The sequence below is a fragment of the Rhodospirillales bacterium genome (assembly GCA_016872535.1).
In the GTDB taxonomy this organism is placed as follows: domain Bacteria; phylum Pseudomonadota; class Alphaproteobacteria; order Rhodospirillales; family 2-12-FULL-67-15; genus 2-12-FULL-67-15.
Window position 1 is genome coordinate 1 of record VGZQ01000020.1, and the last position, 42,551, is coordinate 42,551.

The following is a 42,551-nucleotide window of genomic DNA, read 5'->3' on the forward strand; positions in this document are numbered from 1 at the left end:
ACTGGTCGCGCTCGCGCGGCAAGCTCTGGCGCAAGGGCGAAAGCAGCGGCCAGGAGCAGAAACTGATCGAGATGCGCGTCGATTGCGACGGCGATACGCTTCTGCTTTTGGTCGATCAGACCGGCGTCGCTTGCCACACCGGCCGGCGCAACTGCTTTTTCACCGCCATCCGCGGGGGCAAGCCGGTGGAGATCGCCAAGCCTTTGGTCGATCCGAAATCGCTTTACAAGGATTGAACGGGATCACGCCACCGCGCGCGCAGTGGCGGCGAGCGACGCCAGATATTGCTGGCGGCGGCGCATCAGGGCGTCGAGGGCGTCGAACGCGCGATCGTCGAGTTCGATAAATTGCGCGGCGAGCATCTCTTCGTTTCGCCGCAGGGCGCGGGCGCGAATGCCGACGGGCATGAGCGGGCCGCAAACGGGGCCGGCCGCGACGATCGGGAAATCCTCGCCCGCCCGCAGCGCGCCACCATAGGTTTCGAGTTGCAGCCCGCCGAGGCTCCAGTCGACGGCGACATATTCTCGTTTTTCGATCCGAACACGCAGTTCCGGCACCAGCAGGCGCTGCGTGCGTCGCCGCGCCACCGAGGAGGTGTCCGTCCGGGATGCCGCGTCCGGAGCCGCGATCCGGTCCGTTTCCGCCCCGCCGCGGTCGATGATTCCCGAAGTCATTCTGACTTGTCTTGGCCTATGCCGTTTCGCGGCTTTCTGTACATCCTTCGCCCTAAGATTTGGTTAGCGCCGATCTGGTTGTAAGGGTTGTTAGGCTCCCGCTAACCATTGTGGTAGGATATTCGCCAAGTCGATTCGATTACGCCCCCTTGGGAGTTTTCATGGCAGATAATCCAACGAACACGTTAGGCGGCCCGGGCCAGTCCGCTGTTTTCGAGGTGCGGGTGGAGGTGTCCGCGGTTCTCGGCACCGCAATGATGCCGATATCGCAGATCCTGAAACTCGGCCGCGGCGCGGTGGTCGAATTGAACCGCAAGGTGGGCGAGCCGATCGAACTGCGGGCCAACGAGGCGCTCGTCGGTTACGGCGAAATCGTCGTCGTCGACGACAAGCTCGGCGTGACCATGACCGAGGTCATCCGCAAGACCTGACCACTCCCCTTTGCGCGCGTCTTATCCGATCCGCGGCGGCATGACGCCCCAGGCGAGACCTGGTTCGCTTGTGACCTCGGTTAATTCCGCGCGGCGGAGAATATCCGCCACCGCCGTGTGCGATTGCCGGATTTCATAGCGCGGGCTATACCAATCGAACGTATCCAGGAGTGTCCAGGTGAACTGCTGGCGAATGCTCAGGTCGCGGTTGTGGGACGCGCAGATCGGCAACATGATATTCACGAAACGAACGAAGCGGATATGACTGAGCACCCAACTCAAGGGAAAAAACGTCACGGTCAAAGCCCACACGAGGCGATGAAGCGCCGTCAGGCTCAGCTTAGGTGTAAATCGGCGCAGCAGGTATTTGACGGGCTGGAACCGGGTTCGCCAGTCGATTTCGTAAAAATTATACGCCAGACGACCTCCGGCCTTGAGATAACGCGGCAACAGGGACATGGTTGCAGCCGGGTCGGGCGTATGCTGGATCACACCGAAGCAATAGATGGCGTCGAAGGTTTCGGACCAAAACGGTAACCGCAAAAGCGAGGCCTGCGCGAAATAAACCGACGCGGGTACGTTGTCCCGCGCCGCGTCCACCGCGCCGCTGATGTCGACGGCGACGACGCGCGCCCCTAAAGCGGCGGCAACAGCGGCAAAACGACCCGCGCCGCATCCCGCGTCGAGCACGAGCTTTCCCTTGAACCAGGTTTCGGGCAAGCGCGTGTCGGCGAGGAAGCGACGCTCGGACAGCCGGTGACCCGCCAGATGATCGATCTGCACCCGGCCCCAACGGGTCCATTCGTAGGCGAAGTTGTCGCAGTAGTTCTCGGCGTCGGCGACAAACCGCGGTATGCCGCGAACGATTGGAAAAATCCGACGGCATTCGGGACACGACAACCGGCCGGCGATGATGTCGGTGCCTGCCTCCTCGTCGACGGTCAAGTCCAGCGACGGGCGATTCGCGCAATCGGGACAGGCGAGAATATCGACGAAAGCGCGTTCCATGGAATAACGGTCTATCCGGAGCGGAGTCCGGCGGAAACCATAGCCATGGGGCGGTCGAAATGCCAACGCCAATAATCGAATTGTCCGCTCGCGATCAATCGGCTCAAATAGCCGCGCCGATCGGATAGTGTTGAAATCCGTATCGTTTCACTCAAGGCGCCGCATGGTTCAACGCGAATCGACGTCGGCCGAAGACTCTTCCATAGACGGGCGCGATTTGCTGTCCGGCGGGATCTTTCTTACCGCCGGCGCGATTGTTCAGGCCGTGGTCGGGTTGGGCGCACAATTGATCCTGATGCGGCTTCTGCTGCCCGACGAGTTCGGCGAATTCGCGATCGTTCTCGCCGGCGCCAGCCTGGCCCAGGTGTTCTTGTCCCTGCGGCTCGGTGTTCTGATCGTTCGCGCCACCGACGCGGAATTGACCGCCGCCCGGCGGGAGCGTTACCGCGCCGCGTTGGTCTGGGAAACCGCCGCCGCCGCCGCCGTAACGGCGATCTGGCTGGCGGCGTCCGGGCTGCTGACGATTTACGCGGCGGTCTTGGTGACGGCGCTCACCGTCGGCCAATGGACCAACCAAGCCGTCGCGTTTTACGAACGCTCGCTGGCTTATGGCCCGATTGCGGCCGTCGAGTCCGGAAGCCAAGTCGTCGGCCACATCTGCGCCGTGATATTGGTTTTATCCGGTGCCGGGGCGGCATCGCTTTATCTGCGCGAAGCTGTCGCCGCGCTCGTTCGAATGGCGGCTTACGCGCGGATCGGCGCGCTCGAACGGCCTCGCATCCGACTGCCACGTTGGGACGAATTGCGCACCCTTGTGGCCGAGGCCCGTGCGTTGTGGATCGACGGCGTGATGGAAGGCGGATTCGCGCGGATCATCGTTTTGGCGGCGGCGAGCCTCGGCGGCACGCGGGGTGCCGGAATTTTCAGCCAGAGCTTGCGCCTCGCCGTCGTTCCGCATCAATTCGTATCGCCGGTCGTGTTTCGGATGTCGGCCAACGTGTTCAGCCGGATCGGCGACGACGCGCGGCGCCGAACGTTGCTGATCCGCCTGACGCTGGCGACTTTGGCCGCGCTCGCTCTCGTCGCCGGATCGGCGATCGCCTTTGCCGATCCGCTCGTGCCGTTGGTGCTCGGCGAGCATTGGCGGCCCGCGGCCCGAACCATCGCGGCCATGGCCGGCGTGATCGTATTCATGTCCGGCTTCGATCTGCTGCGCGCCTATTGCTTCTCGCAACGGCGCATGAGGGTCCTTTTCGCCGGGCGCGTCGTTCAATACGCGATCTTCCTTGCCGGCGGCATAGCCGCCGTCGGCGCGGACGACCCGATCGCGTTGTTGGCGGCCGGTTTGTCGCTGGCGTACGCCGGTTCCTTCGCGACTCTCGCGGGCGGTTTGGCTTTCATACGTCCGACCAACATCCCGCGCGGGGCAGGCGAATAAGTTTATCTTCCGGGACGAGAACCGCGGTCGCGATTTCGCCTTCCGCGTAGCGAAAAGGTTCCAGGCGGTATCTTTCCGCGCCGGACAGGCGAAAAATCTGCCAACCTTCGCCCAAGGATTCCGTCAACGCGATCGACGGCGATAGTTTCCCGACCCGCTCCGTGAGGGTGGCCGGCGATACTTCGACTACCACGACCGGGCGAAAGCTTGCCAAGCTCGCGCGCATGCCCGCGAGTGCCTTCAGCTCGTATCCTTCCGTGTCGATTTTCACGAGGTCGACCCGCTCCACGACGTCGGCAAAAACCTCGTCCCCGCGGCGAACGGGCAAGGTTTCGCCGGGCCGGTTGGCGTTGACGTTCGGAACGAAACCCCCGGTTCCCCGGTTGGCCGTGATCGGCACGTGAAAGGTCAGCTGAGCGTTCGCATCGCCCAGTCCGTAGGGATGAAGCACAACATTGTCCAAGGCGTTAATCTCGACGTTGCGACGCAAGGCCGAAAAAGCCGTCGGCCACGGCTCGAACGCGTGCAAGCGCGAAACCCGACGCGCCAAGCCGAGGGTGTGCGTTCCCACGTTCGCGCCGACGTCGACGAATACAGCACCGGAGCCGGCGACCGTCGCCACGTCGCGCAGAAAGGCAAGCACGCCCGGTTCGTAAACTCCATAGAAGTACACCATCCAGTCGATATAACCGGACAAGTCGCCTTGATAGCGCAGACTGGCGTAATCGCACTCGAACGGCACCGACGGCATCCGGTCCGGGTCGGCAAACAGCCGTAGCAACCGGTCGCGCACGCCGAACGGGATCCATCGCTGGCGGCTCCATTGCCGCAAGACGCCGATCAAGGTCGGCGGCGGCACGGAACGTTCGGATGCCGCGGTCATGATTTCCGGGCCAGACATTCGCGAAGGATTCCGATCGCCCGGCGGCCATAGTCGTCCCAGTTAAACCCGGCGGCGACCCGCGTCGCGGCGGCGGCGCCGAGCGCGCGGCGCAAATCGGGATCGCCCGCGAGCCGGCAAAGGGCGGCGCCGAGGGCCGACGAATCCCCCGGCGGGACGATCAGCAATTCGCGGCCGTCGCCGCCCGCGTCCGGACCGCCGGTGGCACGGGAAGCGATCACCGGCAGGCCCGAGGCCATCGCCTGCAATATGACCATGCCGAACCCTTCCTCGATCGAGGGCAGACAGAAAATGTCCGCTTCGCGATAGGCTTTCGCCAACACCTCGCGCGACAACACGCCCCGCACCACAACTCGTTCATGAGGCAGCCGCGCCAACACGTCCCGGAACCCGGGCGCCATGGGACCGACCAGATGCAGTGTCCAATCGGACGGCAGGCGGGCAAACGCCTCTAACAGCCACGGCACCCCCTTGCGGACGCCGACCTCGCCCACGAACAACACGCGCTTCTCCCGACGTGTGGCGGAAGGCGGCGCGGGATGGAAGCGCACCAGGTCGACCCCGTAAGGATTGACTGCGATCCGCTCGGCCCCGAAGCCGCGCGCGAGAAAGCTTTCCCGCGCGAACGTGCTGCCAGTCACAATCAGGTCGGCCGCGTCATATTCCACCAGCTCGCGCTCCACCAGGCGAGCGTCAGTTTCCGGCCACGGCAACCCCCAGCGCGCAAACCCACCGCGCAGAATTTCGCTTTGCTGGACGATGTGGGTTGAGCCGCGTTCGAGTACCACGGTCATGCCTCGGCGCTTAGCTTCGCCGATCGCTTCGACGCTAGCGCTGCTCCAAGTGACCAGAGCATCCGCGTCGGGCAAGCGACGGGCGGAAAAACGCCCGAAGGCGCGGGCAATCATGAAATCCGGGGAAGATCCGATTCCCGTCCAGGCATGTGCACGGCGCAGGGCCTCCAACCAGGGCGCGGCGACGACCGGCGTTCCGGGCAGAAGAAAGCGCCGCGCGATAAACGCGGGGTATGTGGTCGCCAATTGGACGAGAAAGCCCGCGCGTTGCAGGCACCCCGCCAGCTCGAAGGCGTGGAACCGGCCGTGGGTGGCGACGGCGATTTTCATGCCCTTCCCTTCAGCACGTCGAGCAGGCGTCGCGACTGAGCCGACCATGTGTACGAAGCAAGCCGCGCGCGGTCGATGGCCGGAGGCGCGGCCGCGATTTCCCGATCGAGACCGGCGGCAAGCTCGTCCGCCCCGTCGCATGAAATCAATCGCCCGCCCAAACTTTGGGCGATCGAGTGCGATTCGGCGCTTTCACCCGGCAGGCAGAAAACCGGACGGTCCATGGCCAGCAGTTCGATCAACTTGTGTTGATAAAGGGCGTTCGGGTTGCGCACGTAAAGAATCACGGCCGAGCCGGCGGCCAACACGCGCAAGTTGTCCAGACTGACGAAGCCTGGAGCCTTCAGCCGCACGCGATCGGCGAATCGCCGCGCGGCGGCGAGAAAGCGCTCGCTCTCGCCGCCCGCGTAAACGATTTCCTCGCCGCCCCGGCACCAGCGCTCGATCCCGTCCATCAAGGTCGCCAGATGCCGTTGGTCGTAAAGAGCGCCGACGATCAGCAAACGGCGCGCTTGTATCGGCGCCAGGGGTGGAACAGGCAAAAACGATTCGTCGATACCCGAATAGACAACCGTCGGCACGTGGGCGAACCAACGCCTGGCGTCGTCGGCGTGTCCCGCCGACAGCGCCGTTGCACCGGCGCAATCGGCAAAGCGCGCGGCCAAGATTTTGCGGAACAGGACCGGAATAAACACCGACCAGGGGTCCTTGACGTCCATGATCCAAGGGCAACCGGCCAAACGAGCAATGCCCTGGCCGATGGCCCAGACATCGGTGTTGCCGAACGACGCCCATACCGCGTCGGGACGGAACGCGCGCGCCAGGACCTCCCAATACGGTCGGCTGGCATCGCGCCAATCGGTGAACAATCCGCCGCGCGTCAGATATTCGGCGGCGATCAGTAATTTGCGTAATGGCGCGACGAGGCGGCCCTCGCGCGCGGCGGCGATCAGCCGACCGGTGGCGGGGGCACATGCGAGCCGAAAGGGTGCGCGCCAATCGTGACGGTCGAGGGCTGCCGGCAACGTCGTCGGCGTTGTGTTCGACGGCTGACCCGGCAAAGTTTCGGTCAGGAGCACGACCTGATGGCCCGCCCCGGCGCACGCTTTGGCGAATTCGCGCTGACGCGTCGCGCACACGTGCGGCGTGTCGGGATGACAATGGTTGACGAATACCAGCTTCATAGGATCGGCGCGAATTTGGCCTGCGCCGCGGCCGGGCGCACGAAGTGCGCAAGCCACGCCTCGGTCGCCAGCAGTTTCCATAACGCCGACGCAAGACTGCTTTCTCCCGCTTCGAAACGCCGCACGGCTTTCCGCCACCAATCCGGTTCCCAGAAAGACGAATGCGCGAAGGACGGATCGTTGATCGCGCCCTTGACCGACTTCAGCAGCCCGCGGCCGAGCCACACGTCCTGGGGCGGAACGAATCCCTGCTTGCGCCAGCGCGCGCGGATCGGTTCGGGCAAGATTCCGTTCATGGCCGCGCGCAGGATCCGTTTCGTTTGTGCGTCGCCCATGAGGGCCTCGGCGGGCAGGCCTTGAACGAACTCAAACAATCGGTGATCGGTGAACGGCAGGCGCACCTCGACCGAGTGAGCCATGGAATTGCGATCGCCGTAGCGAAGCAAGGTGCCCAAAAATCCATCGAGGGAGTCGCGCCGCAACGCCGCGTGCAAGTTTCGGGGCCGTTCGCGGCGCTCCGGCGGCACAAGTTCCGGTTTCAGGCCGAAAGCAACGTCGGTACCACGCCCGGTCAATGCCGCCAGCCCGCGACGGATCGGCGCCGGCAGGCGGAGATGCCACGCCTCCACTTGATCGAGCGCGCCCGGATAGCGCGCGCGAATGGCCGCTTCGTCGGCGCGCCCGGCGTCGGCGAGATAAGCCGCGAAATACTGTTCGTAGCCGCCGAGAATCTCGTCGGCCCCCTGCCCGTCCAGCAAGACCTTGACGCCCTCCTCGCATGCCCGTCGAAAAACGCAGTATTGCGCGTACTGGCTCGCGGAATCGACCGGCAGTTCGTTGGCCCAGGCAAAGCGGCCCATTTCGACGACCAGTTCCGCCGGATCGGGATGCGCGTCATGGCCGAGCGGACGGACCGCGTCGGTAAGAATTTTCATGTAAGCGCCTTCGTCGGCGTCGGTGCCGGGAAAGCGTCCCGAAAAAGTGTGGTAGTGCGCTGCGTCACCCAAATGTTTCCGCACCAGGCAGGCGATCGACCCGGAATCGAGACCGCCCGACAGGCACGATCCCACCGTCACGTCGCTGCGCAGCCGGAGCGTGACGCTGTCGTCGAGCAGCTCGCGGAAGCGATCGGCGGCGGCGGCGAAATCGAGTCCGGCGGCGGTGGGATCAGGCTTTCCGTGCCAATAGCGCTCGATGCGAGGATCGAGAGTGGCGGACAAAGTCATCCAATGGGCCGGCGGCAACTGGGCGATGGCGGGGAACACGGTTTCCTGCCCGCGATCCAAGCCGTCGGCGGGCGAACACAGGAACCGCGCCACCCGTTCCGGCGCGATGTCCGTAGAAATGCCATCCAGCGCGAACAACGCCTTGTATTCCGACGCGAAGGCGAAAAAACCGTTCCCCAAAGCGTATAGAAACGGCTTTTCGCCAAAACGATCACGGGCGCAAAATAGGATCCGGCGTTCGCCGTCCCATAGCGCGAGGGCGAACATACCGTTGAATCGGGCGACGCATTCCGTTCCCCAGGCTTGCCACGCGGCCAGAATCACTTCCACGTCGCCCTGGGTAGCGAAGCGTGCGCCCAGCCCTTCCAACTCGGCGCGCAGTTCCCGGTAGTTGTAGATTTCGCCGTTGTAGGTGAGCGCGAGCTCGCCCGCGCGCGCGATCATCGGCTGGGCGTTGGCGGCGGAAGTGTCGATGATGGCGAGACGCCGGTGCCCGAACGCGACCCGGCCGTCGGCGCTCGCCCAGGTATTCGATCCGTCCGGCCCGCGATGGGCCATCAACGCGATCATCCGTTCCACGGCCGCCCGGTTGGCCGGTCCCCGGGCCGAGACGATTCCGGCTATCCCGCACACGTTCCCAGCATCCCCAATTCGTTCGACATGGCCGACGCCGGTCCGCGGCGCGGGAAAAACGGTGGCGACCCCGGCAGGATTCGAACCTGCGACCCCCAGCTTAGAAGGCTGGTGCTCTATCCAACTGAGCTACGGGGTCGTGCGTCGGCGAGCAAGCGCGCGACCGCCTGTCGAGATCGCATCATCTGACGCGATTGAACGCGAAATTGTCCGCATAACTGCGCGGACGGACAATCCGCTCGTGGGGCTCGTACACCTGATAGGCGAGCCCGTGGCGCTTGGCGAAATCGACGGCTTCCTTGCTGGTGGCGAAGCGGAGGCGCACCTGGGATTCCATGTCGCCCGATCCGGTCCATCCCATCAGCGGATCGACGATCTTGGCCGCACCCGGCTCGAACTCCAAAATCCATTTCCGGGTGTTGGCGCGGCCCGATTGCATGGCCGTCTTGGTTGGGCGGTAGATGCGCGCAACTGTCATGGTGCTGCTCGTGATGGTCCCTCGCTCGAACTGGTCGGGGAGGCGGGATTCGAACCCACGACCCCCAGCGCCCAAGGCTGGTGCGCTACCAGGCTGCGCCACTCCCCGCGCCCGCGAAGGTAAGGCCTTGGTCCGCGCGGCGCAAGAAGGCGGGAGGGTTAACGGGTTCAGCGCCGCGAACCCGGTCCATCGACGAGCGGGTGGACGACCCGGTCGCCCGGACGGATGCCGAGACGCGCGGAGGTGCCGCCCAGGACTTCGAGCACCGCGATCGCCGGCCCGGCCGAAGGAATCGCATCGAGGCTCTTGGGGCGGGTCCGCTCGGCGATGTTGAGTACCCGGCCGCCCGAACCGATGAAGATCATGTCGAGCGGGATTAACGTATTCAGCATCCACATGGAGATGGGGCCCGGGCGCTCGTACACGAACAGCATGCCCGCGTCCTCGGCCAGGAACGGCCGGTGCTGCAGGCCGCGCTCGCGTTGCGGTTCGTCGAGGGCAAGCTCAACGCGGAACCGGTGTTCGCCGCGCGCGGTGACGACGGTCAATTCGGAACGCTCAAAGCGGATTTCGGCGGCCAACGCGTCCGGCGAAAACGCCATCAACGGCACCGTCGCCAACACGAGCGCCGCGATGAGATGGACCAGCTTATTCGGCGGCGGGCGCAAGCGTTACCGATCCGAAGTCTTGGGCGCCGGCCGGGCCGTGGGATTCCACGCCTTGACCGCGACGGTACGTCCAGATTGGGTGCGCATCACCTTCGGCTTCACCACCTGGTCGAGCGCCGGCGCCTCCGCGCCGCGGGCGAACGAGAGCCGCATCGCTTCGAACGTGATTTCGGCCCGGCGCCCTTGCTTGAAGGCACGCTGATAGGCGACCGTATCCTTGGCCATCCGGGTCAACCGGTCCGCGCTGTAATGGCCGAACCGGCGCCAGAGTGCATCGAGAAAGGTTTCAACCTCGAACGGCAGGAACAGTTCGACATCGAGTTTCGGCCGGCCCCGGGAAAACGCGACGTAAACGTTCGGTTCAATCGGCCCGCGCTCGTCGGCGACGAACACCGCCGGCATCAGCTTGCGCCCCTCGAAGGCGACACCGTAATAGGCCTGGGACAGGAACAGCAGCCGCTGCAGCTTTTGCGGCTGCATGCGTTCGGCCGTGCGTTCGGCCATGTCCATGAACCAGAAAGCGATATCGAAGGCGGAATCAACTTCGGTGGTCATGCGCGATCCCGGCGGCCGACGCGCTTCCTTGGGTTCGCACGCGGCCCTGCTGACAACTTCCTAGCAAATACCGGGGCGGGGAGAAAAGGTGCCTATTGGCCGACACGCCGCGCGTCGGTCGCACGTCCAATCCCTTAGGCGACGAGGTCGATCGCGCGGCCGAGGGTTGTTTCGGCGGCCCGCAGCACCTGGGCGTTGGCCTTGTAGGCGATCTCGATCTCGATCAGCTTGACGAATTCGCGGGCGAGTTCCGTATCCCCACCCTCGCCGTCGCCGAAGGCCTGGCCGTCCGGTTCCCGCCGACGGGCGGATACCCCGGCCCCCTCTTCGCCCGCCTGGATCGAAACGGTCAAAACCTCGACCGGCTTAAATCCTTCGCTGTTGAGATTGGCGACGTTGTGCGCGATTTCGGCCGCGCGCGCCGATTGCGCAAAAAGGCCGGAAACGGCGGTCGACAGGACGTTCTGGATAGCCATGGGCGCCTCAAGATCAGCTTACCCGCCCGCGGCCGGCCCGCGTGTGACGGACATCACAGCCCGAAAAAGGCCGGAAATCCGGGTTTAAAGCCGGAAGGACACGGCGCCGCCGATCAGGACCGTTTCGCCGTGGATGATCTTGGCGTTGGCTTCGTAGGTCGCAATGGCGCGGGAAATCACGTCCTGAAAGCGCTTGGCGGAACCCCGAACCGAGTCGCTCGCGCCTTCGACGCCGGCCGCCATGTTTTCGAGAATGCGCGCGAAGGTTTCGCTCGGCGTCTGGATCAGCGACCAGCTTTGCGGGAACGAGCGCTGCTCGCGGCGCGGATCGTAGGCGAACCCGTAATTGTGCCTCGGCTGTTCGTAAGAAAACTCCGCGCCGTTGAGCATGACGCCCGTACCGGCCGCGGCGGGCTCTACGTACGGATTGTATTCGGCGGCGCTGGCCGCGGGCGGAACGTAACGCGACGGCGCGAGCTGCCCGGTATTGGCGATGACCGGAATTTTGGGTGGTTGCGCCATTTGCGTTCAGATCGATCCTTGAAACTCGCGCCCAAACACAATCGCCCTTCCCCGACGGCGGGGAAGGGGAAATATTTGATTTCATTGGAATTTTATTATCAATTCAGAGTGAGTCAACAGGTCCTTAACCAACAATTTGCCTAACGATTCCAAGCGGCTACAAGACGAAAAATTCGCACGAAGAGTTCCCGGGTGCGGGACTCGACGGCCAACGGCGGCGAATCGGAAACCCGGTTACGGTTTCAGGTGCCTGCCGATGAACGCCACCACGGCAGGCCCAATGCCATGCTCGAACAAATCGTTATGGTCGGCCTTGGCGACCCAGAGCGCTTCTTTCGGCTCGCGCGCGGCGGCGAAAATTTCCCGGCCCATGCGGATGGGGACCACGCCGTCGCGCTCCCCGTGCACCACCAACAACGGCGCGCCGATGTTCGCGATCTTGTCGATCGAGGCATAGCGGTCCTTCACCAGCCAATAGGCGGGCAAATAGGGATAATGATGCTGCGCCGCCGCGGCCATCGAACTGAACGGAGCTTCGAGCACCACCGCGCCGACCGGATTTCCGCCGCGTGCCGCTTCGAAAGCCAGTTGCGTCGCTACTCCGGAGCCCAGCGATTCGCCGTACAAAACAATCCGCCCGTTCGCGATCCCTTGGGCGGCGAGAAACGCGAGCGCGGCGCGTCCGTCGGCGTAGAGGCCCGCCTCGTTCGGTCGGCCGGGATTGCCGCCGAAGCCGCGATAGCCGACCAGGACGAGGCCGAACCCGGCGTCGAGAATTCCGCGCGCCTTGAAGCCGCGATGGCCGATGTGACCGGCGTTTCCGTGAAAAAAGACGATCGTCGGTTGACCGGCGGATGCCGGAGCGTGCCAACTGGTCAACGTCAATCCGTCGGCGGTCGCCAGGCGGACGGGACGCATTTCCGGCACGCCGCTTTCGGCGGGCACCGGTACGTCGGACCAGGGATAGTACATCATGGCGCGCTGAATGAGATACAACACGCCGACCAGGACGCCGTAAAAAACAACGGCGCCGAGGACGAATTTCGCGATGTCCAAGCGAATAAGCGTTACCCGAATGCCGCCGCGAGCGGAATCCACTGGCCGTCGGGCGCCCGACACGCGGTGCCCGAGCCGGTGGCCACGTCCATTTCGAAATTGACCGCCGAACGATAATCGCGGCAGAGCTGGTTTTCCTCGCCGCGATGGAACGAACGAACCGGGCGGATGGTGCCGCTCAGCCCGGTTTCCGGGTTGCTCCAATAACGGATTTCACCGTCGTTGGATGTATCAAGCGATTCCGCCAGGGTTTGGCTATACATGGCGCGATCGGAGGGCGCGAAGCGGCGCGCGATCATGTACCCGGCGGCACCGCCGAGAAGCGCTCCGCTGGCCGTGAAAAAAACCTGACCCAAGCCGCCGCCGATTTGATGACCGACGTATCCGCCGAGGGCGCCGCCCAAGGTCGCCCCGGTGACGTCGGCGGCGTTGAAATGTTGCTGGCCGCATCCGCTCGCCGCCAAGGCGGCGAGGACGACGGCGGTACATCCGAACATTCGACAATTCTTTGTCATGACCTGTGTTCTCCTCTTTCTGGGACGCACGAAAACGACATTATCGGGATTGTTGCCGCGATTCGCGCCGTTGAGCGGCCAACGCTTCGCGAACTTGGTCGTTATTGAGCCGTTCGACCTGGCCGCCGGCGGCGCTGCAACGATAGCGCTGATTGGGATCGATCGTCGTCGGGCAGCACAGGTAAGAGGCGGCGACCGGTGTCGCCATCGGACATACGGTAATTTCCTGTCCGATCAGTTGCGGCGATTTTCCGAATTTGGCGCACTCCTCCTCCGCCAGGCGCAAAACCGCGTCGGCGCTGGTGGCGGGGCCGTGATAGCAAACCTGCACGATGCCCGGCACGGGCGCGGGCTTGCCGATGTTGCGCCGGTCGAATTCGGCCGGCTTGTAGACGAAGGGCTCCGGCCGCGCGCACGCGGACGCCAGCGCGACGACGGCGATGGCCAGCCACGCGCGCGTCGCCCACAGCCCAGCTCGATGACCGCGCCTGCCCAGGATACGCATGCGAAAATCTTACACCGGCCCGGAACGGGCGAACAATCGACCCCGGAAGCGCGCGATTCCAGAGGCTTCGGGGAACCGCCTCCCGTTAACCATCATTCGAACCGCGCGTGTTGCCGCCCGCCGCGAAGGCAACGAAAAGATCGCAAATTTCCCGAACGGCCCCCTCGCCCCCGTGCCGGCGCGTGACGTGATGCGCCGCCCGACGCGCTTCGGGCGCGGCGGCGGGTACCGTGAGCGCGAGCCCGACCGCACGCAACAGCGGAACGTCGTTGAGGTCGTCGCCCATGTGGGCGACATCGCCGAGGGACAGGCCGAGCTTGCGGCAGAGATTCCCGACCTCGGCGCGCTTGTCCGTCACCCCGGTCAGCACGTGGCGCACACCCAGCGTCCGCGCACGATGCTGGATGGAGCGGGTCGTGCCCGCCGAAACGAAGGCCACCTCGATCCCGCACGCGAGAACCCGCTTGATTCCGACTCCGTCGTGGACGTTGAACTTCCGCAGGACATTGCCGTCGTCGCCGTAGTAAAGACCGCCATCGGTCAAGACCCCGTCCACGTCCAACGACAGCAAGCGGATTCTTTTCAGGCGTCGCGCGAGCACGGTGGGCGCCAAGATTTGCCCCGTTTGTCGTTTTGACCGTGCGCGCGCCATTCGTCCTCTCCCGACCAGGCCGTTTCCGAAGCGGACATTTGTAATCCTGGCGTCACGGTCGGACAACCGTGATCCGGCCAATCCGGGCTTTCTATAGTTTCGTGTCATGCGCTAGATTGCCGCGCGCGACCCATCGACACACGAAAGGAAATCCCCATGTCTTCCCAACTGGCTCCGGGCACCGTCCACTCGCGTCGCCTGACCGTCGGCCGCGACCGAACCATCGGTTTCATGGGCGAGGAGATGCGGGTCTACGCCACGCCCTCCATGGTCAATGACGTGGAATACACGTGCCGGGATTTTCTGGTGCAACATCTCGCCGATGGGCAGGATTCCGTGGGCGCGCGGGTGGAAATCGACCACCTCGCGCCGACGCTGCTCGGCATGTGGGCCGATATCCGAATCGAGATCGCCGCGGTCGAGAAGCGGCGGGTGACGTTCGCGTTCGAGGTCCGCGACGCGATCGAGGTGGTCGGGCGCGGGTCCCATACCCGATTCATCGTCGACAAGCCGAAAACCGCCGAACGGCTGGCCGCCAAGAAAGCCCAGGCCGCCGCCGTTGCCGGGGCTTTCCCCGGTTGAGGCGCCGGGTGTAGGGTTCGCGGATGCGCCGTATCCACGATATGGGCGGACTGCCGGCGGGACCGATCGATTCCGCCGGGCATGATTACGCGCCTTGGGAAAAGCGGGTTGACGCGATCATGCGCCTGCTCACCCGCTCCGATCGGCAAACGATGACGGTGGATGAACTGCGCCGGGGCATCGAGGACCTGGGGCCCGGAGCCTACGACCGGCTTAACTATTATCAGCGCTGGATCGCCTCCATCGCCAACATTTTGATCGAACGCGGCGTAATCGGCGTCGACGAATTGGGCCGGCGCATGGCCGATGTGGAGGCTCGCTGGCGCGCCGACGGGCGCACGCGGCGGGATATCGAGCCATGACCGATCGTCTGCAACCCGGAACCGCGGTCAGGGTCCGTGCCGCTTTTCCGCCGGGCCACCTGCGCACGCCCTTTTTCCTGCGCGGCAAGAACGGCCGGATCGAATCGCTCGCCGGCGATTTTCCCAACCCCGAGGAACTCGCCTATGGCCGCCCCGGCCTGCCGCGACGGGCGCTCTATCGCGTCGTCTTTCGCCAGTCCGACCTGTGGCCCGGTTACCCGGGCAAGACCGCCGATACCCTCGTCGCCGATATTTTCGAGCACTGGCTGGACCCGGTTCCATGAGTCATACACACGACGACATCGAGGACTCCGGCTACGACGACTATCAATTGATGGCCGAGGCGATTGGCGAGATCCTGATCGACAAGGGCCTGTTCAGCGCCACCGAGCTCCGTCGCACCGTCGAAACGATCGATGCGATCACGCCCGCGCTTGGTGCGCGGGTGGTGGCGCGGGCTTGGATCGACGCCGGGTTCCGCGAGCGGATGCTGGCCGACGTCAACGCCGCCGCCCGGGAACTCGGCATCGACGCGGGGCCGATCCCGATTCGCGCCTTGGCCAATACCCCCGGTGTCCACAACATGATCGTGTGCACGCTCTGCTCCTGTTACCCGCGCCTGCTGATTGGTTTGCCGCCCGATTGGTACAAATCGCGCGCCTATCGCAGCCGCGTGGTCGCCGATCCCCGCGCCGTGCTCGCGGAATTCGGCACCGTCCTGCCCGACGACGTCGCCATCCGCGTCCACGACAGCACCGCCGATCTCCGTTACCTGGTGCTGCCGATGCGGCCGCCGCGCACTGACGGCATGGACGAGGCGGCGCTCGCGACCCTCGTCACCCGCGACAGTATGGTCGGCGTCGCCGTCATCGACCGCTGACGGCCCGTTCAGTAATGCTGGGTCTGCCGCTGCTCGGGAACGATGGTGCCGTTTTCCGCATTGATGATCACGGTGTAAACCTGAAAGGCGCCGTTGTCGTTGCCGCCCGCGTTCATCACCGTCACCGCGAAGGCGGCGAGATCGCCGTACTTGCGCGGCTCGATCTTGATCACCTTGCCGCCCGAAGCCTGTTCGACCTGACGGCGAACCTCGTTGGCGGACATGGCGGCCTCGGCCTCAACCCCCGCCAACCCGATCGTGGCGGCGAGGATCGCAGCCATGCCTTGCCTCGTTGTGCGCATCGTTCGTCTCCTTCCCTGCGGGCTGTGCCGGATATTACACCGAAAACCACGGTATCGGCGCGACGCCGAACATAAGTCTGTGGCCATAAAGAAATCCGATGTAGATCGCGAGCGCGAGGCCGAGGCGTCCCCAGCCGATCTCCGCGAGGCTGAACCGCGCCCGGCCCGAAACGATCGCCGCGAACGGCACCAACGAAGTCCGCGCCGCGAACGTTTCCCAGGCCGATCCGAGAGCAGCCTTCTTGCGGGCCTCGATGTGCGCCATGCCGGCCAACGCCAGTACGATCATGGCCGTGAACACGATCATGCCGCGCGCGTCGCCGCTGGCGAGCAGATGCGCGATTCCCCACAACACGATCCCCCACATCATGGGATGACGGGTGACGGCGAGGATGCCGCCGGGCGGAGCGGCGATCGAGCGTTCCTGGCCGACGGCGGTAGGATTGGGCCCGGTCAGGCCGGCAACGATGAAAACGAACGCGACCAGTATGATTGCCGCCGCAAGCAACCGCAGTCCCATGGGCGGAACCCAAAGGTCGACACGCTCCGCGGCGGCGAACGCGGCAATCATCCAGCCGAACAAGACCAGCGAAACCACCGAATAGAGGCCGAGAAACGGCTTTTCGCCAAGCCGCGCGATCAGGGGCGCGCGCAACGGCGCGGCCGATAGGACTACATGGCTGGCAACGAAGGCCGCCGCGGCCACGGCTAGCCAACCCAGGGTCCCTGTCATCATTTCCCTCCCGAAATTACCGTCGGGATTATACCCTTCTCCTCGCCATGGACGCATCCCCCAACCCGAACGGCAATCCCTTCCCCCTCGACGGCGAGGGTATTTGGTGCGAGGTGCTGCGCCCGCCCGGTGCATTACCACCCCGCCCCGCCCTGTTCCTCGACCGTGACGGCGTGGTGGTGGAGGAAGTGAATTACCTGTCGAAGCCCGAGGATGTCCGGCTGGTTCCGGGCGCGGCGGCAATCGTGGCCGCCGTGAACCGGCGCGATATACCCGTCGTGCTGATCACCAACCAATCGGGTATCGGGCGAGGGCTTTACGGTTGGGACGCCTTCGCCGCCGTGCAGCGAACGATCCTCGATCTTCTCACCCGCGCTGGGGCGCGCGTGGACGCGGTGTACGCCTGCCCGCACTATCCCGATCACCCGGCGCGCAAGCCGAACCCCGGCATGTTGCTGCGCGCCGAAAAGGCCCTGCGGCTCGACATGCGCGCGTCGTGGGCGGTTGGCGACCGCGCCAGCGACTTGGAAGCGGCGCAGCGCGCCGGTTTGGCGGGTGGCGTCCACGTGCTCAGCGGCCACGGCGCGGACCCTGGCGAGCGGACGGCGGCGCTAGCGCTGGCCGCCCCCGGCTTCAAGGTCGCGACCGCCCCCTCGGTCGCCGAGGCGGCGATGTCGATTCCTCTGCTCGCGGGCTGAACCTCAACACGCGAAGGTGGCGGTGACGGTGAGCGTTGTCGCAGGAATCGGTACGTAAGCCGAAATCAAGGTCGTGAAATTGTAGGTCCCGACAACCGTAATGGTGGTGCCGCATGGGGTGACGGTGAAATCGAGATTGGCGTTGCTCGAATCCATCCCGAGCATTTGCGAGCGGGCGTAGGTTTCGATGGTGGCGGCGGTCTGGCTCGCCGATCGAACGGCGCCGTAGCGGGCGGCCTGCTCGGCCGCGAATTCGAGCGTGTTGCGGATCCAGATCATCCGTCCGAACTCGATAATGCCGAATATGACCGCGATATAGACCGGCAGCAGCAGCGCGAATTCGACCGCGACCGAACCGGATACATCGCGTGTCCATCGCGGAAGAGAATTCCGAAGTTTATTCATTTGACCCATAGCGTAGCGTTGCCGGTCAGGGTCATGGCGAGATCAAGGTTAAACCCGCCTGGAAGGTTGGTTAAGTCATAGAGTGGCGTGTAGGGCCGGCTCATGGTGACGGTGGCGATATAGCGCTTGCTGCCGGTGGCGCAGGTTCCCGAGGCACAGTCAACGGTCGAGCCGTCCGAACATTCGCAGGTGATAGTCGCGGTCGAGGTGACGGTACCGCCGATACCGCTGTTGGTAATAGCGAGGTCTGCTGCCGTCTCCATGGTCGTTTGCGCCGCCGCGATTTGCGCCGATGTATTCATGCTCGCGGAAAACGCAGCCTCTACGCCCGTGCGGGCCGCGCTTTTCAGAACGGAGCGGTAATGGACGATCTTACCCAACTCGGTGAGCCCAAGGATCATCAGCAGCAGGATCGGCGCGATCAAGGCGAATTCGACCGCCGCCGCGCCGGAGTCGTTCTTGAGCGATTTTTGGGTGGGTTCGCGCACGCTTCACTCCACCAAGGTCGGCGGGTTCGAGGTCGTGGTCGGCACGCCCCGAGAATCGCAAATGGCCATGTCGTTATCTATCTCGATTTCCGCGTTGCTGTTCATGCTGATCGTGTTGGCGATGATAAGCGCGCATCCCTTCTGGGGACCGCTATGTCGCGATCGTATTTTTGAGTTGCTATCCATCTGGAGTTGGGTATTGGGGAAATAGAGCGACCCTTCCACTTGAATATCTACGTTGCTGTTAAGGGTGTTGGTGGCGGTCGAGGGCGCGTCGGGATCCTGCATGATCGCGATGCCTTCGTAGGTTCCGCTATTTGGAGCGACGATGTTGATCGTCGCGTTGCTGTTGATGTTCAGCTCGGCCCAATCGGCGCCCGACCCGGTCAGGATAAGGGTTACGCCCGCAGTCGCGGTGAGGGTGGTGTTGCTGCTCATCGAAAACGTGCCGCCGTCGATGTAATAGGTTCCGGCGGTCATCGTCACGTTTGAGTTGGAATTCATGTTGAAGCCGCCGCAGTACCGGCCGGGGCCGATCGTGGCGGTGTTATTCGCGCCGAGCGAGTAGTTGGTGGCGGTGCACGCCCCGGAGGCGGCGGGGTTGGCGAGGTTAGCGTAGGGATTGGCCACCGCCGTTTGCCCGGTCGTGGTCGGGGTCGTGCCGAGCGATGCGTTACCATCCAGATCGTAACCGCCGGTGATCCGCGCGAAATCCGCGCTGATTTCGGCATTGCTGGCCATTTGCAAGGCGTTCGCGTTCGCGGCATCCGAGGATGTGGCCGAGGAATTGACGTTGAGCCCGCAGCCCTCGAGTTCCATTTCGGAATTGGAGTTCATACTCACCGCGGGAGCGGCGGTGCCGCTGAGCGCGACCACGCAGCCGAGCGTCTGGGTTCCCGCGTTCGCCACCGCGCGGGCGCTCAGGGTGGTGGCGCTCGAAAGAAAGAGGCTCGCGAACATCAGGTTCTGGCTTTCGGTGACGATGACCTCGACCGCGTTCGGGTAAGTGGCGGCGTTGGTGTAGGCGCCGGACGTCGGCGGTCTGTTGGACGTCACGTTGGCGGCGACGGCGCCGTTGCGCACAGCGAAATCGCTGGCCGCAGTTTGCGCGTCGGCCCAGGTTCCGCCTTGATAAAGCACAAGCGCTCCGGCCATGGCGCCCGCGTCGGCGGCTGCTTGCATGCTGCGCTTGCGATGGAACCATTGTCCCATTTCGACGCCGATGCCGACGAACCCGATCAGCACCGGAAGCACGATCGCGAAAACGATCGCGGAAACACCCCGTTGGTCGCGGGCGAAGCGCGACAGAAAACCGTTCGGATGATTGGAACGTCCTGGTTGCACGCAGCGCCTCCTTCTGGATCAGCGCTTGTAACCTTTTCCGCCTGCGGTTCCGGTCGGCGCCTGTTCGGGCGCCTGGCTCTGGGGTTGCGGTTGGGCGGCCGGCTCTCCTTGGGGCGGCGCTCCCGGCGCTTCCGCGACCGGACCTTGTTGCCCGCCACCGCCTGAGGGCGCCGGCGCGGCGCCCTGCGTCGCGACACGAACGCAACGGTCGGCGCAATTGTAGACGACCTCCGAATAGCCGGACTTGGGCGCCGAGATGACCGAGATATGCCGATCACGCTCACCCGTGACAAGAACCGGGACGGATAGAATTTCGCGATTTTGCGAATCGAGCACGATCAGGTTGGTTTCGCCTGGCGCGCGGCCGAACAACACCAGCATTGAGCGGTTTTCAACGGTGATGTCGAGAACGCGCGGATCGCCGATGATGATGTTTTGCGCGCGCGCGGCGAGACGAAGGATCGTCGCCTTGTTGGCGATCACCTGGATCGGCTCGCCCCCCGCCGAGGCCGCCGACGATTGCGCCAACGCCGGGCCGGCGATCGCGACCGCGCCCGCCACGATCACTATCCCCGCTATCGTCAAAATTCGCGAATCGAAGGATTTTTGCACCGTAATCCGCCTTGCTAGCGGCCCGAGCCGCGTCCATACGCGCCAGTTCGATCATACGGGAAGGGGCTAAAAACAGCAATCTTCCCAAGGTCTTGAGAATGCGGCCAAACTTTCTATTATGTTCAAGTTCGTATCATGCGCGCGATGTCCGTTTCCGCCTTCGGCTCGGCCGCCACTCCGCGGCTTGGGTTCGTTGTCGGCATCATGCTGATCCTCGCCGCGTGCGCCCAAGGCGCGACGGATTCCTCGGACAATCCGCTGCCCAAGAACTTGATCTCGGATTCGCTCGCCTCGGCCGCGCTGCACGCCGAATCGAGCGGCGATTTCCGTTCCGCGGCGGCGCACTACCGCACGCTGCTCGAACGCACGCCGCAGGACAAACGCATTCCGCTCCGTTACGCGCGCGCGCTCAGGCTCGCGGGCGAGCCACGCCAGGCGGCGGCTTTTCTCGAGCAGCGCGCCCGCAACGAAAAACCTTCCGCCGAGACGCTGGTCGAAATGGCCAAGGCGTACCTGTCCTCGGACCAGTTGCCGGTCGCCGCGCGCTATCTCGACCAGGCGATGACGCTGGCGCCCCAGAACTGGGAGGTCTTGTCGCTGCTCGGCGTGGTGCTCGACTATCAGGGCAAGAACGTCGAGGCGCGCGATCATTACAACGCCGCGCTGTCGCTGTCGCCGGACAATTCCACCGTGCTCAACAACCTGGGACTGTCGCTGGCGATGAGCGGCGATCTCGACGGCGCCATCGCCGCCCTGGAGAGGGCCAAGGACCAGCCGGGCGTGAGCCATCATGTGCGTCAGAATCTGGCGCTGCTGCTGGCGATGAAGGGCGACGCCGCCGGGGCCGAGCGCTTCGCCCGCAAGGACCAGTCGCCGGAAATGGTGCGCGCCAACCTGCGCTATTTCCGCGCGCTGGCCGACGGCGCGCGCACGTACTGACTCTTCGCCCGCTCAATTGTTCGAGATATTGATGCCGGCCGGCCCGGCGATCACGACGAACAGAACCGGTAGGAAAAAGAGGATCATCGGCACCGTCAGCTTGGCCGGCAGGGCAGCCGCCTTCTTTTCCGCAGCGGCGAGGCGCGATTCGCGGCTTTCCTGCGACAGCACGCGCAAGCCGACGGCAACCGACGTCCCGTACCGCTCCGCCTGAATGAGGGTCGTGGAGAGCGATTTTGCCGCCTCCAGTCCGGTTCGCTCGGCGAAGTTTTCGTAAGCCTGGCGCCGATCGCCGAGGAAGGCGAGTTCCGCGCCGAGCAGCCCGACCTCCTCCGCGATCAAAGGCGCGCTGATCGCCATTTCCTCGGTCACGCGGTTGAGCGCGGCCTCGAGCGACAGACCCGCCTCGACGCAGATCACCAGCAAATCGAGCGCATCGGGAAACGCGCGCCCCAGGATTTTCTGGCGCTTGGCCGCATTGTTGTCGACGTAAAGCTTGGGCGCGTAATAACCGATGGCGCCGGCGACAGCGGCGGCGACGAGCAGGCGGAAGGTGTCGAGCGACGGAGATACCAGCTTAATGTAGAAATAAGCGAAAACGGCGAGCACGATGGGCAAACCGACAGTGGCGGCGATGTATATGGTCGTCGCCGAGGACGAGCGGAACCCGCCGCGCGCGAGCTGGGCGCGGAGCGCCTTAGGGTCGAATTTCTCCTTGAGCTTGAGCCGTTCGACCACCGCGTTCAAGAAATCCAGCCCGGGGCGCGTTTTCGGACGCATGCTTCGTTGCTGCTGGAGCGACGATAGTTGCCGGGCGGCGAGATCCTGGCGGTGCGACGCGACTCCCTTCAGGCGATCCGACATCCGGCCCTTGGGCATGAAATAGGACATGGCCGCGAGGACTGAAAAAAGCGTTCCCGCGAAGGCCAGCACCATGATGATCGTCGCGGCGTCCATGGCTCACATCTCGAAGCTGATCATGTTGTTCATGACGGCGACGCCGATCCCCATCCACACTAGGCCGCCGCCGATCAGCTTATGGCCGGCCGCCGTGGTGAATAGGACCGCGATGTATTCCGGCGCGACCAGGGCAAGCAAGGCGCCGACCACCACCGGCAGCGATCCGATGATGGCGGCCGAGGCCTTCGCCTCGCTCGACATGGCCTGGACCTTGTCGCGCATCCGTTTGCGCCCGCGCAGCACGTCGGAAAGCTTTTGCAGCGTGTCCGCTAAGTTGCCGCCGGTTTGGCGCTGGATCATCAGCACGATGGCGAAAAAGCGCAATTCCGGCGTCGGCACCCGGCTGACGGCGCGGTCGAGACATTCGTCGAGCGTCATGCCGATCCGCGTTCCCTCCGAAATCAGCCGGAATTCGGAACCGATCGGGTCGGGCATTTCCCGACCGATGACGGAAATGCATTCGGGCACCGGCAGGCCGGCCTTGACGCCGCGAATGATGACGTCGAGGGCGTCCGCGAACAGGCTCGTGAATTTCTTGACGCGGCGCTTGATGAGGAAGTTGAGGACGAATTTCGGCAATCCGAAGATCGTCACGATCGGCAACACGAGCAGGCCGAGCACGCCGAGGAACGGCTTGCCCATGACGTAATAAAGGGCGGTGACGACCACCGCGGCGGTTACGACACCGGCGAAGAATTGCAGCGGCGAAATGTCCTCCAATCCCGCCTGGATCATCTCTTCGCGCAGCTTATAGATGCCTTTCTTGGTCCGGCGCGCTTCGGCTTCCTTCAACTTGGCCTGAACGCTGCGCCGGCGGTCGCCCGACACGTCCCGCCCGGCGAGCGAGCCGATTTCCCCGCCGCTCTTGATCGCCGCCAGGCGCGCGGTGAACCGTCGGGTCGCGACCGACCGCGTGGTGTACACGACGACGCCGAGGGCGATGGCCGAGGCCAAGCCGACCAGAACCGCGACGATGACGGTGATATCCATGCGTCAGGCGCCTTCGTGCAACGCTTCCGCCAGCTCGGCTTCGAGCCCGAAATATTTCGCCTTGTCCCAGAATGCCGGCCGGATGCCGGTCGGCTTGTGCCGACCTTGAATCTTGCCGTTTTTATCTTCCCCGAGAATTTCGTACACCAGCAGGTCTTGAAGCGTCACCACTTCGCCTTCCATACCGATCACCTCGGTGACGTGGGTGATCCGGCGCGAGCCGTCGCGCAGGCGCGCCGCCTGGACGATGACGTTGACCGCGCCGACGATCTGCTCGCGCACCGTCTTGGCCGGCAGCGTGAAGCCGCCCATGGCGATCATGTTTTCGATACGGCTGATCGCCTCGCGCGGGTTGTTGGCGTGAATCGTACCCATCGATCCGTCGTGACCGGTGTTCATCGCCTGCAACAGGTCGAAAGCCTCGGGTCCGCGCACCTCGCCGACGATGATCCGTTCGGGCCGCATGCGCAGGCAGTTCTTCACCAGATCGCGCATGGTGACCTGGCCGATGCCTTCCAGGTTGGGCGGGCGGGTTTCGAGCCGGACCACGTGCGGCTGCTGAAGCTGCAATTCGGCCGCGTCCTCGCAGGTGATGATCCGTTCGCTGCGGTCGATGTAGTTGGTCAGGCAGTTGAGCAGCGTGGTTTTGCCGCTGCCGGTGCCGCCGGAAATGATGACGTTGATGCGCGAGGCGCCGATGACCTGAAGCAACTTGGCGCCGCGCGGCGAAATCGCGCCGAAGCTCACCAGCTTGTCGAGCGTCAGCTTTTCTCGCTTGAACTTGCGGATGGTGAGGGTTGGCCCGTCGATGGCGAGCGGCGGGGCGATCACGTTGACGCGCGAGCCGTCGGCCAGCCGCGCGTCGCAAATCGGGCTGGCCTCGTCGACGCGGCGGCCGACCGCCTGCACGATCCGCTGGCAGATGTTCATCAGTTGCGTGTTGTCACGGAACTTGATGTCGGTCAGCTCGATCTTGCCGCCGGTTTCGATGTAGACCTTGTTGGCGCCGTTGACCATGATGTCGGCGATGTCGTCGCGCGCGATCAACGGCTCGAGCGGGCCCAGGCCGAGCACGTCGTTGCAGATTTCGGTGACCACGCTTTCCTGTTCGGCGGCGCTGAGCGTGAAATTGCGCATGCTCATGATCTCGGCGATGATGTCGCTGAGTTCCTCGCGCACCGCCTGCATGCTCATTTTCGACAATTCGCCCAGGTCGACCGTCTCGATCAGGTCGCTGAAAACCTTGCCCTTGATTTCTTCGAGCCGGTCGCCGAGCCCTGCGTGCTTGGCCGGCGCCGGCTTGGTCTCGGCGGCCGAGACTTCGGCCTTGCCCTTGGACGAAGGAATCGGCTGCGGCGCCGCTTTCGGCTCCGGCGGCTTCGGCGCCAAGGCTGCCGACGAGGGGGCGCTCGGAACCACGCTGAGCGATGTGGTGCGTTTGCCGAACATGATCGAGCCTTCCTTCCCTGCCGGCGGACGAGTACCTCTTATTCCGCCGCCTTGCCCTTGCCGGCTTTAGTCCCGTCCTTGTCCTTTTTCGCGCCGCCGGAGCGCAACCAGCCGAGGATGCCGCCCGCGCGGTCGGACTTCTCCAGTTTATTCTCGCGCCCGGACACCGCCGCCATCACTTTGCGCAAGCCGTCCACCGCCGCGTGCGATTTGGCCGCCTCGCCGATCATCTGGCCGTTGTTCATCGCGCTCTGGAACACATCGACGGCGTAAGGAATGGAGAGTACCGAATGAGTGCTGGTCGCCTCCATGAAATCCTTGGCCGACAATTCCGTTTTTTTGGATTCACCGATCTTATTCAGCGCCAGACGGGTCGGTTTCGCGCCGCGCCGCGACGCCAACGCCGCGAAAATGTTCTTGGATTCCCGAAGTCCCGTCAAGTCGGGCCGGCTGACGATTACCGCTTCGTCGGCGATTTCCAGGGCGGCCAGGGTCCAATCGGTCCAGATATGCGGTAGATCGAGCACCGTGAACCCGGCCGCGCCTTTCGAAAGATCGAGAAACTTTTCCACCGCCTCCGACGGCAACGCGCTCGCGGCGTGCAGGGTGCCGCTGCTAGCAAGAACCTTCAGGTTGTCTCCGTGCGGAATCAGGCACTTGTCAAACAACACATCGTCCATCCGGTCCGATTGGGCGAGCACATCGGCGGCCGATTGCTTGGACTCGAGGTTGAAGGCAAGATCGGCGCATCCGAAGGAAAAATCCAGATCGGCGAGAATCGTCGGTTCCTTGTAGGTGCGCGCCAGGAGCCACGCGACGTTGTGCGCGACGGCGCTGGTGCCGACGCCGCCGCCCGCCCCGAAAAAAGCGATTGCGCGTCCGCGCGGGATCGACGCGGGGTCGCTGAAAAGTCCGAGAATGCTATCGACCACCGTTCCCGCCTCGGGCGGCGCGAGCAGATAGTCGCTGACGCCCTGCCCGACCAGGGTGCGGTACAACCCGACGTCGTTGAGGGTTCCGATCACGATCACCTTGACGCCGGGCTCGACAACTTCGGCCAATTGTCCGAGCGCGGCTATCAACGCCCGATCGTCGCCGGTTTCTTCGACGATCAGCACCTGCGGCGTCGGGTTCTCGCGGAAATAGGCGATCGCGCCGGCCAAGCCGCCGTCACGTACGGTCATCCGCGACCGGCTCAGGCGCGAATCTGTCGCCGCCTGCTCCAATGTCGCGCGCGTGGTGGTTTCGGCCGCGAACGCCTCGATGGTGATCCGTAAAAACAAAATCGACTTCTCCAACCGGCTGTTACTTGGTGCTCGTTTTGGCTTCCTTCGGCGAGGCGGTGCCCTGGCCGCGCTGGTACTTGCCGAGAATATCGACACTGCGCGAACCCCAGCGTCCCTGATCGTCCGAAAGCCGGATCAAATCGCGCGGATTGGCCGCCATAGAGCCGACGTTTCGTTGCGTGGCACAGCCGAAATGCTCGCTCGGCGCGTTGGTCCAGTTGTCGGAAATGTCCTTGGTCCAGGTTCCGCACTGCGGCGGGCGGGCGACGTAAAAGACGTAGGTAAGCACGGCGCGCCGCTCGCCCGCGTTGACGGCGAGCCGAAGATCGATCTCGCCGGCGGCGAGGCCGTGGGCGCGGAGCGTGGCGCCGATATCCTGGGCGAACGCGATGGCTTCCGCGTCGTCGGCGGTTTGCCCGCTGACCGTGACCGCGACCTTGCCGCCGGTCGTCCTGAGAAAATCGGCGGCAAAGGCGGCGATGCGTTCCCCGTCCTCGTCGAGCGAGCCGACGTCGAGGATGGCCGTGTGCTGCTCGACCCCGATCGGGTAGCGCAGCCGGTAGTCGTGGTCGATCAGGTCGGCGCCACATCCCGCGATTCCGAGGATCGCGATAATCATGGTCAACATCCCGCCGATCGTTTTGCGCATGGATATGTTCTGCCTCAATCGATGATGTGGCCGATCGGCCCCTGCGGACCGCCGGCGGGCAAGGCGCGGCCCGGGCGGCGGACGTAGGTTTCCTGCAAGCGGCCGAGCAGGTAGCGGCTGAGATCGTTGGAGACGACGAATCCGTCGGTCGGAAGCGTCAGGTTCTTCGGGTCGGTCGGCTTGACCATCAGGGCCGACACCAGGATGACCAATTCCGTCTCGCTGCGCTGGAAGGACGTGGACTTGAAGAGCGCGCCGAGGATCGGCATTTCCATGATTCCGGGCACGCCGCCGAGCGCCGCCGTCACGTCGTTTTGCAATAATCCGGCGATCATGAAGCTGCCGCCGCTCGGCAACTCGACCGTGCTGTTGGCGCGCCTGACCGTGAACGACCGGACGGTCACCGTGCTCGATCCGACCGGATAGGTGATCGAATTCGCCGTGGTGATGGCGCTGACCTCGGTTTCCAGTTTCAGGCTGATGCGGCCCGAATCGAGCACCACCGGCACGAAGGCGAGGCTCACGCCGAACGGCTTGTATTCGATCGACACGGTGCCGTCTTGGCCCGGCACCGGAACCGGGTATTCGCCGCCGGCGAGCAGATTGGCCGACTCGCCCGACACCGCGACCAGGTTCGGCTCGGCGAGGTTGCGCACCATGCCCTGGGTTTCGAGCAACTGGAAGGTCGTGGTCAGATTGTCGATCAGGTTCGATACCAGGATCGTTGCGGCGAATCCGGTGTCGGTGGTGGTCGGGCCGACTTGCCGGACGGTGGCCGAAAGGAGCGCGTCGTTGTCCGCGAGTTTGAGCGGAAACGCCGTGGTGCCGGCGGCATTGGCGGCGTGGCGGATGCCGAGTTCCTTGAGCGCGGTCTTCTGGATTTCCGCGACCCGGACCTGGATCAGGACCTGCTGTTCGGTCCGCACCTTCATCATGTTGACGATATTCTCGTCGGACTTGACGTAGCGCCGGGCGAGGCTGCGCGCCTGGGCGGCGGCGCCGTCGGTGCGCGCCTGGCCGGAAAGCACGATGCTGTCGCCGACGCTGGTGACCTCGATCGATTCGTCGGGCAAGTGCTGGGCCAGCGCATCCTTGAGGGATTCGATGTCGAGGCGAACCGCGATCTCGATCCGCCGCAGCACTTTGTTGTCCGGCCCGATCAGAAAGATGTTGGTGTCGCCCACCGTTTTGCCGACGATGTAGACTTGGTCCGCGGCGCGCACGATCACGTCGGCGATATCGGGATTGCCGACGACGATGTCGCGTACCGCCCGCTCGAAGGCGAGCGGCACGGTCTTGTTGAGCGCGACCTGCATGACCTCTCCCGCCGTTCGGCGTTCCATGTTGCCGAGGGCGACGGCTTTCTCCGGTGACGGCAGCACCCGCACCCGCGATGGGCCGCGCACGCGGTCCTTGGTCGAGCCCTCGCGCTCCCGTTCGACCTGCCCTCGCGGCGCGGCGGAAGGCGGTGGCGGCTCGCTCGCTTTGGGCGCGGCCTGGGTCGGGGCTTGCGCCTGGACCGGAAGCTGAGGCGCGCAGACCATCAGCAACGCGCCCATCAAAACCGCGCGGCCGACGTTTCGGAAGAAGTTCAAGGGAAAATTCATCGAACCATTCTCACCGGACCGTCCGGTCGCCGCCGCGATTGATGATCAAGGGGCCACCCGCTCCGCCATTGTCCTGAACGCGGGTGGGCGCGGCCTTGGCCCTCTCCTCCCCGGCCTTGGCTTTGCCCCGACCGACCAGCTTGCCCAGTACCGCGCTGGTTTCGACGTCGGTGGTGTAAGCATCCGACCGTGCTTCGGGCGCCGTGGCGACACTGCGCAGCACCAAGGAAAGCTTGCCCATCTGTCCCGCCAGGATCAGTTTTTCGGCCTGCTCGGCGGTGACTTCCACGGTCGCGGTCTTGCCGACGCCCGAGGTTTTGGGCGCTTCCTTCTCCTTGCCCGCCGTTTCGCGTGTCAAAGTCTGATCGATGGCGAGCAGCCTGACGTTTTCCAAAACGACTTCCGCGGCGTAGCGCACGAACTCGCCCGATGCGGCGCCAGGCTGGCCACCTCCGAACCGCGATACGTCCGACGTCAGCACCACGTCGACCCGGTCGCCGGGCACGGCAAGACCGGCGATGGCGCTTTCCGCGGTGATGGTGATGGTGATCGCGCGCATGCCCGGGGCGAGCAGCGCCGAGAATTTATTGGGCCCTTCGGGCTTGAACACCGCGCTCGGGCCGATCGGCTCGCCTTCGAACAGATCGCGTCGGGCGACATAGCCGACGTGAGTTTGCCGCGGGTCTTCCTTGCCTTTGCGCGCGACGACGTTTTGCCCGGTGGCAATGGCTTTCGGCCATTTGTCGTAGCGTAAGTCGTCGGCGACGAGCACCTTTCCCGTGCCGATGGTGCGCGCGGCGACCAGGACTTGAACGGTATCGGCCTCTTCCGCCGATTTCACCGCGCGCCGCAACTTGGCCTTCGACCAGTCGTTTGGAAAAAAAGGCCAAGCCGCCGGCGATCAGCAGGGCGATCGAAATCAGAAGAATCGTGATCGGCCGCATCCCGTGTTCCCAAATGGTCTTATGGCCCGACCGTGGCGGTCGTTGTTGCTACCGAGTCAACGCCGTTAAGGCTAACAGCCGGTTAACGATGCCGGCGCGGCGGCAAAGGTCTCGCTGCCGGGCCGATTCGCGCCCCGTTTCGGATCGCGACCCGAACGCCTTAAAATACCCCGTAAAGCCAATGAAAGTAATAGAAAAAGGTCGATCTTGGAACCGACCGACCCGGGCGTAAAAACCGGCATCGACGGGCAAGGCCGTTAACCATCATAAGCCCCATCATAAGCCGATGAACGGCCACGAAAAGGAACCGACCAGATTTCGAATCCAGAAGTCCAGACCGGCGAGCGCGAGGGCGACGCCGTACGGCACTTGCGGCCGCCCGGGCTTGGGTCCGGCCGGGATATCCTTCCCATTCGCCGTCCGGGTCCGACGGATACGCCACAGAACGAAAAGCGCCACTCCACCCCCGGCGATCGCCGTCACGAGCGCCAGGCGGAGCGTTTCGGGCCACCCGGCCCACAGCGCGAGCGCGGCGAACAACTTGGCGTCGCCGCCGCCGATCCAATTGCGGGAAAACAGCAGCACGCCCAGCGCCAAAGCGCCGGCGCCGGTGGCCAGATGGAAGAGGATACGCTTTTCGGGAATTATCCCGGACACCAGAGCGGCGGCAAAAAGCGCGAGAAAAGCGCCGACCAGCCAATTGGGAATGCGATAGGCCCGGATATCGTCCCACGCCGCCCATGCCAACAAGGCGAAAAACGCGAAGGCGATTCCGGGGCCCATGACCCCCTCGGGAACGCGCAACCTCCCCCGCGGAAGCTTATGCGGCTTCCGCGGACGGTGGGAAACGCGGTGTGAAACCGGTTAGAGGTTATTCGCGACGTTACGGAACATCGCGTTCAAATCGTTGCCGACGAGTGTCAGGGCACCGATGATGACGACCGCGATCAGGGCGGCGATGAGGCCGTATTCGATGGCGGTGGCCCCATTTTCGCTACGGACGAAGGCGCGCAACTTCGACATGTGGTTTCTCTCCTCTCAAGTCGCTATGGGCCCGAAGGCCGTGGCGTTCCCCTTGACCTCGCCCGGTTCCCCGCTGTTCTGCTCTGTCGGAACCAAGACGAGTATCGTCGTTTAGTAATATTGTAAATCCTAGCAAAATTTCGGGATTCTCCGCAAGCAAGGAAATGTTTCACACCGCACGTTAATGCAAAATTATTAACGATCCCCGACGTTATCCGCGAACCGGCACAACCTTCCGACCTTGGATGTTGGTTGGATTTTGTACGCACCGGGTTCCGGCATAAGATAACCGGCCGGCCGAATTCTGGTTTTTTTACCGCTGGTGCCGATGATGGCGGATGCCGCATGACCACCGACCCCAACACGCGCGATCTTTCCAATATCGCCCTGTTCGCCGATCTGACACCCGCAGCGATCCGGGAGATCGCGTCTGTCGCCACATGGCGCGAGGTTCCCGCCGGGGAAACCATCTTCGATCAGGAAACCGACACCCTCGAGGTTTATTGCGTCGTCGCCGGCGCGGTCCGCATTCTGACCACCGTCGGCGAACGCGAGGTGACGCTCGCGGAAATTCTGCAGGGCAACATGTTCGGCGAAATTGCCGCCATCGACGGCCAACCGCGCTCGGCCAAGGCGGTCGCTTCGGTCGACAGCGTGCTGGCTTCGATCGACGGCCCGGCGTTCGTCAAGATCCTGCTCAAGCACCCGAACATCTCGTTGAAGATCATTCAGCGCCTGGCGCGCGTCGTGCGCGGCCTCGACAAGCGGGTCACCACCTTGAGCACGTTGACCGAGGAACAACGGGTGGTGATCGAGCTGCTGCGCATCGCCGAACCCGACCCCAAGATCCCAAACGGCTGGTACATTCCGACCATGCCGGTGCATTCGGACATCGCCGGCTGGGCCGGTACCTCGCGCGACATCGTCGCCCAAACCATCGGCCGGCTCGCCCGCGACGGCGTCGTCAAGCGCCGGGGCATGGCGCTCGTCATTTGCGATTGGCCGCAGCTGCAGATGTTGGGCAAGGTCGCCGCCGCGCGCGACTGACGGCGCGTTCATCCGCGCGGCAGCACTTCGAACAGACGGAACGCCGACGCCTCCGGCGGCGTGTCGATGCGCCGGACCCAAGCCGGCGGATTTTTCGTCAGGCGGTCGTACAGGCTTCCCGGCTGCCGGCTTTCCGGACTCAGGCCCTCGACCTCGTACCCCGGACAAATGGCGATCAGCCCGACGCCGCGCCGGGCGATAATTTCCCGCGCGATCGCATCGTCGGTCGCGGCGAAAGCCTCCAGGGTGTCGCGCAATGTCGCCTCGGCGCGATGATACGCCATGCCGACGGTCCGATGGGGCGTCCGGTAAAGGACTTCGCCCACGTAATTCATTCCCATCAGGATCGCGCGCGGCCGTTCCGACCAGGGCGGCCGGTTGAGCGCGTCCGCGAGCCGGCGCCCGGCACAGACGTCGGCGCCGCCGCGGCCGGCGTTCAGCTCGCCCCCGGCCCGCTGAAAGGCCGACACATAGGCCGCCGCCGGCGGCCCGAGCAACAACAGCGCGACCACCGCCGCGCTTGCTCCCTCGCGCCACGGCCGTGCCCATTTTCGCCGCGCAATCCCTTCCGTCGCGCGGGCGATCATGTCGCCGAGCGCGAGGCACGGGAATAATCCCGCGTATATCATCCAGCGGATCCAACCGGCGGTCAGCGCACCGTAAGCCGCGACGCACATGGCGACGAAAACCCACGCCCAGAAGCGCGTTCCGACCCGTTCCCGCCGCAGTCGCCACGCCAGCCATGGCAGCGCCAACGCGGTCGCGCCGAGCGTCGCCGGAAATCGTTCGAGCGAAGCGCCCGACTGCAACTCGCCCAGGTTTTCGGCCAAATAGCGGGCAAATTCCGGATCGACGCCGGCGAGCGGCCCGGCGAGCGCCTTGGGGAATATCCAAATCCAAATTCCGACCGCCGCCGCCGCGCCGACCGCTGCCGCCGCGATCCGCGTCGCCGGAGTCCGCAGCTGCCCACGCCCCCCGGCGGCCCATACCGCCGCGAAGAATAACGCGATCAATACGCCCAACGTCGCATGAACGATGGAGATTTGGTCGTATTCGACGGCCAGCCACGACGGCCCGCGCTCGATCGCGAGCGCGCCAAGCAGTCCCCCCGCGTAACCGATAGCGAAATTTGCCGCGCGCGCGCCACCCGGCTCGTCCGCGCCCGCCACCCAGACCAAGCCCAACGCGGCGAAACAAATGGCGGCAAAAGCGAAGGCTTCGGGTCCAACCCACACGCCCGCCGCTGCCGCCAGACCGGCATAGAAAGCATTGCGTCGTTTCTGTTCTTCGCGGGCCAGGGCCCGGATCATGAATCCGAATCCGAGGGCGGCGAAAAACACGAACAGGATGTGATGGTCGCCGCGCACCAGGGCGCCGTACGACATCAGCCCGTACTGGGCGGTCGCGGCGATGCCGGCGAGGATCGCTGCCGTCCGTCCGACCAATGGCAACGCCGCCCAGGCGAGCAGGACGGCCGAGCCCGCATGCAACACCGGCCCCGACCCCATCGCCGCCGCATACAAGGCCTGCTTGACGCCCAGAATCGGAACCGTCGGCAAGGCGAGAGCCGAAATCACCACGTCGAGCGGGCGCGTCCAGTGAAACACGTCGCCGTAGGGCGCGTTGGCGCGTGGAAACGACCGGTCGAACCACCCTTCGCCCCGCCACAGGGCTTCGACCTTGAGCAGACGGACATACCCGTCGTTATCGATAAAACCCGGCGGCAAATCGGAAACCGCGTACCATAACCCGTGCGCCGCGAGAACGAAGACGAACAGGCCAACATAGGCGCGCGCGCCGATCGCCTCCGATGTCATGGCTTAAGCACCTCGAACAGCCGATAGGCCGACGCCTTTTCGGGCAGCGCGATTTCCCGAATCCACGGCGGCGACGGGCCCGCGATCAGGCGGTCGTAAAAGGTGCCGGGACCGGTGTCCTTCGCGCCCATCCATTCGATGCCGAAAGCCGGGCAAATCGCGATCAATTCTATTTTTCGCTTATCGACGATCGCGCGCGCCGCCGCCTCCTCGGTCGCGGCGAGCAGCCGGTTCACGTCGCGTAGGCCCTCGTAGCCCCGCAAATAGAGCGACGCGACGACACCGTGCGGCGTGCGGTACATGATCTCGCCGCCGATGTTGGCGCCGGTCGCGACCACGCGCGAACGGTCAGACCACGGCGGACGGTCGAGCACCTCGGCCAGCGGCTTCGCCCGGCAGGTTTTCATGTTGCGGAGGTGGGCGACGCGCTCCTCGGGCGTAAAAAGTTTCATGGCGCCGAGCGCCAACCCAAGCGGCCCGATCAGGAACGCGGCCATCACCAGCGCGCTGCCCGCCTCGCGCGCGAGCCGCGAGCCTCCCCTCGCCACGATCCGTTCGGTGAGCCTGAGCGACATTTCGGCCAGCAGGACGGAAGAAAACAATGCGGCGTAAATGCCCCACCGTCCCCAGGCGGCGGTGATCGCGCCGTAGAACGCGACGCACGCCGCCAGATGGATCCAGGCGCCCTCGGTCCACAGCGTTCTTTCGCGCGCAAGCCGCCAGGCGAGCCACGGCGCGGCCAGCAGAACACCGCCCAAGGCCAGCGGCAACCGGTCGGGTCGTAAGCCCGGCGCGTATTCGGACGTGGTGGCGAAGATGAGCGCCGCGACCTCGGGATCGAAATCCGCCATCGGCCCCCGGCCGATGGATGGAAAGAGCGCGATCCACGCCGCCAGCACCAGCGCGCCGCAAATCCCGCCCAACACCGCGCGCCAGCGCCAGCCCAACCGCGCCCCGAATCCTTCGGCGCCGCGCAACAGGGCGAACCCCGCCGCGACCAGAACACCGAGGGCGGCGTGCATGATCGAGAGGCGCTCGTGCTCGACCGTCGCTGCGTCGGCGCCGCGCTCCAGCAGCAGCGCGATCATCAGGCTAACGGCGAAGGCGGCGGCGGAATCGAATCCCCGCCGCGCGTCGCCCTCGCCGATCCAATAGAGCCCGAACGCCGCCGCGCAGAGCCCGGCATAGGCGAGCCCCTCGACCCCGACCCAAACGCCCATCGCCGCCGTCATTCCAGCCGCGAACGCGAAAAATTTGTGCGAGCGTTCGGAATCGAGCGCGCGAACCATGAATCCAAATCCGAGCGCCACCAGAAACAGAAACAAGATGTGATGATCGGCGCGCATGGCGATGGCGTAGCTCCAGATCATCCCCTGCGCGGCGACGAAGATGCCCGCCAGGATCGCCGCCGTCCGCCCGACCAGCGGCAGCGCCGCCCAGGCGAGCACGACGGCCGCCCCCGCGTGCAGCACCGGCCCCGACAGCGCGCCCGCCCAGAAGATCGCCGCCTTGGTTCCGAACACCGGCAACAACGGCACCGCAAGCAGCAAGATCAGAACGTCGAGCGGCCGGGTAAAATGAGACGTGTCGCCGAAAGGCGCGTTATTGCGCGGAAGCGTGTTGGCGAACCAATCGCCGCCATGCCACAGCATTTCGACCCGGAGCACGCGCACATAGCCGTCGCTGTCGACGAACTCGTCGGGAAATTTCGACAAAACGAACCACAGGGCGTGGGCCGCGAGGGCGAACAGGAACAGCCCAAGATACGTCCGCGCGACGATCATGCGGGAGGCCCCCGCCGGCGTGAGGGCCGTGTCGGACATTCGCGTCACAGATTGTTGGAAACGGCGTTGGAGATGAAATTGTACATGTCGGTCATCTCGCCGCTGAGCAGTCCGACCGCCGCGACGATCGCCAGGAAGATCAGGCTGGCGATCAAGGCGTACTCGATCGCGGTCGCCCCCCTGTCGTCCGCCCCAAATCGCCGAAGGAAGATCATGGCGCGATCTTATCCGGCGTCGTTCAAATCCCCAAGAGGCCGCAACCCGTATCGGGCCGCCCACGACAAACCGTCGGCGGTTTTGGCGCGCGGGCGGTATTCGCAACCGATCCAGCCGTCGTAGCCGGAATCGTCGAACAGCGCGAACAATTCGGGGTACGGGATTTCAGAAGGTATCGGCTCATGCCGTCCGGGCACTCCCGCGATCTGGATGTGTGCAATACGCGACCTATGAGCCCGGAAGGTCTCCGCGAGAGCTGCGCCGGACATGGCCGCATGATAGACGTCGTATTGCAGCCACAAATTGGTATGCGCCACCGCGTCGTGGATGGCGCGCGCTTGCCCCATGCCGCTCAGGAAATATCCTGGCATGTCGATCGGGTTGAGCGGCTCGATCAGCGCGCGCACGCCTTCCCGCTCCGCCCGCGCCGCCGCCCGGCGCAGGTTGGCGATGTACGTCCGTTCGGTTTCCGCGCTCGCGGGCGCGTTACCTGCCAGCACATGCAGCCGCGAACAAGACAGCATCCGCGCATACGCCAGCCCGCGTTCCAGGGATTCGCGGAAATCGTTTTCGCGCCCGGGGACGGCGGCGAACCCGCGCTCGCCCTTGTCCGGGTCGCCGGCGGGCGCGTTGATCAGAGCCATGTCGAGCCCGGCGTCGGTCAACCAACCGCGAATATCTTCCGCCGCCCACGCATACGGGTTCTGGCATTCGACCGCGCGGAACCCGGCGCGGCGGGCAAGGTGGAAACGCTCCTCGAACGGCGCCTCGGCGAACAGAAACATCACGCTGGCGGCGAAGCGCGGCATCGACGGTCAGCGCGTCCGGCGCTTCCTGATTTCGGCGGCGACCGCTTCCGCCGCGTTAAGCTGCGGCCCATCCTTGCGCCCCGCCGTCGCCTGGTCGGTCAGCGGGCGCGCGAAGCCGAGGTCGTATAGTTCCCGGTGCAGGCGCGCGTATTTGGGCGTCACGAACTCGTCGCGCGCGAAGATGTAAACCGGCGCTCCCGACGCGCACGCTTCCGAACACATGGACATGGAATCGCCAGTGACCACCACCGCGTCGGCGAGCGCGAGAAAGCCGAGATAAGGATTCTCGCCCGCATCCCCCCAGCGATGCACATGGCGCGGAACGCTTACGCGCGCGAGCAAGGCGTTCAGGGCGGCGGGGTCAGTGCGCCGGCTCGACGTGATCAGCAGCGATCCGCCGCTGCGGCGGGCGAACGCTTCGAGGCGCGCCGCCAAATCCTCCATCACAGCGCCCCCAAGTGCCCGGCCCTTGGCGCTGCCGCCGATCAGGACCGCGATCAGGGGCTTCGGCAAATGCGCGAGGCGGCTCCGCCACGCGTCCGCCGCCTGGGCCAGCGTATCGGGGCGGATGCGGTGCGGAGCCCCGGTGATGAAAAAAACGTTCGCGCCCGGCGGCGCCCGATCGTGATGCGGTACCGCGATCAGGTCGAAGTCCCGGCGCGCGAAATGCCCCGGGTCCATGATCTGGACCGCGAACGTTTGCCCGCCGGAGATCCGCTTGATCGCCCGCGCGACCGGCGCGACCCGCCGTCCAGCGCCGAGGACGATGTCCGGCCAGGGCGGCGCCAGCTCGTTCCGGCTATCCCGGCTCACGCCCGCGAAGGACGCGCCAAGCAAAAAATTCGGCAACCCGCCGAGCGGACCGTAGCGGATTTCCTTGACGGCGAACGGCAATCCCAACGCCTCGGCCACGCCCAAGACTTGCCCGCGGTTGCCGGGGCGGTCGTCGGCCAGGACCCAGACCTTCACGTCGGCATCGCTCACCGCTTGGGTTCCCTCGGATTATTTTTCCCCGGTTCCAATCGCGGGGCGCATGGGCATAATACCCGCCCCCCTACTCCCTGGCACGGAATTCACCGCATGACCGCCAAGCCCATCCACGGCGCCGATATCGCCACGGCGAAGATCCTGCTCGACATCAAGGCTATCAATTTCCGTCCCGCGCAGCCCTACATCTTCACCTCGGGCTGGGCGAGCCCGGTCTATATCGACTGCCGCAAGCTGATCTCGTTTCCGGCCGAACGGCGCCATGTGGTTCAGCAGGCGGTCTCGATCCTCGGCACCGAGGTCGGTTGGCGCCAGATCGACGCGGTGGCGGGCGGCGAAACCGCCGGCATTCCCTACGCTGCCTGGATCGCCGAGGCGGCCGACAAGCCGATGCTCTATGTGCGCAAGCAGGCGAAGGGTTTCGGCCGCAACGCCCAGATCGAGGGCGATTTTGCCGAAGGCGCGCGCGTGGTGCTGGTGGAAGACCTCGCCACCGACGGCGCGAGCAAGATCAATTTCGTCAACGCCCTGCGCAAGGCCGGGGCGAAAGTCGGCGACTCCTTCGTCGTCTTTTTCTACGGCATTTTCCCGGGTGCCCTCGGCACGCTCGCCGAATCCGACCTGCGGCTCCACTTTCTCGCCACCTGGTGGGACGTGCTGAAGGTGGCCGAGGAAGGCGATTACTTCGACCCCAAGGTGATCGCCGAAGTGCGCCGCTTCCTCGAAGACCCGATCGCCTGGTCCGCCGCCCACGGCGGCAAGGGGAAATAGCGGGCAACCGATGCCGATGACGATACGGGCCGAACCTGTTCCCGACGTCAGGGGAGAACTTCTGGAATCGCCGGTGTGGGATGACCGGCGCCAACTTCTCTGGCTGGTGGATATCGTCGGGTGCTTGGTGCTGGGCGTCGATCCTGACGGCGCGCCGGGTCATGTCGTTCGCTATCGCTTTCCGATGCCGTCGGAACCCGGCTCGCTCGCGCTCGCGACGGACGGCTCGCTGGTGGTTGCCTTGCGCGATCAAGTGGCGCGTCTCGACGTCGCGACCGGAATGCTTACTACCCTCGCCATGGCGGAACACGATCCCAAAACCACGCGCATGAACGACGGGCGTTGCGACCCTCGCGGCCGGTTTTGGGTCGGGTCCATGTTTGAGCCGCGCGACAAGCCGGCGGCCGCGCTCTATCGCTTGGAGAAAGATCGTCTGGTGCCGCAAGTCACCGGGATCACGCTCGCGAACGGGCTCGCGTTCGATCCGGACGGGCGCGGCGGTTGGCACGCGGATACGCCCGCGCGCGTCGTGTGGCGGTTCGAATTCGACGCCGCGGGCGGCATCCGCGAGCGGCGGCCGTTCTTGACCCTCGGCCCCGACGCGCGACCCGACGGCGCGACTGTGGATTCGGAGGGTGCCTACTGGCTCAGCGCCATCGACGCCGGCGAGGTGCGCCGCTATCGTCGGGACGGCACGCCAGATAGGCGCATCGCGGTGCCGACGCCGTGGCCGACCATGCCCGCCTTCGGCGGCCCGGACCTGAAGACCTGCTTCGTCACCAGCCTGCGCGTCGGGCGCGACCCGGGTCAACTAGCGGCGGCCCCGCTCTCCGGCTGTCTTTTCCGATTCCACAGCGATGTCGCAGGCTTCCCGGAACCACGGGTCGCGCTGTAGCAATCCGCTAAGAAAAACATGCCCGATCAATAGCTTAAAGGCGTTTTATCCAGCTCAAGCCGGGACAAACCTGATCAATGCTACCATCGGGCCATGCCGTTTTCGCCCGCCCGCGTACCGGTTCTCCTCGGCGCGCTCGCCCTCGCCTCCGCATTAGCCCCGGAGGGCGCCAAGCCGGCCGAGGCCAAGGACGAGCTGGTCATCGGCATGACCCAGTTCCCGGCCACCTTCCATCCGTCGATCGATTCCATGTTGGCCAAGACCTACGTGCTCAGCATGGCCCGGCGGCCGCTCACCATGCACGACGCCCGCTGGGAACTCGGCTGCATGATCTGCGTTAGCTTGCCGACCATCGAGAACGGCGGCGCGGTGCCGGAAACCACCCCCGACGGCAAAAAAGGCGTCGCCGTCACCTTCACCTTCCGCCCCGGCCTCAAGTGGGGCGACGGCACGCCGCTCACGTCGCGCGACGTGGCCTTCACGCTGGAAGTCGGGCGCCATCCCCAGACCGGCGTTTCCAACCAGGAATTCTACCGCAGCCTCTATAAGGTCGACGCCAAAAACGACGACACCTTCACGCTGCACTTCGACAAGCTCACCTTCGATTACAACGCGGTCAACGACATGGGCCTCCTGCCCGCGCACCTGGAGGAAAAACCGTTCCGCGCCGACCCCGCCGCCTACAAGAACCGCACCCTCTACGACACCGATACCGCCAACCCCGGCCTCTACTACGGCCCCTATCGCATCGCCGAGGTCACGGCGGGCTCGCACGTGGTGCTGGTGCCGAACGACACTTGGCCCGGCGCCAAGCCCCGCTTCAAGCGCGTGGTGGTGCGCGTGATCGAAAACACCGCCGCGCTCGAAGCCAATCTGCTATCCGGCGCCATCGACATGATCGCGGGCGAGCTCGGCCTCACCGTCGATCAGGCGGTCGCCTTCGCCAAGCGCCACGGCGAGCGGTTCAACGTGATCTTCAAGCCGAGCCTGGTCTACGAACACCTGGAGCCCAACCTGGAGAACCCGATCCTGAGGGACAAGCGCGTGCGCCAGGCGCTGCTGCATGCCCTCGACCGCGAAACCATCGTCCAGCAGCTGTTCGCCGGTCATCAGCCGGTCGCCCATACCGGGGTCAACCCGCTCGATTGGATCCATAACCCCGAGGTCCGCAAATATCCCTATGACCCGAAGCGCGCGGCCGCGCTGCTCGACGAAGCGGGCTGGTCGGTCATGCGGGGTGGATTCCGCCACAACGCCAAGGGCGAGCGCCTTTCCTTCGAGCTTGCCACCACCGCCGGCAACCGCACCCGCGAGGCGGTGCAGCAGGTGCTGCAAAGCCAATGGCGCGCGGTCGGGGCCGACGCGCGCATCAAGAACCAGCCCGCGCGCGTGTTCTTCGGCGAAACCGTGCGCAAGCGGACGTTCCCGGGCTTCGCCATGTTTGCCTGGTACAGCGCGCCGGAAAACGTGCCGCGCACCATTCTTCATTCCAGCCACATTCCGACCGAAGCCAACAACTTCGCCGGCCAGAACTACACCGGCTACGCCAACCCGGAGATGGACCGGCTGATCGACGCGATCGAGGTGGAACTGAATCGGGAAAAACGCCGCGCGTTGTGGAAGCGCTTCCAGGACATCTACGCCGAGGATTTGCCGTCGCTGCCGCTCTTCTTCCGCGCCGACGCCTTCGTGCTGCCCAAGTGGCTGGCGGGCGTGGAACCGACCGGCCACCAGGGCGTCAGCACCCTTTGGATCGAGAACTGGCGGGTTCAAAAATGACGAGGTTCCTGGCCACCCGCGCGCTGCAATCCGCCCTGGTGCTGGCGGTCATGTCGTTCGCCGTCTACGGGCTGATGGGGCTGATGCCGGGCGATCCGATCGACCTGATGATCGCCGCCGATCCCAAGTTGACGCCGGAGGATGCAAACAGGCTTCGCGCGCTGCACGGCCTCGACCGGCCGATCCTCGCGCGTTACGCCGACTGGCTGTGGCTCGCGCTGCAAGGCGACTTCGGCTATTCGCGCCTGATGAGCCGTCCGGTTCCGGACGCGATCGGACCCGCGCTGATCAACACCTTGAAGCTGATGGGCGCCGCGTTCGCGCTCGCGCTGCTGATCGGGCTTCCGGCCGGGATGCTCGCCGGCGCACGCCCGCGCTCGCGGCTCGACTACGCGGTCAACGCCCTGGCTTTCGCCGGGATTTCGATCCCTTCCTTCTGGCTCGGCATCCTGCTGATCATCGTGTTCGCCGTGTTGCTCGGCGTTTTGCCCGCAGGCGGCGTGGTGATCGGCGGGGGCGGCTGGATTGAAACACTCCGTCACCTCGCGCTCCCCGTGGCGACGCTGGCCGTCGCCGGCATCGCCGGCCAAGCCCGCTACATGCGCGCGGCCATGGCCGAAACGCTCCGCCAGGACTACATCCGCACCGCGCGCGCCAAGGGCGCGGGCGAAACCCGCGTCGTGCTCGGGCATGCGCTCCGCAACGCGCTGATCCCGGTCGCGACCGTGATCGCCCTCGACTTCGGCACCCTCTTCTCCGGCGCGCTGGTGACCGAAACCATCTTCGCCTATCCCGGCATGGGCCGCCTGATCTACGACGCGGTCATGGGCAACGACTTCAACCTCGCCTTGGTCGCGCTCCTGTTCGCGACGCTCATCACCCTTGTCGCCAACCTGCTGGCGGACGTCGCCTACGTTGCGCTCGATCCGCGCGTCTCGTTCGAGGAACGCGACACATGAGCGCGCCCGTTTTATTGCGCTCGGCGCGCGCAAGCCCGCGGCCGCGCGTCTCGTTCGAGGAACGCGACACATGAGCGCCACCGCTTCCCTGTCGTCGACGCGCCCGCGCCCGTTCGCCGCCCTTTGGCTTCCGGTCGCGCGCCGGTTCGTCCGCCACCGCGCCGCGGTCTGGAGTCTGGGCGCCCTCGGCATGCTCGCCCTGCTCGCGCTCGCCGCGCCGCTCGTCGCCGCCGCCTTCGGGGTCGATCCGGCGGCGGCCGATCTTGCCGGCCGCTTCCGGCCGCCGTCGCTGGCCCATCCGCTCGGCACCGACGAATTGGGCCGCGACGTGCTCGCGCGGCTTCTGTTCGGAGCGCGGGTTTCGCTCGCGGTCGGGTTCGCCGCGGCGATCGCGACCGCGCTTCTCGGCACCGCCATCGGCCTCGTCGCCGGCTACTTCGGCGGCCGGCTCGATGCGATCCTCATGCGCGTCACCGATGGGGTGATCGCGCTGCCGCTGCTGCCGCTCCTGATCGTGCTCGCCGCGGTCGAGCCGGCCAAGCTCGGCCTCCCCAGCGCATGGGCCGAGGCCGAAACCGCGAGCCTCTATCGGGTGGTGATCATCGTCGCGGCTCTCGGCTGGACCACGGTCGCGCGGCTCGTGCGCGCGACGGCGCTGGCCTTGCGCGAGCGCCCGTTCGTGCTCGCGGCCCGGGCGCAAGGGGCGACGCCCTGGCGCATCATGCGCGTGCACGTGTTGCCCAACCTCGCCTCGCCGATCGTGGTCGCGACCACGCTGTCGGCCGGGCACGTGATCCTGCTCGAATCGGTCCTCAGTTTCCTCGGCCTCGGCATCCAGCCGCCGACGCCCAGTTGGGGCAACCTGCTCGCCAACGCCCAGGAGCTGGTGTGGAGCGCGCCGCTGCTCGCCGTCTATCCGGGGCTGTTGATCTTCGTCACCGTGGTTGCCTTCAACTTCGTCGGCGACGGCTTGCAAGACGCGCTCGATCCGCGCGCCATCCGGGACTAGGGTCTGTACTCAATTAGGGGATTCTCAACGCTACGAAGATGTGATTCAAGCTTCCGAGGAGAACGGAGGCTGGGATGGCGCATCTTTACTGGCTGAACGACAAGGAATGGGCGCGGATCAGGCGGTATTTGCCGAAGGGGCGGCGCGGCGCGCGCCGGGTTGACGACCGTCGGGTCGTC

At 65.2% G+C, this 42,551-nt stretch carries 48 protein-coding genes, 2 tRNA genes and 1 pseudogene; 16 read left to right on the plus strand and 35 right to left on the minus strand.

Annotation, left to right across the window (positions count from 1 at the left end; genetic code table 11):
- A partial coding sequence (locus FJ311_05665; protein MBM3950924.1) for a phosphoribosyl-AMP cyclohydrolase occupies positions 1-236 on the plus strand: 236 nt, incomplete at its 5' end.
- 6 nt (positions 237-242) lie between these two features.
- Here the strand turns inward: FJ311_05665 and FJ311_05670 are convergent.
- Positions 243-587, minus strand: a complete 345-nt coding sequence (locus FJ311_05670; protein MBM3950925.1) for a PilZ domain-containing protein — start codon at positions 585-587, stop codon at positions 243-245.
- A gap of 248 nt (positions 588-835) precedes the next feature.
- Between FJ311_05670 and FJ311_05675 the strand changes: the two genes are divergently transcribed.
- On the plus strand, positions 836-1,105 hold the full coding sequence (locus FJ311_05675) for a hypothetical protein (GenBank protein MBM3950926.1): 270 nt from the start codon (positions 836-838) through the stop codon (positions 1,103-1,105).
- A gap of 21 nt (positions 1,106-1,126) precedes the next feature.
- Here FJ311_05675 and FJ311_05680 read toward each other — a convergent pair whose 3' ends face one another.
- Entirely contained in the window at positions 1,127-2,113 is a 987-nt protein-coding gene (locus tag FJ311_05680) for a methyltransferase domain-containing protein (protein ID MBM3950927.1), read from the minus strand.
- Between the two features lie 163 nt (positions 2,114-2,276).
- Between FJ311_05680 and FJ311_05685 the strand changes: the two genes are divergently transcribed.
- Entirely contained in the window at positions 2,277-3,551 is a 1,275-nt protein-coding gene (locus FJ311_05685) for a hypothetical protein (GenBank protein ID MBM3950928.1), read from the plus strand.
- Here FJ311_05685 and FJ311_05690 read toward each other — a convergent pair.
- The 14 genes from FJ311_05690 to FJ311_05755 form a co-directional block, all read right to left on the minus strand.
- Positions 3,511-4,452 (minus strand): FkbM family methyltransferase, encoded by a 942-nt coding sequence (locus tag FJ311_05690; GenBank protein ID MBM3950929.1) that lies wholly within the window; start codon positions 4,450-4,452, stop codon positions 3,511-3,513. The two genes, FJ311_05685 and FJ311_05690, sit on opposite strands and share 41 nt — an antisense overlap.
- Complete coding sequence (locus FJ311_05695; GenBank protein ID MBM3950930.1) at positions 4,431-5,717, minus strand: glycosyltransferase family 4 protein; 1,287 nt, start codon at positions 5,715-5,717, stop codon at positions 4,431-4,433. Before FJ311_05695 ends, FJ311_05690 begins: the two co-directional genes overlap by 22 nt.
- Before the next feature lie 1,039 nt (positions 5,718-6,756).
- Positions 6,757-8,718 carry an asparagine synthase (glutamine-hydrolyzing) gene (gene asnB / locus FJ311_05700; protein MBM3950931.1) on the minus strand — a complete coding sequence of 654 codons (1,962 nt, stop codon included), beginning with the start codon at positions 8,716-8,718 and terminating at the stop codon, positions 6,757-6,759.
- Positions 8,682-8,758, minus strand: a tRNA-Arg gene (locus tag FJ311_05705). Before FJ311_05705 ends, asnB begins: the two co-directional genes overlap by 37 nt.
- Before the next feature lie 42 nt (positions 8,759-8,800).
- Positions 8,801-9,097: an ETC complex I subunit gene (locus tag FJ311_05710; GenBank protein ID MBM3950932.1), complete on the minus strand. Its 297-nt coding sequence runs from the start codon at positions 9,095-9,097 to the stop codon at positions 8,801-8,803.
- Between the two features lie 31 nt (positions 9,098-9,128).
- Positions 9,129-9,205, minus strand: a tRNA-Pro gene (locus FJ311_05715).
- A 59-nt stretch (positions 9,206-9,264) separates the two neighbouring features.
- The gene (locus FJ311_05720) at positions 9,265-9,699 is read right to left on the minus strand and encodes a DUF192 domain-containing protein (GenBank protein MBM3950933.1); all 435 of its coding nucleotides are present in this window, start codon (positions 9,697-9,699) and stop codon (positions 9,265-9,267) included.
- Positions 9,700-9,768: 69 nt separating this feature from the next.
- On the minus strand, positions 9,769-10,320 hold the full coding sequence (locus FJ311_05725) for a hypothetical protein (protein MBM3950934.1): 552 nt from the start codon (positions 10,318-10,320) through the stop codon (positions 9,769-9,771).
- A gap of 134 nt (positions 10,321-10,454) precedes the next feature.
- Positions 10,455-10,796, minus strand: a complete 342-nt coding sequence (locus tag FJ311_05730) for a hypothetical protein (GenBank protein MBM3950935.1) — start codon at positions 10,794-10,796, stop codon at positions 10,455-10,457.
- An 84-nt stretch (positions 10,797-10,880) separates the two neighbouring features.
- Positions 10,881-11,318 carry a hypothetical protein gene (locus FJ311_05735; GenBank protein MBM3950936.1) on the minus strand — a complete coding sequence of 146 codons (438 nt, stop codon included), beginning with the start codon at positions 11,316-11,318 and terminating at the stop codon, positions 10,881-10,883.
- Positions 11,319-11,552: 234 nt separating this feature from the next.
- Entirely contained in the window at positions 11,553-12,293 is a 741-nt protein-coding gene (locus FJ311_05740) for an alpha/beta hydrolase (GenBank protein MBM3950937.1), read from the minus strand.
- 92 nt (positions 12,294-12,385) lie between these two features.
- Positions 12,386-12,889, minus strand: a complete 504-nt coding sequence (locus tag FJ311_05745) for a glycine zipper 2TM domain-containing protein (protein MBM3950938.1) — start codon at positions 12,887-12,889, stop codon at positions 12,386-12,388.
- A gap of 40 nt (positions 12,890-12,929) precedes the next feature.
- The gene (locus FJ311_05750) at positions 12,930-13,394 is read right to left on the minus strand and encodes a hypothetical protein (GenBank protein ID MBM3950939.1); all 465 of its coding nucleotides are present in this window, start codon (positions 13,392-13,394) and stop codon (positions 12,930-12,932) included.
- 85 nt (positions 13,395-13,479) lie between these two features.
- Positions 13,480-14,046 (minus strand): HAD family hydrolase, encoded by a 567-nt coding sequence (locus FJ311_05755; protein ID MBM3950940.1) that lies wholly within the window; start codon positions 14,044-14,046, stop codon positions 13,480-13,482.
- A gap of 156 nt (positions 14,047-14,202) precedes the next feature.
- On the opposite strand from FJ311_05755, the gene FJ311_05760 reads away from it, so the two are divergent.
- From FJ311_05760 to FJ311_05775, 4 genes are read left to right on the plus strand one after another with little or no spacing between them, the layout of a single operon-like run.
- Positions 14,203-14,628, plus strand: a complete 426-nt coding sequence (locus tag FJ311_05760) for a LysR family transcriptional regulator (protein MBM3950941.1) — start codon at positions 14,203-14,205, stop codon at positions 14,626-14,628.
- A gap of 23 nt (positions 14,629-14,651) precedes the next feature.
- The gene (locus tag FJ311_05765) at positions 14,652-14,990 is read left to right on the plus strand and encodes a nitrile hydratase subunit beta (protein MBM3950942.1); all 339 of its coding nucleotides are present in this window, start codon (positions 14,652-14,654) and stop codon (positions 14,988-14,990) included.
- On the plus strand, positions 14,987-15,274 hold the full coding sequence (locus tag FJ311_05770; protein ID MBM3950943.1) for a nitrile hydratase subunit beta: 288 nt from the start codon (positions 14,987-14,989) through the stop codon (positions 15,272-15,274). Before FJ311_05765 ends, FJ311_05770 begins: the two co-directional genes overlap by 4 nt.
- Positions 15,271-15,870, plus strand: a complete 600-nt coding sequence (locus tag FJ311_05775; GenBank protein MBM3950944.1) for a nitrile hydratase subunit alpha — start codon at positions 15,271-15,273, stop codon at positions 15,868-15,870. Before FJ311_05770 ends, FJ311_05775 begins: the two co-directional genes overlap by 4 nt.
- Before the next feature lie 8 nt (positions 15,871-15,878).
- Here the strand turns inward: FJ311_05775 and FJ311_05780 are convergent, their stop codons facing one another.
- Positions 15,879-16,151, minus strand: coding sequence for a hypothetical protein (locus FJ311_05780; GenBank protein ID MBM3950945.1), 273 nt, complete (start codon positions 16,149-16,151; stop codon positions 15,879-15,881).
- Positions 16,152-16,206: 55 nt separating this feature from the next.
- Positions 16,207-17,040: an NnrU protein gene (locus FJ311_05785; GenBank protein MBM3950946.1), complete on the minus strand. Its 834-nt coding sequence runs from the start codon at positions 17,038-17,040 to the stop codon at positions 16,207-16,209.
- Here FJ311_05785 and FJ311_05790 point away from each other — a divergent pair.
- Positions 16,953-17,603, plus strand: coding sequence for an HAD family hydrolase (locus tag FJ311_05790; protein MBM3950947.1), 651 nt, complete (start codon positions 16,953-16,955; stop codon positions 17,601-17,603). The genes FJ311_05785 and FJ311_05790 overlap by 88 nt on opposite strands.
- Before the next feature lie 3 nt (positions 17,604-17,606).
- Here the strand turns inward: FJ311_05790 and FJ311_05795 are convergent, their stop codons facing one another.
- The 4 genes from FJ311_05795 to FJ311_05810 are packed head-to-tail and all read right to left on the minus strand — an operon-like array spanning position 17,607 to position 20,458.
- Positions 17,607-18,017 carry a pilus assembly protein gene (locus FJ311_05795; protein MBM3950948.1) on the minus strand — a complete coding sequence of 137 codons (411 nt, stop codon included), beginning with the start codon at positions 18,015-18,017 and terminating at the stop codon, positions 17,607-17,609.
- Positions 18,005-18,496 carry a pilus assembly protein gene (locus tag FJ311_05800; GenBank protein MBM3950949.1) on the minus strand — a complete coding sequence of 164 codons (492 nt, stop codon included), beginning with the start codon at positions 18,494-18,496 and terminating at the stop codon, positions 18,005-18,007. The genes FJ311_05795 and FJ311_05800 overlap by 13 nt, the downstream gene beginning before the upstream one ends.
- A 3-nt stretch (positions 18,497-18,499) precedes the next feature.
- Complete coding sequence (locus FJ311_05805; protein MBM3950950.1) at positions 18,500-19,840, minus strand: pilus assembly protein; 1,341 nt, start codon at positions 19,838-19,840, stop codon at positions 18,500-18,502.
- Between the two features lie 18 nt (positions 19,841-19,858).
- Positions 19,859-20,458, minus strand: coding sequence for a hypothetical protein (locus FJ311_05810; GenBank protein MBM3950951.1), 600 nt, complete (start codon positions 20,456-20,458; stop codon positions 19,859-19,861).
- 129 nt (positions 20,459-20,587) lie between these two features.
- Between FJ311_05810 and FJ311_05815 the strand changes: the two genes are divergently transcribed.
- Positions 20,588-21,391: a tetratricopeptide repeat protein gene (locus FJ311_05815; GenBank protein MBM3950952.1), complete on the plus strand. Its 804-nt coding sequence runs from the start codon at positions 20,588-20,590 to the stop codon at positions 21,389-21,391.
- Positions 21,392-21,403: 12 nt separating this feature from the next.
- Here the strand turns inward: FJ311_05815 and FJ311_05820 are convergent, their stop codons facing one another.
- From FJ311_05820 to FJ311_05860, 9 genes are all read right to left on the minus strand, one after another.
- The gene (locus tag FJ311_05820; protein ID MBM3950953.1) at positions 21,404-22,348 is read right to left on the minus strand and encodes a type II secretion system F family protein; all 945 of its coding nucleotides are present in this window, start codon (positions 22,346-22,348) and stop codon (positions 21,404-21,406) included.
- A gap of 3 nt (positions 22,349-22,351) precedes the next feature.
- Complete coding sequence (locus FJ311_05825; GenBank protein ID MBM3950954.1) at positions 22,352-23,341, minus strand: type II secretion system F family protein; 990 nt, start codon at positions 23,339-23,341, stop codon at positions 22,352-22,354.
- Positions 23,342-23,344: 3 nt separating this feature from the next.
- A complete protein-coding gene (locus FJ311_05830; protein MBM3950955.1) occupies positions 23,345-24,790 on the minus strand; it encodes a CpaF family protein in 1,446 nt (481 codons plus the stop codon).
- A gap of 38 nt (positions 24,791-24,828) precedes the next feature.
- Entirely contained in the window at positions 24,829-26,073 is a 1,245-nt protein-coding gene (locus tag FJ311_05835; GenBank protein MBM3950956.1) for a pilus assembly protein CpaF, read from the minus strand.
- A gap of 22 nt (positions 26,074-26,095) precedes the next feature.
- Positions 26,096-26,725, minus strand: coding sequence for a hypothetical protein (locus FJ311_05840; GenBank protein MBM3950957.1), 630 nt, complete (start codon positions 26,723-26,725; stop codon positions 26,096-26,098).
- A gap of 14 nt (positions 26,726-26,739) precedes the next feature.
- Positions 26,740-28,332: a type II and III secretion system protein family protein gene (locus FJ311_05845; protein MBM3950958.1), complete on the minus strand. Its 1,593-nt coding sequence runs from the start codon at positions 28,330-28,332 to the stop codon at positions 26,740-26,742.
- Between the two features lie 10 nt (positions 28,333-28,342).
- Positions 28,343-29,185 carry a Flp pilus assembly protein CpaB gene (gene cpaB / locus FJ311_05850; GenBank protein ID MBM3950959.1) on the minus strand — a complete coding sequence of 281 codons (843 nt, stop codon included), beginning with the start codon at positions 29,183-29,185 and terminating at the stop codon, positions 28,343-28,345.
- Between the two features lie 367 nt (positions 29,186-29,552).
- Entirely contained in the window at positions 29,553-30,059 is a 507-nt protein-coding gene (locus FJ311_05855; protein MBM3950960.1) for a pilus assembly protein CpaA, read from the minus strand.
- 81 nt (positions 30,060-30,140) lie between these two features.
- Positions 30,141-30,299, minus strand: a complete 159-nt coding sequence (locus FJ311_05860; GenBank protein ID MBM3950961.1) for a Flp family type IVb pilin — start codon at positions 30,297-30,299, stop codon at positions 30,141-30,143.
- A gap of 345 nt (positions 30,300-30,644) precedes the next feature.
- On the opposite strand from FJ311_05860, the gene FJ311_05865 reads away from it, so the two are divergent.
- Complete coding sequence (locus FJ311_05865) at positions 30,645-31,346, plus strand: Crp/Fnr family transcriptional regulator (GenBank protein ID MBM3950962.1); 702 nt, start codon at positions 30,645-30,647, stop codon at positions 31,344-31,346.
- An 8-nt stretch (positions 31,347-31,354) separates the two neighbouring features.
- Here the strand turns inward: FJ311_05865 and FJ311_05870 are convergent, their stop codons facing one another.
- The gene (locus FJ311_05870) at positions 31,355-33,163 is read right to left on the minus strand and encodes a hypothetical protein (GenBank protein ID MBM3950963.1); all 1,809 of its coding nucleotides are present in this window, start codon (positions 33,161-33,163) and stop codon (positions 31,355-31,357) included.
- Between the two features lie 1,408 nt (positions 33,164-34,571).
- Between FJ311_05870 and FJ311_05875 the strand changes: the two are divergent.
- Positions 34,572-34,673 (plus strand): annotated as a pseudogene (locus FJ311_05875) (helix-hairpin-helix domain-containing protein).
- Between the two features lie 318 nt (positions 34,674-34,991).
- Here FJ311_05875 and FJ311_05880 read toward each other — a convergent pair.
- From FJ311_05880 to FJ311_05890, 3 genes are read right to left on the minus strand one after another with little or no spacing between them, the layout of a single operon-like run.
- A complete protein-coding gene (locus FJ311_05880) occupies positions 34,992-35,162 on the minus strand; it encodes a Flp family type IVb pilin (protein MBM3950964.1) in 171 nt (56 codons plus the stop codon).
- A gap of 9 nt (positions 35,163-35,171) precedes the next feature.
- Positions 35,172-35,972, minus strand: coding sequence for a TIM barrel protein (locus tag FJ311_05885; protein ID MBM3950965.1), 801 nt, complete (start codon positions 35,970-35,972; stop codon positions 35,172-35,174).
- A gap of 6 nt (positions 35,973-35,978) precedes the next feature.
- Positions 35,979-36,956 (minus strand): nucleoside-diphosphate sugar epimerase, encoded by a 978-nt coding sequence (locus tag FJ311_05890; protein ID MBM3950966.1) that lies wholly within the window; start codon positions 36,954-36,956, stop codon positions 35,979-35,981.
- A gap of 96 nt (positions 36,957-37,052) precedes the next feature.
- Here FJ311_05890 and FJ311_05895 point away from each other — a divergent pair, with 96 nt between their 5' ends.
- The 5 genes from FJ311_05895 to FJ311_05915 all read left to right on the plus strand — a co-directional run bounded on the left by FJ311_05895 (position 37,053) and on the right by FJ311_05915 (position 42,372).
- Positions 37,053-37,730, plus strand: a complete 678-nt coding sequence (locus tag FJ311_05895) for an orotate phosphoribosyltransferase (GenBank protein ID MBM3950967.1) — start codon at positions 37,053-37,055, stop codon at positions 37,728-37,730.
- Between the two features lie 10 nt (positions 37,731-37,740).
- Positions 37,741-38,625 (plus strand): SMP-30/gluconolactonase/LRE family protein, encoded by an 885-nt coding sequence (locus FJ311_05900; protein MBM3950968.1) that lies wholly within the window; start codon positions 37,741-37,743, stop codon positions 38,623-38,625.
- A gap of 93 nt (positions 38,626-38,718) precedes the next feature.
- On the plus strand, positions 38,719-40,404 hold the full coding sequence (locus tag FJ311_05905; protein MBM3950969.1) for a peptide ABC transporter substrate-binding protein: 1,686 nt from the start codon (positions 38,719-38,721) through the stop codon (positions 40,402-40,404).
- Positions 40,401-41,363 carry an ABC transporter permease gene (locus FJ311_05910; GenBank protein MBM3950970.1) on the plus strand — a complete coding sequence of 321 codons (963 nt, stop codon included), beginning with the start codon at positions 40,401-40,403 and terminating at the stop codon, positions 41,361-41,363. Before FJ311_05905 ends, FJ311_05910 begins: the two co-directional genes overlap by 4 nt.
- A 70-nt stretch (positions 41,364-41,433) precedes the next feature.
- Positions 41,434-42,372, plus strand: a complete 939-nt coding sequence (locus tag FJ311_05915) for an ABC transporter permease (protein ID MBM3950971.1) — start codon at positions 41,434-41,436, stop codon at positions 42,370-42,372.
- Positions 42,373-42,551: the final 179 nt, after the last annotated feature.

Excerpts from the sequence above, each read along its gene's own strand:
- FJ311_05790 (MBM3950947.1), top strand. The coding sequence starts at position 16,953 with ATGGACGCATCCCCCAACCCGAACGGCAATCCCTTCCCCCTCGACGGC.
- FJ311_05905 (MBM3950969.1), top strand. The coding sequence starts at position 38,719 with ATGCCGTTTTCGCCCGCCCGCGTACCGGTTCTCCTCGGCGCGCTCGCC.
- FJ311_05870 (MBM3950963.1), bottom strand. The coding sequence starts at position 33,163 with ATGACATCGGAGGCGATCGGCGCGCGCGCCTATGTTGGCCTGTTCGTC.
- FJ311_05740 (MBM3950937.1), bottom strand. The coding sequence starts at position 12,293 with ATGATGTACTATCCCTGGTCCGACGTACCGGTGCCCGCCGAAAGCGGC.
- FJ311_05795 (MBM3950948.1), bottom strand. The coding sequence starts at position 18,017 with ATGGGTCAAATGAATAAACTTCGGAATTCTCTTCCGCGATGGACACGC.
- FJ311_05915 (MBM3950971.1), top strand. The coding sequence starts at position 41,434 with ATGAGCGCCACCGCTTCCCTGTCGTCGACGCGCCCGCGCCCGTTCGCC.
- FJ311_05745 (MBM3950938.1), bottom strand. The coding sequence starts at position 12,889 with ATGACAAAGAATTGTCGAATGTTCGGATGTACCGCCGTCGTCCTCGCC.
- FJ311_05900 (MBM3950968.1), top strand. The coding sequence starts at position 37,741 with ATGCCGATGACGATACGGGCCGAACCTGTTCCCGACGTCAGGGGAGAA.
- FJ311_05770 (MBM3950943.1), top strand. The coding sequence starts at position 14,987 with ATGACCGATCGTCTGCAACCCGGAACCGCGGTCAGGGTCCGTGCCGCT.
- FJ311_05735 (MBM3950936.1), bottom strand. The coding sequence starts at position 11,318 with ATGGCGCAACCACCCAAAATTCCGGTCATCGCCAATACCGGGCAGCTC.
- FJ311_05685 (MBM3950928.1), top strand. The coding sequence starts at position 2,277 with ATGGTTCAACGCGAATCGACGTCGGCCGAAGACTCTTCCATAGACGGG.
- FJ311_05830 (MBM3950955.1), bottom strand. The coding sequence starts at position 24,790 with ATGTTCGGCAAACGCACCACATCGCTCAGCGTGGTTCCGAGCGCCCCC.
- FJ311_05815 (MBM3950952.1), top strand. The coding sequence starts at position 20,588 with ATGCGCGCGATGTCCGTTTCCGCCTTCGGCTCGGCCGCCACTCCGCGG.
- FJ311_05710 (MBM3950932.1), bottom strand. The coding sequence starts at position 9,097 with ATGACAGTTGCGCGCATCTACCGCCCAACCAAGACGGCCATGCAATCG.
- FJ311_05720 (MBM3950933.1), bottom strand. The coding sequence starts at position 9,699 with ATGGCGTTTTCGCCGGACGCGTTGGCCGCCGAAATCCGCTTTGAGCGT.
- FJ311_05860 (MBM3950961.1), bottom strand. The coding sequence starts at position 30,299 with ATGTCGAAGTTGCGCGCCTTCGTCCGTAGCGAAAATGGGGCCACCGCC.
- FJ311_05775 (MBM3950944.1), top strand. The coding sequence starts at position 15,271 with ATGAGTCATACACACGACGACATCGAGGACTCCGGCTACGACGACTAT.
- FJ311_05730 (MBM3950935.1), bottom strand. The coding sequence starts at position 10,796 with ATGGCTATCCAGAACGTCCTGTCGACCGCCGTTTCCGGCCTTTTTGCG.
- FJ311_05755 (MBM3950940.1), bottom strand. The coding sequence starts at position 14,046 with ATGGCGCGCGCACGGTCAAAACGACAAACGGGGCAAATCTTGGCGCCC.
- FJ311_05845 (MBM3950958.1), bottom strand. The coding sequence starts at position 28,332 with ATGAATTTTCCCTTGAACTTCTTCCGAAACGTCGGCCGCGCGGTTTTG.
- FJ311_05825 (MBM3950954.1), bottom strand. The coding sequence starts at position 23,341 with ATGGATATCACCGTCATCGTCGCGGTTCTGGTCGGCTTGGCCTCGGCC.
- FJ311_05885 (MBM3950965.1), bottom strand. The coding sequence starts at position 35,972 with ATGCCGCGCTTCGCCGCCAGCGTGATGTTTCTGTTCGCCGAGGCGCCG.
- FJ311_05695 (MBM3950930.1), bottom strand. The coding sequence starts at position 5,717 with ATGCGACGGGGCGGACGAGCTTGCCGCCGGTCTCGATCGGGAAATCGC.
- FJ311_05765 (MBM3950942.1), top strand. The coding sequence starts at position 14,652 with ATGCGCCGTATCCACGATATGGGCGGACTGCCGGCGGGACCGATCGAT.
- FJ311_05895 (MBM3950967.1), top strand. The coding sequence starts at position 37,053 with ATGACCGCCAAGCCCATCCACGGCGCCGATATCGCCACGGCGAAGATC.
- FJ311_05680 (MBM3950927.1), bottom strand. The coding sequence starts at position 2,113 with ATGGAACGCGCTTTCGTCGATATTCTCGCCTGTCCCGATTGCGCGAAT.
- FJ311_05910 (MBM3950970.1), top strand. The coding sequence starts at position 40,401 with ATGACGAGGTTCCTGGCCACCCGCGCGCTGCAATCCGCCCTGGTGCTG.
- FJ311_05820 (MBM3950953.1), bottom strand. The coding sequence starts at position 22,348 with ATGGACGCCGCGACGATCATCATGGTGCTGGCCTTCGCGGGAACGCTT.
- FJ311_05725 (MBM3950934.1), bottom strand. The coding sequence starts at position 10,320 with ATGACCACCGAAGTTGATTCCGCCTTCGATATCGCTTTCTGGTTCATG.
- FJ311_05675 (MBM3950926.1), top strand. The coding sequence starts at position 836 with ATGGCAGATAATCCAACGAACACGTTAGGCGGCCCGGGCCAGTCCGCT.
- FJ311_05760 (MBM3950941.1), top strand. The coding sequence starts at position 14,203 with ATGTCTTCCCAACTGGCTCCGGGCACCGTCCACTCGCGTCGCCTGACC.
- FJ311_05880 (MBM3950964.1), bottom strand. The coding sequence starts at position 35,162 with ATGATCTTCCTTCGGCGATTTGGGGCGGACGACAGGGGGGCGACCGCG.
- FJ311_05855 (MBM3950960.1), bottom strand. The coding sequence starts at position 30,059 with ATGGGCCCCGGAATCGCCTTCGCGTTTTTCGCCTTGTTGGCATGGGCG.
- FJ311_05780 (MBM3950945.1), bottom strand. The coding sequence starts at position 16,151 with ATGGCTGCGATCCTCGCCGCCACGATCGGGTTGGCGGGGGTTGAGGCC.
- FJ311_05840 (MBM3950957.1), bottom strand. The coding sequence starts at position 26,725 with ATGCGCAAAACGATCGGCGGGATGTTGACCATGATTATCGCGATCCTC.
- FJ311_05785 (MBM3950946.1), bottom strand. The coding sequence starts at position 17,040 with ATGCACCGGGCGGGCGCAGCACCTCGCACCAAATACCCTCGCCGTCGA.
- FJ311_05750 (MBM3950939.1), bottom strand. The coding sequence starts at position 13,394 with ATGCGTATCCTGGGCAGGCGCGGTCATCGAGCTGGGCTGTGGGCGACG.
- FJ311_05690 (MBM3950929.1), bottom strand. The coding sequence starts at position 4,452 with ATGTCTGGCCCGGAAATCATGACCGCGGCATCCGAACGTTCCGTGCCG.
- FJ311_05865 (MBM3950962.1), top strand. The coding sequence starts at position 30,645 with ATGACCACCGACCCCAACACGCGCGATCTTTCCAATATCGCCCTGTTC.